The sequence below is a fragment of the Streptomyces mutabilis genome, assembly GCF_046628145.1.
Taxonomy (GTDB): domain Bacteria; phylum Actinomycetota; class Actinomycetes; order Streptomycetales; family Streptomycetaceae; genus Streptomyces; species Streptomyces mutabilis.
In genome coordinates this window covers 5,087,165-5,144,032 of the sequence record NZ_CP176874.1, presented here as the reverse complement: position 1 = coordinate 5,144,032, position 56,868 = coordinate 5,087,165, and the positions used below count along the sequence as shown (strand labels likewise).

Genomic DNA, 56,868 nt, shown 5'->3' with positions numbered 1-56,868 from the left:
CACGCGCGCGTGCTCGTCGTGCAGGGCAGCGACCAGGCGGGCGACGGCGGTGGCCGGGTTGGGGACGGCGCCGCCGAAGGATCCGGAGTGGATGTCCTGGTCGGGCCCGTGCAGCCTGATCTCGCATTCGGCGAGGCCGCGCATGCCGGTGCACACCGTGGGGGTGTCCTCGGACCACATACCGGTGTCGGAGACGATCACCGCGTCGGCGCCGAGCCGGTCGGCGCGCTCCTCGACCAGGGCGCGGAAATGCGGGGAGCCCGATTCCTCCTCACCCTCGATCAGCAGCTTGAGGTTCACCGCGGGGGCGGTGCGGCCGGTCGCGGCGAGGTGGGCGCGGACGCCGAGTGTGTGGAAGAACACCTGTCCCTTGTCGTCGGCCGCCCCCCGCGCGTAGAGCCGGTTCTCGCGGACGACGGGTTCGAAGGGCTCGCTGTGCCAGCCGTCCTCGCGGGCGGCGGGCTGCACGTCGTGGTGGCCGTAGACGAGGACCGTAGGTGCCTGCGGGTCACCGGAGGGCCATTCGGCGAACACGGCGGGGGCGCCCGGGGTGGGCCACACCTCGGTGGTCGGGAAGCCGGTCTCCTTCAGTTTGGCGGCGAGCCAGTCGGCGCTGCGGCGCACATCGGTCGCGTGGTCGGGCTGGGCCGACACGGACGGGATGCGCAGCCACTCGACGAGGTCGTCGAGGAAGGCGGCGCGGTGGTGCTCGATGTACGTACGGACAGCGCTGTCCGGGGTGTCGCTCATGCTCACGAGCCTATCGGCCCGCACCGGCACCCTGATCGTGCGGTTCGTCACCGACCGGGTCGGCCAGCAGCAGCTTCTCCAGCGCGGTACGGTCCGGCAGCCCGCCGGGCCGCACCACCTCGCCCGTGCGCACGTACAGGAAGGAGGCGGTGACCGACTCCAGGGGTACGCGCTGCTGCTCTGCCCAGGCGAGGCGGTAGAGGGCGAGCTGGAGCGGGTCCGCGGTGCCGGTACGGCTCGTCTTCCAGTCGACGATCTCGTAGGTGGCCGTCTCGCCGTCGCCCTCCTTGTACACGGCGTCGATGCGACCGCGTACGACTCGTCCGACGAGCGAGAGCTGGAACGGCGCCTCCACGCGGTAGGGGGTGCGGCGGGCGTACTCGGTCCGTTCGAAGGCGTCCTTGAGGAACTCCAGGTCGCGTTCGTCGGCGATCTCGGCGTCGCCGCCGGGCAGCTCCTCCGGCTCCAGCAAGGGCAGCGTCAGCGGTTCGAAGCGGGCCTCGACCCAGGCGTGGAAGCGGGTGCCACGGCGGGCCGCGGGCTGGGGCGGGCGGGGCATGGGGCGGGCCAGCTCCTGCGCGAAACCGTCCGGGTCGGCGGCCAGGCTCAGCAGCTGTGAGGCGGTCAGCGACGCCGGGAGACGGACCTCGGTGACGCTCTCCCGCGCGCGCAGGAGCTCGCCGGTGAGGGCGTCGAGGTCACGGTCCCAGGAGGCGACGGTGCGGGCCTCCTCCGGGGTGAGCCGGGTGGGGGCGGCGGGTCGGCGGGGGGCGTGGGCGGGGCCTGCCGGCTCCTGGGGGTGGAGGCGGGGCAGGTCGCCGGCGCCGGGCCGGTCAGGAGGCGGCGCCTGGTGCGGGACGGAGGGGCGGCCCGGCTGCGCGGCGGTGGAGTGCGGTGGTGCGGGAGCGCGGTCGGGTGGCGTGGTGGGGTGCGGTGGCGTGGCGGCGGGGCGGGGCGGTGGGGTGGGTTCCTGCGGCTCGGTGGGGCGGTCCGTGGTCCAGGAGTCCCAGTCGGTGGGGTCTTCCCCGGTCCAGCCGGGGTCGCCGGGGGTGTCCTCGTCCAGGAGCGCGTCGTCGTCGGGGGGTGGTGGCCAGTCCGGATCGTCGTAGGTGTCCGGGTCGTGCGTGGCGGCGGGGTGGTCGTCCTCGTGGGAGGCGAGGTCCTCGAGGTGGGCGAGGACCGTCTCGGCGGCGGCCCGGCGGCGGGCCAGGGCGTCGTCGTCGAGCGGCAGGGGCCAGGCGTGGTCGGCGGCCGCCCGGTGCAGGGCCGGGTTCTCCTCGTCCTCGGCGGGTTCGTCCGCCCACGCCTCGATCTCGCCGTGTCCGGCGGCGCAGTGCTCGTACAGGGCCACGAGGAAGTCGGACGGTCCGCGGGGCTTCTTCTGGCTGGGGCCCCACCAGTGGCCGGAGCCCAGGAGCAGGGAGCGGGGGCGGGTGAAGGTGACGTAGCCGAGGCGGAGCTCCTCGGTGTGCTGGTGATCCTTCATGGCCTCGTGAAAGGCCCTCAGGCCCCGCGAGTCCCACGACTCGACGTCGGGCAGGGTGTCGGCGTCGCCGCGCAGGGCGTGCGGCAGCACCTTGCCCTGGGCGGTCCACTTCTCGCGTCCCTGGCCGCTGGGGAAGGTGCCGGTGACCAGGCCGGGTACGGCGACGACGTCCCACTCCAGGCCCTTGGACTTGTGCGCGGTGAGCACCTTGACGGTGTTCTCACCACCCGGCAGGGCGTTGTCGAGGCCCTTCTCGTACTGGGCGGCGGTGCGCAGGAAGCCCAGGAAGGCGAGCAGGGTGGCCTCGCCGTCGCTCGCGGCGAAGGACGCGGCGACGTCCAGGAAGTTCGACAGGGTTTCGCGGCGGCGGGCCGCCAGGGCGTGCGGGGACGCCGACAGCTCGACCTCCAGGCCGGTGACGGCGAGGACGCGGTGCAGTACGTCCATGAGCGGGTCGGCGAGGGCCCGGCGCAGGTCGCGCAGTTCGGTGGCCAATCGCGCGAACCGTACGCGCGCGTCGGGTGAGAAGGGGAGCCCGTCGTCGTCCCCGGTGCCGTCCAGCGGGGTTTCCAGGAAGGTGTCGAGGGCGTCCGCGAGCGATATCACCTCGGACGGGTCGACGCCCTCGACGGCCGCGGCGAGCCGCCGGTCGGGGTCGTCGTCGCCGTCCACGCGCGCGTGACTCACCAGAAGCCGGGCGCGGCGCCCCAGGAGGGCGAGGTCGCGTGGGCCGATGCGCCAGCGGGGGCCGGTGAGCAGGCGGACCAGGGAGGCGTTGGCGCCGGGGTCCTGGAGGACTTCGCAGACGGCGACCAGGTCGGCCACCTCGGGCAGGTGCAGCAGCCCGGACAGGCCCACGACCTCGACGGGCACGTCGCGGGCCACCAGCGCGCCCTGGATCTCGGCGAAGTCGGTCGCCGTGCGGCACAGGACGGCGATCTCGCCGGGCGCCTTGCCGGTGCGCACGAGGTGGGCGATGGAGTCGGCGATCCAGTCGATCTCCTCCGCGTGGGTGGGCAGGAGGGCGCAGCGGACGGTGCCGTCGCGTTCGGCGCCGGGGGCGGGGCGCAGGGCTTCCACGCCGGCGTGCATGGCGCGCAGGGGCTCGGCCAGGCCGTTGGCGAGGTCGAGGAGGCGTCCGCCGCTGCGGCGGTTCTCGCTGAGCGCCTGCCGGGCGGCGGGGCGGCCGTCGGCGCGCGCGAAGTGCTCGGGGAAGTCGTCGAGGTTGGCGACGGAGGCGCCTCGCCAGCCGTAGATCGCCTGGCAGGGGTCGCCGACGGCGGTCACGGGGTGGCCGGTGCCGCCGCCGAACAGGCCCGCCAGCAGGATGCGCTGCGCCACCGAGGTGTCCTGGTACTCGTCGAGCAGGACGACCCGGAACTGGTCGCGCAGGACACGGCCCACTTCGGGGAGCCCGGCGAGCTGTGCGGATAGGGCGATCTGGTCGCCGAAGTCGAGCAGGTCCCGTTCCCGCTTGGCGGCGCGGTAGCGGATCACCAGGTCGGCGAGTTCACGGCGCGCGGCGGCGGCTTCGGGGACCTTGCGCAGATCGGCGTTGGTGAGCTTGGCGCCTTCCAGGGAGTCCAGGAGGCGGGCGTCCCACGCGCGTACGTCCTCGGGGCGTACGAGGTGCTCGGCGAGCTCCGCGTCGAGGGCGAGGAGGTCCCCGACCAGGTCGGGGAAGGAGCGGGTGAGCGCCGGATAGGGGCCCGGAGCCTCGCGCAGGACCCGCGCGGCGAGCTGGTAGCGGGTGGCGTCGGCGAGCAGCCTGGACGTCGGCTCCAGGCCGAGGCGCAGTCCGTGATCGGTCAGGAGGCGGCCCGCGAAGGCGTGGTACGTCGAGATCTCCGGTTCGCCGGGCGGGTTGTCCGGGTCGATCACGTCCGGGTCGGTGACGCCGGCCTTGACCAGCGCGGTGCGGACGCGTTCCGCGAGTTCGCCGGCCGCCTTGTTGGTGAAGGTGAGGCCCAGAACCTGTTCGGGGGCGACCTGGCCGGTGCCGACCAGCCACACCACGCGCGCGGCCATCACCGTCGTCTTGCCCGACCCGGCTCCGGCCACGATCACCTGCGGGGCGGGCGGCGCGATGATGCAGGCCGTCTGCTCCGGGGTGAAGGGGATGCCGAGGAGCTCCTTGAGCTGATCGGGATCTGTGAGATGGGCTGGCACGTCCAAGAGGCTAGCCGCGGGGACTGACAGCGGGTGCGGGGGCGCCGACGCATTCGCAGACAAGCGCAGGTCAGCGGGGATGGTGCGACTTGTCACACCGGTCCCGGGCGCCGACGCGACCGACGCCGCCACGGGCTTCGGTCACGGTTTCCGCCAGAGGTTCCAGAGTTCCAGAGGTTCCAGAGGTTTCAGGGGTTTCAGGGGTTTCAGGGGTTTCAGGGGCTTCGGCCATGGGGTCCCGCTCCGGTTCCGGCCCGTCCGACGCCGGCCCGGCTCCCGCAGCTCACTCCACGACGTGGCGCCCCTCGGGCCGTGCGCTGCACGACGCGCGGAAGGCGCAGTGGGTGCAGTGCTGGCCCGCCGTCGGGGTGAACCGCTCGTCGAGGACCTTGCCGGCGGCCGTGGCCAACAGGTCACCGACCCACTCGCCCGCCGGCCCCTCCAGGGACTCCTGCGCCTGCACCTTGGGCAGGGTGTCGCCGCCGTCCCGTTTGGGCGCGCCCTGGCGCAGCTGGACGAGCTCGGCCCCGCCCGGTTGGGGGCGGGTGCCGTCGAAGGCCTCGTCGACGGCGCCCGCGCGGACGGCGAGCTGGTAGACGGCGAGCTGGGGGTGGCGAGCCACCTCGGCGGAGGTGGGTGCATGTTTGCCGGTCTTGAAGTCGACGACGTAGGCGCGGCCGTCGCCGTCGGCCTCCACGCGGTCCATCTGGCCGCGGACACGCACCTCGTACTCGCCCGCCTCCAGGGTCACGTCGAAGTCGTGCTCGCTGGCCACCGGCGTACGTCCGGCGCGGTCCATCACGTGCCACTTCAGGAAGCGTTCGAGCGCCAGGCGCGCGTTGGCCTTCTCCTGCGCCGACTTCCACGGCGCGTCGAAGGCGATCGCGTTCCACACGGAGTCCAGGCGCTCCATGAGGACGGCGAGGTCGGCCGGGGTGTGCCCGGACGCCACCTCGTCGGCGAGGACGTGCACCACGTTGCCGAAACCCTGTGCGGCGGTCGCGGGCGCGTCGGCCTTCACCTCGCGCCCCAGGAACCACTGCAGCGCGCAGGTGTTGGCCAACTGGTCCAGGGCGCTGCCGGAGAGGGTGACGGGCTTGTCGCGGTCGCGCAGCGGCACCTTGCTCTCGGTCGGGTCCCACATGCCCCACCAGCGGTAGGGATGCGCGGACGGCACCAGGGGGCGGCCGTCCTCGTCGGCGAGGGCGGCGAGGCGGGCCAGCCGGCGGGCCGCGGCCTCCCTCAGGGGCTCGGAGACGCGGGGGTCGACCGTGGTGGCGCGCAGCTCGGCGACGAGCGCCGCGACGGCGAGGGGACGGCGGGGACGGCCGGTGACGTCGGCGGGTTCGACACCGAGTTCGGTCAGGAACCGGGAGGGCTGGTCGCCGTCGTCTGCCGGTGCCTTCACGGCGGTCACGACGAGCCGTTCACGCGCGCGCGTGGCGGCCACGTAGAACAGGCGGCGCTCCTCGGCGAGCAGCGCGCCGGGGGTGAGCGGTTCGGCGAGCCCGTCGCGGCCGATGCGGTCGGCCTCCAGCAGAGAACCCCGGCGGCGCAGGTCCGGCCACAGTCCCTCCTGGACGCCCGCGACGACGACCAGCCGCCACTCCAGCCCCTTCGAGCGGTGGGCGGTCATCAGGCGGACGGCGTCGGGGCGCACGGCACGCCGGGTGAGGGTGTCGGCCGCGATGTCCTCGGCGTCGATCTCCTCCAGGAAGTTCAGCGCGCCCCGGCCACCGGTGCGTTCCTCCGCGCGCGCGGCCGTCGCGAAGAGCGCGCACACGGCGTCGAGGTCGCGGTCGGCGTTGCGTCCGGCGGCGCCGCCACGCCGGGCGGAACGCTCCAGGCGAGTGGGCCACGGTGTGCCCTCCCACAGGTCCCACAGCGCTTCCTCGGCACTTCCGCCGCCCGCCAGTCGCTCGCGGGCCTTGCGGAGCAGCGCGCCGAGACGCTGGGCGCCACGCGCGTACGCGGGGTCGTGCACGGCCAGCCGTTCGGGCTCGGCCAGCGCCCGCGCGAGCAGTTCGTCCGAGGGCGGCGGCAGCGGGTTGCCGGCGGCCCGCTCCTCCTCGCGCAGGGCGCGGCCCAGGCGGCGCAGGTCGGCGGCGTCCATGCCGGCGAGGGGGGAGGTGAGCAGGGTGAGGGCGGTCTCGGTGGGGAGCCAGCACGAGTCCTCCGCGCGGTGCACGGGTGCGCCGCGCGCCTGCCTCCCGTCCTCGGCGCCAGGTACGCGTCCCGCAGCCCCTTCGTCCGGGGCGCCGACCGTGGGCTGTACCTCCCCCGCATCGTCGGTGCCCACCTCGGACGGCCCGCGCACCCCGGCCTCCGCCTCCGCGACGGCCCGCAGAGCCGTCAGCAGGGGCGCCACCGCCGGCTCGTGGCGCAGGGGGAGGTCGTCGCCGTCGATGTCCAGGGGGACACCGGCCGCCGTGAGGGCGCGCCGGACCGTCGGGATCGTGCGGGAGCCCGCGCGCACGAGGACGGCCATGTCGCTCCAGGGGATGCCGTCCTCCAAGTGGGCCCGGCGCAGGATGTCGGCGATGTTGTCCAGCTCGGTGCCGGACGTCGGGTACGTGTACGCCTCCACGCGCCCGCCGTCCCGGACCGGGGCGAGCTCGCGGTGGGCGCGCACCTTGTCCGCGGGGAGGCGGGTCAGCGGCATGCGCTGGGTCAGCAACCGGGTGGCTGCCAGCAGGGTGGCCCCGGAGCGGCGCGAGGTCCGCAGCACCTCGACCGGCGCCGGGCGGCCGTCCGCGCGCGGGAAGGCGGCCGGGAAGTCGAGGATGCCGTTCACGTCCGCGCCCCGGAAGGCGTAGATCGACTGGTCGGGGTCGCCGAAGGCGACGAGGGTGCGCCCACCGCCGGCCAGCGCGTGCAGCAGCCGTACCTGGGCCGGGTCGGTGTCCTGGTACTCGTCGACGTACACCGCGTCGTACCGGGCGGCCAGCTGCGCGGCGACCTCGGGGCGGCGGGCGAGAAGCACCGCGCGGTGGACCAGTTCCGCGTAGTCGAGCACACCCTGCAGGTCGAGCACGTCCAGGTACTCGGCGAGGAAGACGGCGGCGGCCCCCCAGTCGGGGCGGCCGATGCGCCGGGCGAAGGCTCCCAGGGCCTCCGGGCCGAGGCCCAGCTCCCGGCTGCGGGCGAGCACCGCGCGGACCTCGTCGGCGAATCCGCGGGTCGTCAGGCAGGCGCGCAGTCCCTCGGGCCAGCGCACGTGCGAGAGACCGAGCCGCTCCAGGTCGACCTGCCCGGCGAGCAGCTCGCGCACCGTCACGTCCTGCTCCGGGCCGGACAGCAGCCGCAGCGGCTCCACGAACAGGTCGTTGTCCTGGTGGGCGCGGACCAGGGCGTAACCGAAGGAGTGGAAGGTGGTCGCCCTGGGGGCCCGTGCGGCGCCCATGCGCAGCGCCATCCGGTCGCGCAGTTCGACGGCCGCCTTGCGGCTGAAGGTCAGCACCAGGATCCGCTCCGGGTCGCCGCCGCGGGCGATCCGGTCCGCCACGGACTCCACCAAGGTGGTGGTCTTTCCGGTGCCCGGGCCCGCGAGGACGAGCAGCGGCCCGCTCCGGTGGTCAACCACGGCGCGCTGGGCGGCGTCCAGACGAGGGGGGTCAGTTCGCGCCGGCGGGGTACGCACGAGTCGGTAAGCGCCACGGCTCCCCCGGCGCACCTGGGGGTGCGTCGGGTTTCGGGTGGAGGAAGAGGAGCTCACGTGGTTCGCCGGTCCTGGTGGGTGTGCTGATGGGCCGTCCGCGCCGCGGGCACGGCGGTGGCCGCGGGGCGAGGGGGACGCGTGCGGCCGACGCTACGCCGACGAGTGAGGCGGAAGAAGCGCTTCCTCTTCTTCCCTCGGGGCCCTCGGGTCCCTCTTGCCCCTCGGGCCCGTCAGGCTCCTCAGGACCGTCAAGTCCCACGGATCCGTCAGGTCCCTCAGGCCCGTCGGTTCGCTTACGGCGCGCGTGTCCCCCGCCCCACGAACGTACGTCATGCCATCGACGTGCCCGAACTGTCCCATTTCCCTCTTACGGATCACAGGTCACACGTCAGCGGGCTCGATGGCGGAAGCTTTCAAGTGTGACCCTGTGCGCGTTCACCGCCGTCCCATCGCGCCCGTCTCAGGTCGAGGCGCGGCAGATGGCCCTCCGCGGCTCTGCTCGCCTCCTTCAGGGGCGTGCCCTCCGCCCGGTAGCGGTCGAGCGCCTCCAGCTCGTGCCCCGCGAGCAGGACACCGTCCGCGCGGACGACGCGCCACCACGGAACGCCTCCCCCGTAGAGCGACATCACCCGTCCGACCTGCCGGGGGCCGCCCTCCTCCAGATACTCGGCGACGTCCCCGTACGTCATGACGCGGCCCGGCGGGATCGATTCGGTCACCTCGAGGACCCGCTCGGCGTACTCGGGCAGTGTGTCCGCGTACGCCGGGCGGGCGTCGTCGTCCGGAAGGCTCTGCTCGCTCATCCGCCCCATCCTGCCCCACCCCACCGACAACGGGACGCGGTCGCGACGGTGCGCTTCCCTCGCCCGCGAGCGGCGCTTCCGGCAGACTGTGCGGCCCGCACCGGCACCCTGATGCCTGCCGAGACCGACGCGGCATGCCACCATCGTGCGGGCGGTGACCAGTGATACGAGAGCAAGAAGAGGCGATGAAACAGCAGGGTGTGCACCCCGAGGACGCCGAGGGCACCTCTGACTCTTCGTCGCGTCCGGATGGCTCCTCGTCGCGCCCGGACACCGCGGGCACCGGCCCCGAGAAGGCCGGCCGGCGCGCGGCCACGGGCCGGTCGGCGACGGCCGCCGACCCCGACGACGTAGCGCACATCGACGAGGTGGAGGGCGACGAACCGCTGCTCCCCGCGCGCGTGCATCGTCCTTCGGACCTGATGCGGCTCCTGGTGGGAGTGCTCGCCGTCGCCGTGCTGCTGGCCGTCGCCGCCTTCGCGCACGGCACCACCTCGGGGCTCGAACAGGACATCAACAAGGGCACCGGGCAGGCACCCGACCTGCTGATCAAGATCGCGGGACTGGCCTCCAGCATCGCGATCCTCCTCGTACCGGTCGCGTTCGCGATCGAGCGGTTGATCAAACGGGACGGGCTGCGCATCGCCGACGGCGTACTCGCGGCGGTCCTCGCGCACGGAGTGACACTCGCCACCGACCTGTGGGTCGCCAAGGCGGCCCCGGGCTCCATCCAGGAGGCGCTCACCCAACCGTCGCCGGGCGACATCCACGCGTTGACCGACCCCGTGCACGGCTACTTGGCACCGGTCATCGCGTACATGACGGCCGTCGGCATGTCACGCAGACCCAAGTGGCGCGCGGTGCTGTGGATCGTGCTGCTCCTCGACGCCTTTTCCATGCTCGTCACGGGCTACACGACACCCTTCTCGATCATCCTGACGGTCCTCATCGGCTGGACCGTGGCCTACGGCACGCTCTACTCGGTCGGCTCCCCCAACGTGCGCCCCACCGGCCGGACGCTCATGGCGGGCCTGCGGACCGTCGGCTTCCACCCCGTGACCGCCGCCCGCGAGGAGGCGTCGTCGGACACCGCCGAGACCGGTGACCGCGGACGTCGCTACTTCGTCACCCTGGAGGACGGCCGGCCACTGGACGTGACGGTGGTGGACCGGGAACAGCAGGCACAGGGCTTCTTCTACCGCGCGTGGCGCAACCTCACGCTGCGCGGCTTCGCCACCCGCAGCAGCCTCCCGTCCCTGCGCCAGGCCCTGGAGCAGGAGGCACTGCTCGCCTACGCGGCGATCGCGGCCGGCGCGAACGCCCCCAAGCTGATCGCGACGTCCGAGCTGGGCCCCGACGCGGTGATGCTCGTGTACGAGCACACCGGCGGGCGCACTCTCGACTCGCTGCCTGACGAGGAGATCACCGACGAGCTGCTGCGCGGCACCTGGGAGCAGGTGCGGGCCCTGCAGTCCCGGCGCATCGCGCATCGCAGGCTGGTGGGCGACGCGATCCTGGTGGATCGTTCCGGCACGGTGATCCTCACGGACCTGCGCATCGGCGAGATCGCCGCCGGTGACCTGCTGCTGCGCATGGACGTCTCCCAGCTCCTGGTGACCCTCGGCCTACGGGTGGGCGCCGAACGCGCGGTCGCGTCGGCCGTGGCCGTGCTCGGCCCCGACGCCGTGGCGGACTGCCTGCCGATGCTCCAGCCCATCGCGCTCAGCCGCTCCACCCGTGCGACCCTGCGCAGGCTCGGCCGGGAGCGGGCCCAGCGCGAGCGGGAAGCCGTCCTGGAGTCGTCCCGGCAGGCGAAGCTGGCCCGCGCCGAGGCGGCGGGCGGCGACGACGCGAACCGGGCTCACGAGAGGACCGACCGAACCGCCAAGCCCGGGAAGCCCGAGAAAGCCGAGAAGAAGGCCGCGCGGGCCGAGCAGCGGGCGGAGAAGCGGGCCGTGGACGAGGCGCTGGAGGAGGCGCGCGAGGAGGACCTGCTCACGCAGATCCGCCACGCCGTGCTGCGCATCAGGCCGCAGGCGCCCGTCGAGCCGGCCCGCCTGGAGCGGGTGCGGCCGCGCACGTTGATCAGCTTCATCGCCGGGGCCATCGGCGCCTACTTCCTGCTGACCCAGCTCACGCACATCGAGTTCGGCCCGCTGATCGCCAACGCCGAGTGGGGCTGGGTCGCGGCGGCCGTGCTGTTCTCGGCGGCGAGCTACGTGGCGGCGGCGATGGCCCTGCTGGGGTTCGTGCCCGAGCGGGTGCCGTTCCTGCGGACCGTGGCCGCGCAGGTCGCCGGGTCGTTCGTGAAGATCGTCGCCCCGGCGGCGGTCGGCGGCGTCGCCCTGAACACCCGGTTCCTGCAGCGCGCGGGCGTGCGGCCGGGGCTCGCGGTGGCGAGCGTCGGCGCGTCGCAGCTGTTCGGGCTCGGTTGTCACATCCTGATGCTGCTGTCCTTCGGCTATCTGACCGGCACCGAGAAGACCCCGTCACTGACTCCGTCCCGCACGGTCATCGCGGGTCTGCTGACGGTCGCGGTACTCGTGCTCGTGGTGACCTCCGTGCCGTTCCTGCGGAAATTCGTCGTCACGCGCGTGCGCTCGCTTTTCGCCGGCGTCGTGCCGCGCATGCTGGACGTGCTGCAGCGGCCGCAGAAGCTGATCACCGGCATCGGCGGCATGCTGCTGCTCACCGCCTGCTTCGTGATGTGCCTGGACGCCTCGATCCGGGCCTTCGGCGACGAGTCGGCGTCGATCAGCCTGGCGAGCGTCGCGGTCGTCTTCCTCGCGGGCAACGCACTGGGGTCCGCGGCGCCGACGCCGGGCGGTGTGGGCGCGGTGGAGGCGACGCTGACGGTCGGTCTGATCGCCGTGGGCCTGCCCAAGGAGGTCGCCGCACCCGCCGTGCTGCTGTACCGGCTGCTCACGCTGTGGCTGCCGGTGCTGCCGGGCTGGCTGTTCTTCAACCACCTGACGCGGAAGGAAGCGCTGTAGCGCCGTAGCGCCGTAGCGCTCTGACGAGCGTGCCGTACGAGGTATGCGGCACGCTCCGCTGACCGTGCCGCATACCTCGTACGGCTCCCGCCCCGAGCGCACGGCTCCGCGCGACCGCACGATGGACACATGCCGAACCCCTCCCGGCTGCGCGCCGCCGCCCTGCCCGTCGTCACCTCCGCGGTCCTGTCCGCCGCCCTGCTGGCGGGCTGCAGCGACGACTCCGGGAGCGGCTCCGAGGACAGCGGGACCTGGCGGCCCAGAAACTCGACTGGAAGGACTGCCCGGCACCCTCAGAGGCGGAAGGCGGAGGCTCCGCCCCGTCCCCGCTGCCGGACGGCGGCGAGTGGCAGTGCGCCACCATGAAAGCACCGCTCGACTGGGACGACCCCGAGGGCGACACGATCGGCCTCGCGCTGATCCGGGCCGAGGCCAGTGGTCCGGCCGACCGGCGGATCGGCTCACTCGTCTTCAACTTCGGCGGACCGGGCGGATCCGGCGTCACCACACTGCCCGCCTTCGGCCAGGACTACGCGAAACTGCGCACCCGCTACGACCTGGTCAGCTTCGACCCGCGCGGCGTGGGGCGCCGCGCCCCCGTGGAGTGCCTGGACGACAAGCAGCTCGACGCCTACTTCCAGCAGGACGCCACCCCTGACGACGCGGCCGAGCGCAGAGAGCTGCTGGAGAACACGGAGGACTTCAACGCCGCCTGCGAGAAGAACTCCAAGAGGGTGCTGCCGCACGTGGCCACGACCGACGCGGCCCGCGACATGGACCTGATGCGCCGGGTTCTCGGCGACGACGAGCTGCACTACTTCGGCATCTCGTACGGCACCGAACTCGGCGGCGTCTACGCCCACCTGTTCCCCGAGCGCGTGGGCCGCGCCGTCTTCGACGCGGTCGTCGACCCGACCCAGACCCCGGAACAGGGCTCGCTCGGTCAGGCCGAGGGTTTCCAGCTCGCCCTCGACAACTTCGCCGAGGACTGCACCTCCAAGGTCGAGGAGTGCCCCCTCGGGGACAGCGCCCAGGACGTCAAGGACCGTATCGCCCGGCTGCTGAAGGACCTCGACCGCAGACCCATCCCCGGCATCTTCCCCCGCGAACTCACCCAGACCGCCGCGACCGGCGGCATCGCGCAGGCGCTGTACTCGAAGGACTTCTGGGAGTACCTCACCGAGGGTCTGGTGCAGGCGTACGACGGCGACGGCAGGGTCCTCATGGCGCTGTCGGACTCGCTGAACGGGCGCGACGAGAACGGCCGGTACAGCAACATCACCGCCGCCAACGTCGCCATCAACTGCGCCGACGACAAGCCGCGTTACGGCCCCGCGTACGTCGAGGACAAGCTGCCCGAGTTCCGGAAGGCCTCGCCGGTGTTCGGCGACTATCTCGCCTGGTCCATGCTCAGCTGCACCGACTGGCCGGTGCCCGGCGCCGACGACCACCCCGACGTCAGCGCGCCCGGCGCGGCTCCGATCCTGGTGATCGGCAACACCGGCGACCCCGCGACGCCCTACGAGGGTGCCGGGAAGATGGTGGAGGCACTGGGCACGGGTGTCGGCGTGGAGCTGACGTACAAGGGTCAGGGGCACGGTGCCTACGACAGCAAGAACAAGTGTGTGCAGGACGCCGTGCACGGTTATCTGCTGGACGGCAGGGTCCCGGCCGCCGGCACTGTCTGCTCCTGACCTCTGTCGCCCCAGAGATCGGGCGAACCCGCAGGTCAGAGTGTTATCCACAGGGCACGCCAGGTTCGGCGCGGTCCGCCTACCATGGCATGACCGCCATCCGCCGCACGGCGCGGACGGCTTGCGAGGGGGGAGTGCGATGACGCGTCTCGTACGGTGGACGGCTGTGACGGCCGCCGCCGCACTGCTGACGGCGGGCTGCAGCGGCGGCTCGTCCGGGGAGGACAAGGACGACGGGGGCACGAGCAGCGGCCGGCCGTCGGCGGCGGCGCCGTCGGGCGTGCCCGAGTCCCTGGCCTCCCAGCAGCTCGACTGGGGCCGCTGCAAGGGCACCTCGGACTCCCCCGCGCCGGACGGCGACTGGCAGTGCGCCACGCTCAAGGCTCCGTTGGACTGGGCCGAGCCGGAGGGCGACACCATCGACCTGGCGCTGATCCGGGCCGAGGCCACCGGCGACGAGCGCATCGGCTCCCTGCTGTTCAACTTCGGCGGCCCCGGCGGCTCGGGCGTCTCCATGATGCCGTCCTACGCCGACACCGTCTCCTCCCTGCACGAGCGGTACGACCTGGTGAGCTGGGACCCGCGCGGGGTGGCCGCCAGCGAGGGCATCCGCTGCCGCGGCGACGAGGCGATCGAGGACGCCGAGTCCGTGGACTCCACCCCGGACACCACCGCCGAGGAACAGGCGTACCTGAAGGACGCCGCCGACTTCGGCAAGGGCTGCCAGAAATCCGCAGGCGAACTGATGTCACACGTGTCGACCACGGACACCGCCCGCGACATGGACCTGATGCGGCACGTCCTGGGCGACGGCAGGATGCACTACTTCGGCATCTCCTACGGCACCGAACTCGGCGGCGTCTACGCCCACCTGTTCCCCGAGCGCGTGGGGCGCATGGTCCTCGACGCGGTCGTGGACCCGAGCGCCGACACGATGGGCCACGCCGAGAACCAGGCCAGGGGCTTCCAGCGCGCGCTGGACGACTACCTGAAGTCCACCGGACAGGACCCGAAGCAGGGGTCGCGGAAGATCGCCGACCTGCTGGAGCGGCTCGACGCCGAGCCACTGCCGACTTCCTCACCGGGGCGGAAGCTGACGCAGACGCTGGCACTCACGGGCATCGTGCTGCCGCTCTACAGCAAGTCCGGCTGGCCCGCGCTGACCAGTGCGCTGTCGGCCGCCGAGGAGGGCGACGGCTCGGAGCTGCTGGCACTCGCCGACGGCTACAACGAGCGTGACCCCTCGGGGCGCTACGGCACGACGACCCACTCCCAGCGGGTCATATCGTGCCTGGACGACAAGCAGCGGCCGACCCTGGAGGAGACGAAGAAGCTGCTGCCGAGGTTCGAGAAGGTATCTCCCGTGTTCGGGGCCTTCCTCGGCTGGGACACGGCCGGTTGGTGCCACGACTGGCCGGTGGCCGGTCAGCACGAAACGCCGGAGGTGAGCGCGCCCGGCGCGGCCCCGGTCCTCGTGGTCGGCAACACCGGCGACCCGGCCACGCCCTACGAGGGCGCCCGCAGGATGGCGGACGAGCTGGGCGGGGACGTCGGTGTGATGCTCACCTGGAAGGGCGAGGGACACGGCGCGTACGGGAATGGGAGCGACTGCGTCGACTCGGCCGTGGACGCCTATCTGCTGAAGGGAACGGTGCCCGAGGACGGCAAGGTCTGCTCATGACGACGGCGGGGGCTCCGGGCACCTGCGGTGCGCGGAACCCCCGCCGTACGGGAAGCGTGGCCGTGGCCCGGCCTGCGGGGTCAGGTTCAGTAGACGGGCTTCTCCGGCTCGATCTGGTTGACCCAGCCGATCACGCCGCCGCCGACGTGGACGGCGTCGGAGAAGCCGGCGGACTTCAGGACCGCCAGGACTTCCGCACTGCGGACACCCGTCTTGCAGTTCAAGACAATCTTCTTGTCCTGCGGGAGGCTCTCCAAGGCGGACCCCATGAGGAACTCGTTCTTGGGGATCAGCCGGGCGCCCGGGATGGAGACGATCTCGAACTCGTTCGGCTCGCGGACGTCGATGAGTTCGATGTTCTCGCCGTCGTCGATCCACTCCTTGAGCTGCTTGGGAGTGATCGTGGAGTCGGCGGCCGCCGCCTGGGCCTCCTCGGAGACGACGCCGCAGAAGGCCTCGTAGTCGATGAGCTCGGTGACGGTCGGGTTCTCGCCGCAGACCGCGCAGTCGGGGTCCTTGCGGACCTTGACCTGGCGGTACTGCATCTCCAGGGCGTCGTAGATCATCAGGCGGCCGACCAGCGGCTCACCGATGCCCGCGAGGAGCTTGATGGCCTCGTTGGTCTGGATGGAGCCGATGGACGCGCACAGCACGCCCAGGACGCCGCCCTCGGCGCAGGACGGGACCATGCCGGGGGGCGGGGGCTCCGGGTAGAGGCAGCGGTAGCAGGGGCCGTGCTCGGACCAGAAGACGGAGGCCTGGCCGTCGAAGCGGTAGATCGAGCCCCAGACGTAGGGCTTGTTCAGCAGCACGCAGGCGTCGTTGACCAGGTAGCGGGTCGCGAAGTTGTCCGTGCCGTCGACGATCAGGTCGTACTGGCTGAAGATGTCCATCACGTTGTCGGCCTCGAGCCGCTCCTGGTGAAGGACCACGTCCACGTACGGGTTGATGCCCTTGATCGTGTCACGGGCGGACTCGGCCTTGGAGCGGCCGATGTCGGCCTGGCTGTGGATGACCTGACGCTGCAGGTTGGACTCGTCGACCTCGTCGAACTCGACGATGCCGAGCGTGCCGACACCGGCTGCCGCCAGGTACATCAGGGTCGGCGAGCCGAGGCCGCCCGCGCCCACGGCGAGCACCTTGGCGTTCTTCAGCCGCTTCTGCCCGTCCATCCCCACATCGGGGATGATCAGGTGGCGGGAGTACCTGCGGACCTCGTCTACGGTGAGCTCGGGGGCCGGCTCGACCAGGGGTGGCAGCGACACGGGGACTCCGTTTGTCGGTCAGTAATTACGGTTGTTCTCCTCGCAACACTGCCACGGCCTTTTTCATTCCGAGACACCTGTCCCGATACGCGAGACGATCTCGTCCCAGTAGCCGGGCATCGTCTCCCAGGGGTCGATCGGACCGCTCCGTCCGCCGCTGTCGGTGCGGTCGGTGAAGTAGATCGTCGCGGCACCCTGCCAGCGTGCGATCCGCAGCGCCTCCTCCAGGTGCCCGCGGGGCACGCCGTGGACGAAGTGGCAGAAGCGCTCGGGCGGGTAGTCGGCGCTCCACTCGGCCGCCTGCGACCAGCGGTAGTCGCTCCAGGCGCCCGAGAAGGTCACCAGTTGGTCGGCGTTCTCCGCGTAGCCGGGGTGGGGGTGGGTGCCGTGGCCGAGCACGATGTGGGCATCGTCACGGATCACGCGCAGGGTGCCGATCGTGCGGCGGACCTCGGGGAGCGCGGTCCGTTCGGACGGGCAGCGGTCGAGGAGGAAGCCGTCGACCCGGTACCAGTCGAGGTAGCGGTGTGCGTCGGAGATCAGCTCGCCGAAACTCCGGGCCCCGTACGCGGCGTCGAGATGGCCGAGGACCCGGACCCCGGCGTTGCGCAGCCGGCCGGCGGCCTCCAGGCAGTGCGGGTCGGGGTGGGCTCCGGGGCCGTCGGCGACGTTGAGCACGACCCAGTGCAGGGGCGCCCCGGGCCAGGCCAGGTCGGCCCACTCGCCGGGGGCGACGAGGGGGTGGGCCAGCCCCGGGACACCGAGGCCGGTACGGACGCCGGTGCTCGCGGTGCCCGCTTTGGCACTGGTCAGATACGGCATGCCGCCTCCATCCAGATATCGGCGAGGGACTCCTCGAGGGCGATCCGGGGCCGCCAGCCGAGCCGGTCGCGTGCGGTGCGCACATCGGCCTGCTGCCAGCTGCCGCAGCCGTCCGGGTAGGGGTAGGCCACGGGGGCCGCGTGCTCGGCGTCCGGGCGCTCGCCGCGGTGCCCGAGGGGCTCGGGTCGGTGGTGGCCGAGGGCGTCGGCGCGGTGGTGGCCCAGGGCGTCGACGCGGTGGGCGACGGATTCGGTGCGGGGGTGGCCGATGGCCGGCCGGAGTGCGCCGGGCGGGCCGTCGAGTTCGTGCAGGGCTCCGCCGTAGCCGGCCACGCGGGCGAGGGTCGCGGCGGCGTCGCGCAGGCGCACGGCACGGCCGGAACCGATGTTGATGACGCCCTGCGCGGCGGAGAGGGAGGCGGCGTGGACGGCGCGGGCGACGTCACGGACATCGATGAAGTCGCGCTGCGCACCGAGGCCGCCGAGCCGGAGCTCGCCGTCGCCGGACTGCATCGCGCGGCGCATGGCCTCGGCGAGACGGCCCAGCGGGGAGCCCGCGGGGGTGCCGGGGCCGGCGGGCGAGAAGACCCGGAGGACGACGGCGTCCAGGCCGGAGCCGAGGACGAGTTCGGTGGCGGCGAGTTTGCTGACGCCGTAGGGGCCGCCGGGCCGGGGCACGGCGTCCTCCGCGGTGGAGGAGCCGGGCTGGCTGGGGCCGTACTCGGCGCTGCAGCCGACCTGTACCAGGCGGGCGCCGCAGCCGCTGCGGCGCAGGGCCTCGCAGATGGTGGCGACGGCGACGGTGTTGTGCCGGGTGAGCTCACGCGCGCCGCCACGGGTGGCCCCCGCGCAGTTGACGACGACCCCGGGGTGGACCGCGTCGAGGAAGCGGGTGAGGGCGCCCGGGCTGCCGCTGGCGAGGTCGAAACGGACGTCGGCGTCGTCGCCGCGGCCCAGTGCGGTGAGCTGGACGGCCGGGTCGGCGAGCAGGCGCTCGGCGACGAAGCGGCCGATGTAGCCGTTGGCTCCGATCAGCAGGACTCTCATCGGGCGGCTCCCGGTGCCGAGGCGTCGGGTCGGGAGGTGGTCATCTGGGGGCTCCTTCAAGGGGTGGTGCGGACGTGTGGGGGGGTGTCCTGGGATGTGGTCAACGCGGGTGCTCCGGCGCCGCGTGCGCGGATGCCTTGGTCAGGCGGCGGGCCGCGTGGACCAGGAGGACCAGGGCGCCGGTGCCGCACGCCGCGGTCGGGACTCCTGCCGGGCCGCAGGCGGCGACCAGCGCCTCCACGGGGACGGCCAGGAAGTCGCAGCCGGGGAGTCGGGCGGCGAAGAGCGTGGCCACGGCCGCCGCCTGCGCGGTGGCCGCGGCGGTGAGAACGAGCGCGGGGGCGTGCGTGTGGCCGTGCACCGTGAGCATGCGGGCGAGCAGGAGGAGGGCGCCCAGGGTGAGCGCCTGCGGGTAGGCGGCGGGTTCCCGGAGTACGGCGCCGGTCAGCGCCACCAGGGCCGTGACGGCACCGATGAACAGGACGAACGTGCCGATCAGCAGGGGGCGTACGGCGGCGGAGAAGTCCGCCAGCCCCCGGCTGGCCGTCAGTTTGCGGCGGGCTCGCACGGCGAAGAGGTGGGCGCTCGCGGCAGCCGGAGCGCAGGCCAGGGCGAGGGCCAGCACGGGGGCGACGGTGACGGGCCACGGTCCGTCGGCGGTTCCGTCGGGCAGGCCGTCCGGGCCGCCGGTGAGAGCGGTGCGGAGCAGGCCGTCGCCGAGAAGGGCGTAGCCGACGAGCCAGCAGGTCCAGGTGGCGGAGGTGCGCGCGGCGGCGCTCAACGGCCCTCGGCGCAGTAGCGCGCGCAGAGCGAGGGCCACCGCGAGCGTTCCGACGGTGGCCGCGACCAGGCGTGGCCGGCCGTCGGTGAGGCGCAGGGCGGCCACCGCGGCGGCGCACAGGGCGCCCGGCAGCAGGGCGAGCACGATCCAGGCGGTCTGCGCCCGGGGGGAGGGCCGGCCTGTGGGGCGCGGGGGCGTGTCGGCGTCGCGCGGGACGCGGGCGTACATCTCCTCGGCGAGAGAGAAGACGTCCCGGTGCCGGAAGCGTGCGGCGGTCCGGTCGGTGATGCCGTGGGCCTCCAGCCCGGCCGCGATCTCCAGCGGGTCCACGGCGCGTCGGCAGAGCTCGCGGTGCCGGTGCATCAGAGCCTTCACCGGGTCCGCGGCGACGCGGCGCGCGGTGGACGGCGCCCGTGTACCGATCTCCTCGGTCCCGGCCGGGACCCGGTCGCGGTCCAGCTCGCCGAGGCCGCTCATCGGACCCCCTCGGTCGCGGAAACCGAGGCGGCGGCTCGGGGCCCCTCGGTGGCGGAAATCGAAGCGGTGGCTCGGACTCCCTCGGTCACGGGAACGGGGCCTGCCGCCCCGGCCCCCTCGCCCGCCGACACCGGGACCGCCGTCCGGGCCCCCTCGACGGCCGACGCCGGAACTACCGTCCGGGCTCCCTCGACCGCCCACACCGGAACCGCCGCCCCGGCCCTCTCAGCCACCGCCGCCGGAACCGCCGCCCGGCCTCCCCCGGTCGCCGATTCCGATGCCCCGAGTCCTCCGGGTCCCCCGGGTCCCCCGGGTCCCTCGGATCCCTCGGATCCCTCGGATCCCCCGGATCCGGCCACCCCGTCGTCCTCCGAGCTCCGGGCGGCCGTGGCCCGGACGGGAGTGTCCGTCGCCCAGGCCGGGCCCCCTCGCACCACCGCACGGACCTTGGCGTCCGTCCAGCGCCCGGGAACATGTGCCTCGGCGGGGACGGAGAACGGCAGAGGTTCACCGGTGTCGTCGAGGACGACGCGGCGCGCGGGTGTACGCGAAAGGATGTCGAGGTAAATGCCGCGAAATGCCGCGATGTTCTGCTCGACGGTGAACAGCTCCAGTGCGCGGGCGCGCGCGGCGGCGCCCAGGCGCGCACGGCGCTCGGGATCACGCAGCAGGGCGACGCACGCCTCGGCGAGTGCCCGGGGGTTGCGCGGAGGCACGACGAGCCCGGTGCCGCCGATGGCCTCCACCACCGCGCCGACGTCCGTGGACACCGTCGCCCGGCCGCAGAACATGGCCTCGACCAGGCCGGCCGGGAACCCCTCGACGACGCTGGAGAGGACCACCAGGGCTCCCGACGCGTACGCCTCGGCGCGAGAGGGAAGTTCCGGCCCGCCGGTCTCCTCGAAGGACACCGGGTTGCTGCCGACGGCGTGCGGGCCGTCGGCCTCGTCGGGGAAGAGCTGCGCGGCCAGGTTCCTGCAATGGGCGAGGTAGGCCGCACCCTCGGGTCCGGACGGGCCGCCCACGATCCTGAGGCGGGCCTCGGGCTCCGCCCTGCGGATCTCCGCGAAGGCGTGCAGCAGCGAGACGAGGTCCTTGGCCGGTTCGACCCGGCCGACCCAGACCAGGGTGTGCGGATCGGCGCACTCCGGCGACTCGCCCGCCTCGGCGAAGGGCGCCGCGTCCATGCCCGGGTGGACCGTACGGAGCTTGGCGCGCTCGGCTCCGCAGCGCTCCTGCCAGCGTCGGGCATGCGTGTTGCCGGGCGTGATCAGGGCCGCGCTCCGGTAGGTCTCGGCGGCCAGCCGACCGTGGAAGGCGGCCAGCAGGAACCGTATGGGTGGTGATGAATCGGGTTCCGTGAGGTAGTGCGCCCGCAACCGCACCCCGTACTCGGTCACCAGCAGCGGCACCCCGCAGAAGTGCCGGGCGAGCAGGCCCGGCAGGGCGGCGGTGCCGCCGGAGGCCGCGTGGCACAGGTCGACGGCACCCAGGCCGTCGTCCCCGTACCAGTCGAGCGACAGGGGGCGCAGGGCGCGTTCGAGGCGTGCGGCGACGGTGAGCAGATCCGGGACGCGGGCCTCGCGCGCGGAGCGGTGGGCGCCGGGCGCGCGGCAGGCGCGTTCCAGGGCGCGTACGGCGGTCTCCGAGCGCAGTGCGCGGGGCAGGCCGCCCTCGTCGCGGGCCAGTTCGGCGAGGCCGTACAGCGCGTTGGCGAAACGGTCCGCCTCATGGGCGGACTGGTCGTGGGTGCCGGTTCCCTCCGCTCGCGGCGCCGTCGTCTCGGCAATCCCGGAGGCCCCCACGGGGGCGGTCGCACACAGGCTCGCGGCCAGTTCGCCGTAGCACTCGGCGAAGCGCCGGCGCGTACGCCGTCCGTACACGACGCCGTCGTCCTCGGCGTCCCACAGCGACGCGGTGCGCACGCGGCCGACCTGCGGCGGCAGCGGAACCCAGCCCTCGGCCTCCTGACGCTCGCTGCGGGCGAGCGCGTAGACGTCGAACTCGTGCTGCTCGAGCCCTCGCACAAGCCGGTCGCACCAGAGCCCGGGCTCACCGTTCACATACGGATAGCCACCCTCCGTAAGCAGTCCGATGCGCACGCGCGCACCCCCGATCTCCCGTCCAGGGAGCCGCCGTTGGCCCGGCGGCTCGCAGCGGGACGAACGTAAGCGGACAAGGCGGTGGCGCGATGGACGGTTGTCCATCGCGCCACCAAAAGGGGTGAACGGTCGTAACTTTCCCGTGCGGGAGGCGTTCGGTCGCGCTAAGGGATCACATGACTACTGTGCGCAACAAGGCGGCCAGACCTCGCCGGTCAACTGTTCGGATAAGCCCAGGGGTTGGGGCGGCAGTCGATTCCGTCGTGGTCGATGAACTTGGTCTGCTGCTGCATGACCGGGGCGAGTTCGCCGTCCTTGTCGCAGGTGACGTGGTTGTAGCCGATGCGGTGGCCGATCTCGTGGTTGATCAGCATCTGCCGGTAGCCGTGGATGTCGTCGCCGTACGGCTCGGCGCCCTGCGCCCACCGGTAGGCGTTGATCATCACGCGCTGGGTGGCGGCCGAGTCGCAGGACACGTTGTCCACAGTCGTGTCCAGGCCGGACTTGGCGCACCACTCGGCGGTGGTGCCGGGGCTGGCCAGCGTGATCACGAACTCGGGCTCTCCGGAGTAGACGCGCTCGAAGGAGTGGGCGCCGTTGTGGGCCCAGCTCCGGTCGTCGTTGAGCGTCTTGTGGACGGCCTCGGCGAAGAGTTCGCCGTCGAGACCGAGCCCCTGCTCCACGTCAACTCGGTAGGTGTGCAGCTGCCCCTTCCCCGGCCCCTTCGCGATGCCGGGGATCGCCTCGAACTCGCCGGACCCCTTGAGCGTGGCACTGAGCGGGTACGTCTTGCCCATCTTCTGCTCGTACGTCAACGGCGCCGCGGGCGCGGAGGGCGTCGGCCGGTCGTCCGTCCGCGACGCGGAGTCGTGGACGCCGCGGGCCTGGTCGGTGGCGGACTGCGACCGCACGCCCTCGCCGTCCGACCCGTCGGCGACCTGCCCGGCCACGACGACCGCCAGCACGGTGGTGACCGCGGCAGCGGCGATGCCGGTGAAGGTCTTGCCCTTGCCGCCCTTGGCCGGCGCCGGTTCACCCGAGGGCGGCGCGTCGTCGGCGTCGGTCCCGGGCCCTCGGCCGCTGGGCCCGTCGCCGGCGCTCCGGTCGGTGACGGCGGCGTAAGGGCCGGCGGGCTGCGCGGACGCGGACACGGCCGTACGGCGCGGGGAGCGGGGCGCGAAGACGTCGTCGTCCCCGTCGAAGGCGTCCAGGTAATCCTGGCGAGGCCCTCCCCAGGGCGCCTGGCGAGGTCCTTGCGGGGGCGCCTGCCGAGGCCCACCCGGAGGCGCCTGACGCTGCCGCGGGAAGGGGACGCCGGGTCCCGCGGGCCCGCCGGGAGGCCCGGGGCGCGCGGGCGCGTCGGCGGGCGGTCCCGCCGGAGTGGCGTACCCCGCACCGGGCCGTCCGCTCAATTCACCCCAGCCGCCCCCGGGTTCGCGCTGCTCGGGATGGCCACCCCGAACGCGCGGCACACCATGGGCCGGCGTGCCGTCGGGCAGCCTGGGAACGCCCCGCGCCGGCGTCCCGTTCGGGACGCGTGGAGATCCGTGCGCCGGCGTCTCGCCCCCGACCTGCGGAAACCCATGCGCGGGCGTGCCCTCCCCCGGCCTCGGCCTCTGGGCTGCGTAACCCTGCGGGCCACCGCCGGCCCAATCCCGGGGCCCACCCGGTGTCGTGCCGGATCGCGCGCCGGGCGTGCCACCCGGCGGCGTCTGCTCCCCCGCCGGAGGTTCGGGCGCCCGGCGGCGGCCCAGCAGGCCGGCGCGGTTCTCCCGCGCGGGGGTGTCCGCGTCGGCGGGCTTGGGAGCGGGTCCGCGTCGGCTGTGGCGTCCCACGTCGCGCCTCAGCCTCCTGTGCTCTGGTTGGCGGGTTCGTCCGCGACGACCCCGTCGGTCCTCTCGTCGGCAGCCGGCTTCCCGGTGTCCGCGAGGAGTTCGCGGAACGCCGTGGCCACGGTCTCCGGATACTCCATCATCGCCACGTGACCCGCGTCCGGCAGGGTGAGCAGCCGGGAGTCACGGAAGGCGCGGGCGGCCCGCTGGGCCATGCGGTAGCCGACGAGTTGGTCCCGTCCACCGTAGACCAGGAGCGTGGGTGCGAGAACCCGTTCGGCCTGTCGCCACAGCGCGTGCTGGCCGCCCAGCGTGTAGGCGTTGACGATCCCGCGGGCGGAGCGCGCCATCGCGTCCCAGAAGTACGGGAGTTGCAGCCGCCGCTCCATCTCCTCGACGGCGTTGCGGAAGCCCTCCTCACTCACTCTGCCGGGGTCGCCGTAGCAGAGCGCCGTCACGCCGCGCACCCGCTGCTCCGCGGTCCACTCCCGGGTGAGCCGGGTGAACAGTGCCGCCACCCCCGGCACCGCCAGCAGTCCCGTCGGCACGGCGGTGCGCTGCACGCGGATCTCCGGCAGCGCGGGCGACACGAGGGTCAGCGTCCGCACGAGGTCGGGCCGCACCGCGGCGACGCGGGTGGTGACGGCGCCGCCGAGCGAGTTGCCGAAGAGGTGCACGGGGCCGCGTCCGGAGGCGTCGAGGTATCGGATGACCGCCCGGGCGTGACCCGTGATCGAGTAGTCGCCGTCGTCCGGTGGCGGTGAGTCGCCGAAGCCGGGCAGGTCCACGGCCTCGTTGTCGACGACGCCGTCCAGCAACGGCATGAGCGCCGACCAGTTCTGCGAGGAGCCTCCCAGGCCGTGGATGTAGAGCGCCGGCGGCAGTCCCGCGCGGGCGGGTGGGCGCGAGCGCACCGTCAGGGTGATGCCGGGCAGGTGGACCGACCTGAGACGCTCACCGTCCGCGACCTTGACGGCCGCGACCTTCGGCAGCACGTTGGCGGGCGAGGCGGACGGCGGCTCGGTCGAAGACATGCGGCAATGTTACGAGACGATCACGCAGTGGTTCATGTGTTCGCCATCACAAGGGGCGTGGCGTCGGCGACCACCCGGGCGCTCGCGTCGGCGGCGGTGCGCCGGCAACAACCGGGTACCCCTCATCGCACCACCGCCCCCGAGGGCCGCGGACGACGCATGGCGTCCGGATCGGGTGTCTCCTACGCTCATGGAGTGGGCACCCGCGTGTGGCCCCTGCACCTTCAGGGACGTTCGTAGGAAGGGAGCCCAGCATGACCGTCGACCCGACCGACCCCGAGACCTTCGAGGACGAGGCGCAGGAAGCGGAGGAGTTCGACGTCGAGGCGCCGGACGCCGACGCCGCCGAGCAGAAGGCGGACATCGCACCGGAGCGCGACGATCCGCTCACCGGTCACGAACCGGACCGCGCCAATGAGGCCGACCTGGCGGAACAGGCCCGGGTCGTCTCGCACGACGAGGACGACTACCGCTGAGCGGCCGGTACGGCCGCGGATCAGCGGCGAAAGGCCGGCCGAGCAGGAAGGAGGCCGATATCTGCCCGGTCTGAACCCTTTTGAAACCTGTTGCGCGGCTTTCGTCACCGTCCGGTCCGTGAAATTCTGCGCTCGCACCGCACACACCACGGTTACCGAAAAGTACGATGGCGACGCGGCGCACACCGCACGAGGACGACTATGGGAGGCGGCGTGACAGCCATCGAGCAGACAGAGGCGGTACGCCCGCGGGGCACACGCCTTCCCCGCCGAGCCCGACGCAACCAGCTGCTGGGCGCCGCACAGGAAGTATTCGTGGCCCAGGGCTACCACGCGGCCGCGATGGACGACATCGCCGAGCGGGCCGGCGTCAGCAAGCCGGTGCTCTACCAGCACTTCCCCGGCAAGCTCGACCTCTACCTCGCCCTGCTGGACCAGCACTGCGAGGCCCTGATCCAGTCCGTGCGGCACGCGCTCGCGTCGACGACCGACAACAAGCAGCGCGTCCGGGCGACGATGGACGCCTACTTCGCGTACGTCGAGGACGACGGCGGCGCCTTCCGCCTGGTCTTCGAGTCGGACCTGACCAACGAGCCCGCCGTGCGCGAGCGGGTCGACAAGGTCACCAACGAGTGCGCCGAGGCGATCTGCGACGTCATCGCCGAGGACACCGGCCTCTCGCGGGCCGAGTCGATGCTGCTGGCCTCCGGGCTGGGCGGCCTCGCCCAGGTCGTGGCCCGCTCGTGGCTGCACAGTGACCGCAGCGTGCCGCGCGACCAGGCGGTGCAGTTGCTGACCTCGCTCGCCTGGCGGGGCATCGCCGGCTTCCCGCTGCACGGCACCGAGCAGCACTGACCGGCACGACGGCGGGACGCACGGGACTCCTGTTCCCGTCGGGTGTTCGCTCCTGGCGTTCTCCGGCGCAGCGTGTACGTCCCCTCACCGGGCTAATGTGTGCTGGGTACGGCGCGGAAGATCGCGCACTTCACTGACCGTCGGAGGGACATAGCCGTGGAGGTCAAGATCGGCGTGCAGCACGCGCCCCGCGAGATCGTTCTGGAGAGCGGTCAGAGTGCCGAGGAGGTCGAGCGTGTGGTGGCCGAGGCACTGGCCGGCAAGTCTCAGCTGCTGAGCCTCGTGGACGAACACGGCCGCAAGGTCCTGGTGCCGGCAGACCGTCTCGCCTACATCGAGATCGGCGAGCCGTCCCCGCGCAAGGTGGGCTTCGGCGCGCTGTAGTCGGCGGACGCGGGACGACGGACGAAGTTCGCAGGGGCCCGGCGGTGACTCACCGCCGGGCCCCTGCGTGCTTCCGGGGCCGTCCGTACGTACGGCGTCCCGTCCCACGCTCCCCTCAGCCCCTGCGCCCCCTGCGTACTTTCAGCCCTCGCGTACCTTCTTCCGCCCCGCCTCCCGCACTTCGCGCGCGCGACTGGAGCACAGTTCACCCACAGGGGGAGGATTGCATTCCGCAGGTCAGGGGTAAGACGGCTGTGACCGTTTCGGGCGGGCCGGCCGCGTGGGAGGGACCCCGACATGCTCTTGGAAGCGCTCAGCGCCGCGATCCTCGGCCTCGCTCTGGCGTGGGCTGCCGCCCACCGTCTGTCACATCGGCTCCCGGCCCGCGTCCTGGTGCTGCCGACGGGCATCGCCGGAGCCCTCTCCGGGGCGTTCGTCACGCACACCGCGCTGGGCGCCGGCGGTCTCCTGCTGGTCCTGCTGGGCTCGGCGGCCCTCTCCGCGGCCTCGCTCTCCTTGCTGCTGCGCCCCGCGACAGGACTCCGCCGACGCTCCGCGACCGCCTGACCGCCTGCCGGCCGCTCAGCCCGTCGGGCTGAGCACCCGACCCGCGACCTCACCCGCACACCGTGCGGGACCCACACCGCGCGGACCCACACCGCGCGTGACCCACACCGCGCGTGACCCACGCCGAGCGGCACGGGCCCACGTCGTCCGAGGTCAGGCCGCCAGCCCCAGAGCCGCCATCCGCTTGGTGTGGGCCTCGGTGATCCGGGAGAACATCCTGCCGACCTCGGCGAGGTCGAAGCCGTCCGCGACTCCGCCCACGAGCATCGTCGAGAGGGCGTCCCGGTCGGCGACCACCCGCTGGGACTGGGACAGCGCCTCGCCCATCAGCCTCCGCGCCCACAGCGCGAGCCGCCCGCCCACGCGCGGGTCCGCGTCGATCGCGGCACGCACCTTCTCCACGGCGAAACCGGCGTGCCCGGTGTCGTCGAGCACCGCCAGCACCAGTTCGCGGGTGTCGGAGTCGAGACGGGCGGCGACCTCGCGGTAGAAGTCACTGGCGATGGAGTCGCCGACGTAGGCCTTGACGAGCCCCTCCAGCCAGTCGGAAGGGGCGGTCTGCTTGTGGAAGCCGTCGTAGGCGGACACGAACGGCTCCATCGCCGCCGTCGGCTCCTCACCGATCTCGGCGAGCCGGTCGCGCAGCCGCTCGAAGTGGTGGAACTCCGCCGACGCCATCTTCGCCAGCTCCGCCTTGTCCGCCAGCGTGGGCGCCAGCTTGGCGTCCTCCGCGAGCCGCTCGAACGCCGCCAGCTCGCCGTACGCGAGTGCGCCGAGGAGGTCCACGACCGCGGCGCGGTACTGCGGATCGGCGGCGGCCGTCGTCCAGTCCTGGGCGGCTACTCCGGTGGCACCGGCGGTACCGGTGGTGTCGGCGGGGGCTTCTGCGGCGTTGCCAGGCTTGTCAGAGCTCGTCATGCAGCGCACAATAGCCCGCCCTCCGCCTGCCGGAAGGCCCCCGGTCGACCCTGGCCGACCCCTGGCCGACCCCTGACCGATCCCCCTCGGCCGGTGTGACGACGACTACGTGACCGAATCGGCCATCGCGTGTGCGCGAATCCGGGGTATGGTGGTAATGCGCCTGCCGAGTATGTGACGTACGGGTACGTGACTTCTTCGTCGGGCCGCACGCATGAGGATGCCCGGTCGGTGGCCCGATCGGCTCCGACCCGACAGCCCTCCCGCCGTACGCCACGCCGCGTACGGAGTCCGGAGGGGGACCCTCAGTGGTACGAGCGCTGGAGCGTCGACAGAGGTCCCGTGTCCTACGGCTCACCCGTAAGGCAGCCGACGTCCCCGACACGGTCCGGCACGACCCGCGCGCTCGCCTCGCACCACGCACACAGAAGAGGCAGCACCCTGACTACGACGTTCCGATCCCTCGGGATCCTCCCCGAGACCGCCGAAGCCCTTGAAGCCGTCGGCATCATCAGTCCCTTCCCCATCCAGGAGATGACGCTCCCCGTGGCCCTGTCGGGCAAGGACGTCATCGGCCAGGCCAAGACCGGCACCGGCAAGACGCTGGGCTTCGGCCTCCCGCTCCTCGATCGCGTGACCGTCCCCGCCGACGTCGAGGCGGGCCGCGCCGCGCCCGAGGCCCTGACCGACGCCCCGCAGGCCCTCGTCGTCGTTCCGACGCGCGAGCTGTGCCAGCAGGTCACCAACGACCTCCTGACCGCCGGCAAGGTCCGCAACGTGCGCGTCACCGCGATCTACGGCGGCCGTGCCTACGAGCCGCAGGTGGAGGCCCTGAAGAAGGGCGTCGACGTGGTCGTCGGCACCCCGGGCCGTCTGCTGGACCTCGCGGGCCAGAAGAAGCTCGACCTCAAGCACATCAAGTCGCTCGTCCTCGACGAGGCCGACGAGATGCTCGACCTGGGCTTCCTGCCCGACGTCGAGAAGATCATCAACATGCTGCCGGTCCGGCGCCAGACCATGCTGTTCTCGGCCACCATGCCAGGTGCGGTCATCGGACTGGCCCGCCGTTACATGTCGCAGCCGACGCACATCTCGGCCACCTCGCCGGACGACGCGGGCGCGACGGTCGCGAACACCAAGCAGTACATCTACCGCGCGCACAACATGGACAAGCCCGAGATGGTGGCGCGCATACTGCAGGCCGAGGGCCGGGGCCTTGCCATGGTCTTCTGCCGCACCAAGCGCACGGCGGCCGACCTGGCCGACCAGCTCAAGCAGCGCGGCTTCGCCTCCGGCGCGGTCCACGGCGACCTCGGCCAGGGCGCCCGCGAGCAAGCGCTGCGCGCCTTCCGCAACGGCAAGGTGGACGTGCTCGTCTGCACCGACGTGGCCGCCCGCGGCATCGACGTCGAGGGCGTGACGCACGTCATCAACTACCAGTCGCCGGAAGAGGAGAAGACGTACCTGCACCGCATCGGCCGCACCGGCCGCGCGGGCGCCAAGGGTACGGCGATCACACTGGTCGACTGGGACGACATCCCCCGCTGGCAGCTGATCAACAAGGCGCTGCAGCTGGACTTCAACGACCCGCCGGAGACCTACTCCACCTCCCCGCACCTGTACACGGACCTCGGCATCCCCGAGGGCACCAAGGGCGTGCTTCCGCGCTCGGAGCGCACCCGTGCCGGGCTCGACGCCGAGGAGATGGAGGACCTGGGCGAGCCGGGCGGCCGCGGTGGCCGCACGCGTGGCGACCGGGGTGGCCGTGGCGGCCGGGACGAGTCTCGTTCCGCCGACCGCGAGCGTCCGTCCGGTACGCCGCGGCGCCGCCGCCGGATGCGCGGCGGGGCCCCGGTGGACGCCGACGTCTCCGCGACCAACGCCCCCGAGGCCGTGACCGGCGGTGCGGACCGCGCCGCCGACGCCGGCCCGGACGCCGCCCAGGGTCCGCGTACGCTGCGCCGCCGACGCCGTACTCGCGGTGGGGAGCCGGCCCAGCGGCCGGTGACGCCCGCGACGGCCGACGCTCCCGCGGCACCTGCCGTGGCCGACAGCGCGCCCGCGGTGTCCGAAACCGCGGAGGCCACGGAGGCTCCCGCGAAGCCGCGCCGCCGCCGCACCCGCAAGTCGGCCGAGGCCCAGGCCACCGCGCTCGAGACCACCCCGGTGATCGAGCCGGCGGTCGTCGAGCCGGCGGTCGTCGAGCCGGCGGTCGTCGAGGCCGCTCCGGTGGCCGAGGCCCCGGTGGAGAAGCCGCGCCGCCGCACCCGCAAGGCCGCGACCACGGCCACGGCCGCGGAGACGGCGGTCGACACGGCGGAGGCGGCGACCGAGGCCGCGACCGCGCCGACGGAGGCGAAGCCGCGCCGCGCCCGCAAGACGGCCGCCGCGAAGGCAACGGCCGCCGCCGACACGGGCGAGGCCGCCGAGGCCGTGGTCCAGGCACCGGAAACCGCCGAGGCCAAGCCCCGACGCACCCGGAAGACGGCCGCCACCAAGGCGGAAGCCGCCGCCGACACGGCCGAGGCGACCGAGACCAAGCCCCGCCGCCGCACCCGCAAGACCGCTGAAGCCGCCGAAGGCACCGAGGCCGCCGAGGCCACCGCCGAGATCCCGGCCCAGTCGGCACAGGAGCCGGAGGCGGCCGAGGCGAAGCCGCGCCGTACCCGCAAGACGGCCGCCGCGAAGACGGAAGCGGCCCTCGACACGGCGGAGGCCACGGAGGCGAAGCCCCGGCGCACCCGGAAGGCGACCGCCAACGCGGCGGAGGCCGCCGCCGACACGGCCGAGGCGACCGAGACCAAGCCCCGCCGCCGCACCCGCAAGACCGCAGCGGCCACCGAAGGCACCGAGGTCACCGAGGCCGCGGTCCAGGCACCGGAAACCGCCGAGGCCAAGCCCCGACGCACCCGGAAGACGGCCGCCACCAAGGCGGAGACCGCCGCCGACACGGCCGAGGCGACCGAGACCAAGCCCCGCCGCCGCACCCGCAAGACCGCAGCGGCCACCGAAGGCACCGAAGCCACCGCGGGCATCCCCGCCCAGTCGGCACAGGAGCCGGAGGCCGCACCGCGGCGCCGGACCCGTAAGGCCGCGACCGCGGCGGAGGCGCCCGCGGAGGCCGCCGACACGGCCGAGGCCAAGCCGAAGGCGCGGCGCACCCGCAAGACGGCCGCGGCTGCGGCGCGTCCCGCGGATTCCTCGGAGTCCGGCGAGAGCTGATCGCCTCCGCCTCACCTGACCGTCGGCCCGGTCCCGCCACCCACGCGGACCGGGCCGCCGGCGTTCCCCCGCCGACCAGGCACCTCACGCACTCGACCACCCGGCACCCCGACGCCCCCGCGCCCCCGACCACCCGGCACCCCGCGCACGCCCGCCCGGCCCCGAGACTCCTCCCCGGCGCCCCGCCAACGGCCCCCACCGCCAGCTTCCCCCCTCACCGACCGCCCCCTCGCCCGCACCGCCCCGACCCCGCACCGCCCCGACCCCGCACCGCGCCGCCCGATAACCTCTGCCCGTGAGCAGGAACGCCGCCTTCACCCCGCCCTCCGACGCCCGCGCGTACCGGCTGCGTACCGAGCGCGGCGAGTTCGCCGTCGTCGACTCGCCCGTGGCCGACGGGACCGAAGCGCGGGGAACGGTGCTGATGCTGCCCGGGTTCACGGGCAGCAAGGAGGACTTCACGCTGCTGCACGAGCCGCTCGGGAGGCGCGGGTACCGTACGGTCGCGGTGGACGGGCGGGGACAGTACGAGTCCGACGGACCCGAGCACGACGAGACCGTCTACGCGCAGGCCGAGCTGGCCCGGGACGTGCTCGCGCAGGTCGCCGCCCTCGGGACGCGGGTCCATCTCCTCGGGCATTCCCTAGGGGGCCAGATCGCGCGGGCGGCCGTCCTCCTCGATCACGCCCCCTTCGTCTCGCTCACGCTGATGTCCTCGGGCCCCGCGCGGATCTCCGTCTCCCAGCAGCAGCGGGTGAAGCTGCTGCGCGACGCGCTCGGCACCATGACGATGGCCGAGGTCTGGCAGGTGATCCAGGCGATGGGACCGCCCGAGGAGGTCGGCGCCCCCGCCCCCGCCCACGGCCCGGAGGACCCGGAACGACTGCGCGACCGCTGGCTGGGCACCAGGCCGGCCCAGCTGCTGGCCACCGGGCGGCAGCTGTGCACCGAGCCGGACAGGGTCGCCGAACTCGCCGCCACACCACTGCCCTGCCACGTCCTGTCGGGTGCCTACGACGACACCTGGCCGGTCCCCCTCCTGGACGAGATGGCCGTACGTCTCGACGCGCGCCGGACCGTGATCGACGGAGCCGAGCACTCCCCCAACACCGACCAGCCCCTGCCGACCGCCCGCGCCCTCGCCGGCTTCTGGGACGACATCGCCCCGCGGCCGGACGCTCCCTAGTACTGCGCCCGCAGGTGCTCCCAGAAGCCGTCCCGCAGCGCCCTCCGCAGGTCGGCCTGGCCGCGCAGCGAGTACTGCAGCAGTCCCTCGGCCTCGACCAGCAGGTCCTGGTCCACCGAGCCGGGTAGGTAGGGGTGGCCGGGGAGGAGATCCACCAGTGACTCGCGGCCCCGGGCGGCCAGCCACTTCGCCGCGATCTGCGCGCCGACGAAACGGACGTCCTCGCGGGCGGGGCGGGCGGCGCCCGTAGCCTCGTACCCCTGGGCCGTGCGCCGGGAGACGTACGGCTTGCAGAAGTCGAGGTCGAAGGTGCGCTGGCTGTCGACCTCCCACAGCAGGGGGTCGGCCTGATTGCGGCCCTCGGGTGCCTCGATGCCCCACAGGTGGACGCGGGCGCCGTAGCCCTGGGCGGCCTCGACCGCCGACACCAGGTCCTCGTCGCCGCCGAGCAGGGCGACGTCGCTGATCGCGCGGTGCCGGGCGAGGGACTCCAGGTCGGAGCGGATGAGGGAGTCGACGCCCTTCTGCTGGTTGTTGGCGTTCAGGTTGCCCAGGCGGACCTTCACGTCCGGCAGCTCGGCGATGGACTGCTGCTCGGCGGTGTGGATGCGCCGCCGGGCACCGTCGTACCAGTAGACCCGCAGGAGACGGCTGTCCGCGAAGATCGTGCGCGCCTTGTCGATGAGCGCCTCGATCAGTCCCTCGGCGTCCAGGTCGAAGGCCCGGCGGTCCTCGGTCCCGGCCACCAGACGTCCCGCCGCCGCGTAGAGGTACCCGGCATCGACGAAGATCGCGTGGGTCGAGGGCGTTTTGGCCACCTCGGCGAGCATGCGCTGGAGCAGCTCGTTGGTGCGATCGATGCGGGCGTTCAGGGTGGCGAGGTCGTCGTTCATCACCTCCCATTGTCCCGGCGGTCACGCTGCGAACACAACCGGTCCCGGTCAGTCTTGTCCGGGCATCCATCGCACCCAGCGCTTGCGCGTCGATCAACTCGCGCATCCGGCACTCGACATCGATCGACTTACCGGTCAGTAATTAGCCGTTCGAAAAATTTCTTTAGCGTAGGGAATGTTTGTAACACGCAGCCCGTTGACTATGAACGACTCCCCGGGCACCGACGACCCGGGAGCCACACCAGTAGTTCTCCTCAGGAGGATGACCAGATCAAGGGAGAGGCCATGCGCTTTGAAGTCATGCGACTCGACGACGTCGACGGAACCCCCGTGGACACGACCGTCGTGGACGCCGCCTCCGTGAACCGCATCGTTCAGCAGGCCGCCGCCATCGGGCAGCGCCTGTGGATCCGCCCGGCCGACACCGCGGCCTTGTAGCGCGGACACCCGCACACACCGGGACCCCCGCACGAATGCCGTGCGGGGGTCCCGTTCGTCGCCCTCACGCCCCTTGGACGACCTGCGTGACCCCGTTGATGATCTGCTGCACCGCGATCGCGGAGAGCATCATGCCCGCGAGGCGGGTCACCAGGACGACGCCGCCGTCCTTGATGACGCGGATGATCAGCAGCGAGTACCGCATCACCAGCCACAGCACCACGTGGATCGCGAGGATCGCTGCCCACACCGACACCTGCGTGGTCACGCTGTCGGCCTTCTGCACGGCCAGGATGACCGACACGATCGCACCGGGCCCGGCCAGCAGCGGCATGCCCAGCGGTACGAGCGCGACGTTGACGTCCTTGGTCTGCTTCGGTTCGTCCGTCTTGCCGGTGAGCAGGTCCAGCGCGATCAGCAGGAGCAGCAGCCCGCCCGCGATCATCAGCGCGGGCACGGAGACGTGAAGGTAGTCGAGGATCTGGTGCCCGAGGAGACCGAACACGGTGATCACGCCACCGGCGACGCAGACGGCCTGGAAGGCCATCCGCTTCTGCACCTTGGCGGGCCGGCCGGAGGTCAGCGCGAGGAAGATCGGGGTGATCCCGGGGGGATCCATGATGACAAAAAGGGTCAGAAAGAGGGAGCCGAAGACGGCGATGTCGAACATGGGTGAGCTACTGGCCTTGCGCGAGAAATGAACGTGGACGTGCGGGGAGTACGGCTCAGACTCCGCCGGCGCCCGGCACCGGGAAGGCCCCGAAGGCCCGCCGCGTGATCTCCCCGTACACCTCGGGGTCCGTCGTGTACTCACCGAGCAGGCAGGTCTTCCGGCTGCCGTGGTAGTCGCTGGAGCCGGTCATCAGGAGCCCGAGCTCCTCGGCGAGCCCGCGCAGCCGCGCCCGCGCGTCCGCGTCGTGGTCCATGTGGTCGACCTCGACGCCGTCGAGTCCGGCGGCGGCCAGTTCGGCGATCGTGGACTCCGGCACCGTACGGCCGCGCTTGGCGGCGGCCGGGTGCGCGAACACGGCCACGCCACCGGCGGCCTTGATCAGCCGCAGCGCTTCGAAGGGGTCGGTCTCGTGCTTCTCCACGAAGGCCCGGCCGCCGTCGGCCAGCCACTCCTCGGTGAAGGCGTCGCCCACGGTCGGCACGACGCCGAGTTCGACGAGGGCGGTCGCCACGTGGGGCCGCCCCACCGAACCGTCGCCCGCGATGCGCGCGACCTGCTCCCAGGTCACCGGCACGCCCAGCGCGTTCAGCTTGGCGACCATGGCCTTGGCGCGCGGCACCCGGTCGTCCCGGACCAGCTCGCGCTCGGCGAGCAGGGCGGGCTCCTCGGGGTCGAAGAGGTAGGCCAGCATGTGCATGCTGATGCCGTCGACGCGGCAGGACAGCTCGGCGCCGGTGACCAGGGTGAGCCCTTCGGGCAGCGCGGCGACGGCCTCGGCGTGGCCGCGGGTGGTGTCGTGGTCGGTCAGCGCGACGACGTCCAGCCCGGCCGCGGCGGCCTTGCGCACCAGCTGGCCCGGGGTGTCCGTGCCGTCGGACGCGGTGGAGTGGGTGTGCAGATCGATGCGCACGACGCTGACTCCAAGCGGTGACGGGACGGAAGGGGACGCTCAAGGATAACCGGAACTCCGGCCGCCGCCGTCACAGCCGAAGCGGGCCTGCGCCCACTACAGCCGACAGGCCCCCCCCCGACGCCGCCCGGCGCAATCCCCGCCGACGACCTACGGCTGGATCAGCCGCGGCGACAACGCACCGCAGGGCACCAGGTCCACCTCGGCACCCGCGTCCCGCAGGTCGGTCAGCACCAGTTCCTCGTACATCAGCAGCCCGGACTGCTCCGGCCACGCGACGGCCCACAGCCACATCCCGAGGGCCTCCCCGGCGAAGACCGCGCGGTCGACGGGGGCGCCGGAGACGTGCCAGAGGGGGGTGGGGCGGCCGGCGGCCAGCACTTTCGCCTGGGGCGGCTTCTCGACGTTCATGTACGGCCCCGGATCCGGGGCGTCGAGGCCCGCGTAGCGCGCGCCGAGGCCGACGCCGAGTTCCTCGGCGACCAGGATCAGCTCACCGACACCGCCGAGGGGACCGGGACCGGAACAGGCCACGGCGGTCGCCCGGCCGCCGCTGCGGTCGTCGCCCGCACAGGCCACACCGGTGAACAGCCAGCCGACCGGCAGCGGCCACGGCATCCACACCGGTACCTGCGTGCGGTGCACGACCACACCCAGCGCCTCGACGCTGGGCGGGAGCACGGGCTGCAGCGGGTGCACCGTGCCGTGCAGAACGCACTGCCAGGAATCGGCGAAGAGGCCGGGAGCCCTGACCCGGCCACCACACTTCGGGCAACTGGGTTCGCCCCTCATAGAGCCCCACGGTCCTACCCTCGCTCCCCCGCGTCAAGGACGATCACCCATCCGGACGGAAGGGCTGACCGGCGAAAACTAGATGTACATTGCATTAATTAGCGTCGCTAACTTACTATGTGCAAACACCAACACATCCCGGACCATCCACTCCCTCCCCAACCCTTCTCGTCGGCATTGGAGCAATGCATGGACTCCTTCGACGCGGGTGCAGGCGGCATCCTGCGGCAGCCCAAGGCGGTGTGGGCGACCGCCGGCGCGTCCGTCGTGGCCTTCATGGGCATCGGACTCGTCGACCCGATCCTGCCGTCCATCGCCAAGGGCCTGGACGCGAGCGCCAGCCAGGTCTCCCTCCTGTTCACCTCCTACTTCCTCATCACCGCCCTCGCGATGCTGGTCACCGGCTTCGTCTCCAGCCGCATCGGCGGACGCAAGACCCTGCTGCTCGGGCTGGCCTTCGTCGTGGTCTTCGCGGGCCTGGCCGGCACCTCCGACACGGTCGGCCAACTCGTCGGCTACCGGGCCGGCTGGGGCCTGGGCAACGCGCTCTTCGTCTCGACGGCGCTCGCGGTGATCGTCGGCGCGGCGGCCGGCGGCAGTGCCGCGGCGATCCTGCTGTACGAGTCGGCCCTCGGCCTCGGCATGGCCTGCGGACCGCTGCTGGGCGCGCTGCTCGGTGACGCCAGCTGGCGCTACCCGTTCTTCGGCACGGCCTTCCTGATGGCCATCGGCTTCCTGTGCATCACGGTGTTCCTGAAGGAGCAGCCCAAGCCCGCCCGCAAGACCTCGCTGCTGGACCCGGTCAAGGCGCTGGGGCACGGCGGTCTCGCCTCCGCCGCGATCTCGGCGTTCTTCTACAACTACACGTTCTTCACCGTGCTGGCCTTCACGCCGTTCGTGCTGAACATGACCCCGTACAAGTCCGGCGCGGTGTTCTTCGCGTGGGGCGTCCTGCTCGCCGTCTTCTCGGTGCTCGTGGCGCCGCGCATGCAGAAGCGCTTCGGCTCGCTGAAGGTACTGGGCGGCTCGCTGGTGCTGCTCGCGGCCGACGTGCTGGTCCTCGGCTACGGCGACCACACCACGGCGATCGTCTGCACGATCCTGTCCGGTGCGTTCATCGGCGTGAACAACACCGTCTACACCGAACTCGCCCTCGGAGTGTCGGACGCGCCGCGCCCGGTGGCGAGCGCGGGCTACAACTTCGTCCGCTGGTTCGCGGCCGCCGCGGCGCCCTACTTCGCGCCGAAGATCGAGGAGTGGACCGACATCCACATCCCGTTCGTGGTGGCGGCGGCCACCGCCGTACTGGGCGCGGCCGTGGTCCTCGTACGGCGCCGGGCGCTCACCCACGAAGCGGAGGAGCTGGAGCCGAAGCACGCGGCCGAGGACGGGGTCACGGTCTTCGCCAACTGACGGCCGAAAACCGGTGAGTTACGTCACTCCAGCGGGACGGACCTGCGGGACGGATCGCGCAGGTCCGTCCCCTGCGTCAGCCAGCGCTCCTGAAGGGCCTGCGCGCCGTGCACGCGCTTCCAGGCGGCCTCGTTCGGCGTCATCGGCAGCAGCGGCAGGAACCGTACGGGGTCCAGCGGAGCGTCCAGCTCCAGGTCCTCCACCAGGCCGCCCGGCTCGGCCACCAGGACCGAGGTGAAGGGCGCTCCGGGCCACAACGCCTCACCGACGTCCAGGGACGCCCCCGGGGCCACGACCACGCCCTCGACCTGCGGCGACGCGGCCAGTACGGCGAGCGGACGGAGCACCTTGTCGGTGTCGGCGAGACCGGACCGGACGGAAAGCACCAGCTCGGCGCGGGGGCCCTTGACCGGGTCGGCGAGCACGGCCGTGGGGTCCGCCATGGGCTGCGCGGACATGCCGAGGGTGGCGTAGCGCACGATGTCGCCCTCCTGACCGCCGCCCGGGAAGCGCAGCACCTCGATGCGGTCGGTGCCGAGGAAGGTGACCGCCGCGCGCGCGTCCGGCTCGCCCAGCGCGCTGAGCAACCGGGCCTCGACCAGAGGAAGAACATCAGCCATGCGGCGAGCATAGAACTCGTCAGTACAAGGCAAAGCGGCGCCTTGACACGTCAGGTCACTGGTACTCTGGGCCAGCGGTTCGGGGCAGCGCGCAGAAGCGCCGCGATCAAGGCCCCGACGCCTGAAGACTCCCCTACGGGGAACCCTCCCAAACGAGGGAATCGATCGTCCCTCACGAGGGACCGGCCGGAGGAGGTGGGGCTGGCATGGACCGAAGTCGACCGTGCAGTACCACCCGCTCTTCCGGCCGCTGACGCAGCCGCCCCGGCTCACCGCCCCCGCGGCCTCCCGTCACCAGCGCGCCCGCACACGGAAGAGCACTTCGTCTCGTTTTGCCTGATCCGTTCCGTCGGTCTCGTCGTCGACACCGGCCGGTCCGGGTCAGCCGCTGAATCAGCAGCGAAGCCGGCCACCGCGACGGTGCGGTGCTCCCCGCTTTGTGGACGTGCCGAGCACGTACGGCCAGGACGTCCTCATTCCGGGTGGTTCCACCCGCCGCCGGCCCCGCTCGCTGCCCGTCGCGAAGGAGCCCGCCATGTCGATGATCCGTGACCTGCGCGCCGCGGTCCGCCCGTCCCGCGTCTCGCTGCGCAAGGACAACGGCGCCTACGACACCACCCGTGACCCGGCGACCGCCTCCGCCGTCGTCGACTGCGCCGTCTACCGCGACGGCGCGCGCGTCGAGACCGAGGCGCCGCTGAGCCCGCAGCAGGCGATGCGCCAGGTGCGCCGTGACGGCGGATTCGTGTGGATCGGCCTGCACGAGCCGACCGAGGACGAATTCGCCGGTATCGCCCGGGAGTTCGGGCTGCACCCGTTGGCCGTGGAGGACGCCGTCCAGGCCCACCAGCGGCCCAAGCTGGAGCGCTACGACGACTCCCTGTTCACCGTCTTCAAGACCATCCACTACGTCGACCACGACGAGCTGACCGCCAACAGCGAGGTCGTCGAGACCGGCGAGGTCATGTGCTTCACCGGCCGGGACTTCTTCATCACCGTCCGGCACGGCGGGAAGGGCTCGCTGCGCGCGCTGCGCCACCGCCTCCAGGAGGACCCCGAGCTGCTGCTCAAGGGCCCCTCCGCGGTGCTGCACGCCATCGCCGACCACGTCGTCGACGGCTACATCGCGGTCGCCGACGCGGTGCAGGACGACATCGACGAGGTCGAGACGGAGGTGTTCTCGCCGGGCCGCAAGGGCAGCCCGCGCGGCACGGACGCCGGCCGGATCTACCAACTCAAGCGCGAGGTCCTGGAGTTCAAGCGGGCGGTCGCCCCGCTGCTGCGTCCCATGCAGCTGCTGAGCGAGCGGCCGATGCGGCTGATCGACCCGGAGATCCAGAAGTACTTCCGGGACGTGGCCGACCACGTGGCGCGAGTGCAGGAGCAGGTCGTCGGCTTCGACGAGCTGCTGAACTCCATCCTCCAGGCCAACCTCGCCCAGGCGTCCGTGGCGCAGAACGAGGACATGCGCAAGATCACCTCGTGGGCGGCGATCATCGCCGTACCGACCATGGTCTGCGGGGTGTACGGCATGAACTTCGACCACATGCCGGAAACCCACTGGAAGTACGGGTACCCGATGGTCATCGGCATCACCGTGGCCATCTGTCTGGGCATCCACCGCACGCTCAAGCGCAACGGCTGGCTCTGACCCCGCCCGACGCTCCTGGATAGGCTGAGCGCATGACAAGCGAGCTGCTCGACCAGGCCCTCGTCGAGGAGGCCACGAAGAAGTCCGGCCTCATCTGGGTCAAGGGTCCGGGGGTGCCCGCCCGCGCGCTGTGGCACGTCTGGCAGGAGGGCGCCGCGCTCGTGGTCGGCGACGGTCCCGGCGAGCAGCCGCTGCCGGGGCTGGCCGACGGGGCCGTGGCCGAGGTCACCGTGCGCAGCAAGGACAAGGGGGGCCGGCTGGTCTCCTGGACGGCACGGGTCGTGGAGCTGCCCTCCGGGTCCGAGGCGTGGCAGGCGGCGGTCGCCGACCTCAAGGGCAAGCGGCTGAACGCCCCGGACGGCGAGGCGATGACCGACCGCTGGGCGCGTGAGTGCCGGGTGCTGCGCCTGGAGCCGACGGGGGTCACCGGGCCGCTGCCCGACGGTTCGCTGGCCGAGGCGCCGCTGCCGAGCCCCGCGACGACGCGCGAGCCGGTCCCGGCGGGGCTGCCGCGCCTGCTGCTCAAGCGCCGGAAGCGGCGTTGACGGGGTCGACGCGGCCCGCGGGGCCTCACGACGTCGGCAGCTGCTTGCCGTAGTCCAGGGTGTCGTCCTTGGCCGGCTCCTTGAGTGCGAAGTCCTCGTTCCAGTCCGAGAAGCCGATCGTGCCGGCGCTGCCCGCGCGCACCAGGCGCAGCGGGTACGGGGTGCCCTCCAGGGAGACGTCGAGCGAGCCGCCGGCACCCTTGTCGCCGGTGATCCGGATGGTGCGCACGCCCGCCTGCTCGTGGCGGCCGTCCGTCTCCACCGTGCCGTGCAGGGCCAGCAGACCGCCCAGGAGGACGTCCTTGTCCGTGAAACCGCTGAACTTCTTGTACACGGGGTCGCTCTCCGGCACCTTCACGTACTTGTCCGCCAGCTTCTCGGCGGCCTTGGCGTCCCCGCCGTCGTGGCTCCAGAACCCGGCGTCGGCCTTGAGGAAGAGCTGGTCGCCGACGCGCAGCAGCCCGAAGGTCGTCCCCTCGGCGGCGACCGATCCGGTCCCCCCGTCGGGCTTCAGCCGCATGTCGAGGGTGTATGTGCTCCCGCCCGCCTCCACGGTCCCGTGCAGGCGCACCGCCTCGGCGGACCCGGCGGCCGAGCGGGTCTTGGCGTGGATCTTGTCGGCGGGGAGTTTCCCGAGGCCGTTGGTGCCCGCGTCCGGGTCCTCGCTGCTGCACCCCGTCAGTCCCGCTCCCGTCACCGTCAGGGCGCAGACCGCGCCGATCAGTGCGGCCCTGCGGATTCGGCGCCGGGGAGTCACGAACACAGGAGGGGCTGCCTTTCTGACATGGGCGGGCAAGGGGCCGGCCGGGCATCCGGCCGCTGTCGGGCGGGCCTTGACGGCGTACCGCAGCGTACCGGGGCCGTGGACGGCGAACGGAGCCAGTCCGTCCGGACCGGCCGCCAGGGCGGAGCCGTTCGGGACGGGCTAGCCTGAAGCCCGTCCGAGCGGGCAATTCGGAAAAGAGACACCGTACGAACCAGCTCTCACACACTCTGAGGAAACCGCCCTCACCTCGGTGAGGCCGCTCACGAAAAGGAGCCGCGGCGATGGCAGCGGGCGCCCCCCGGATCTTCGTCTCCCACCTCTCCGGCATCGCCGTCTTCGACCCGGCCGGCGATCAGGTGGGGCGTGTCCGCGATCTGGTCGTCATGCTCCGCGTCGGCCGCAAACCCCCTCGGGTGCTGGGCCTGGTCGTCGAACTCACCACCCGCCGCCGCATCTTCCTGCCCATGACCCGGGTCACCGGCATCGAGTCCGGCCAGGTCATCACCACCGGCGTGCTCAACGTCCGGCGCTTCGAGCAGCGGCCCACCGAGCGCCTGGTCTTCGGGGAACTGCTCGACCGGCGGGTCACGCTCACCGAGACCGGCGAGGAGGCCACCGTCCTCGACCTGGCCGTGCAGCAGCTGCCGGCCCGCCGGGACTGGGAGATCGACAAGGTCTTCGTCCGCAAGGGGAAGAAGGCCGGCGCCTTCCGGCGCAACAAGGGCGAGACGCTCACCGTCGAGTGGTCCGGCGTCACCGGCTTCTCCGTGGAGGAGCAGGGACAGGGCGCCGAGAACCTCCTCGCCACTTTCGAACAGCTGCACCCCGCCGACCTCGCCAACGTCCTGCACCACCTGTCCGCCAAGCGCCGCGCCGAGGTGGCCGCCGCCCTCGACGACGACCGCCTGGCCGACGTGCTGGAGGAACTTCCGGAGGACGACCAGATCGAGATCCTCGGCAAGCTCAAGGAGGAGCGCGCCGCGGACGTCCTGGAGGCGATGGACCCCGACGACGCGGCCGACCTGCTCGGTGAGCTCCCCGAGGCGGACAAGGAGCGGCTGCTGAGCCTGATGCAGCCCTCCGACGCGGCCGACATGCGGCGTCTGATGGCGTACGAGGAGCACACGGCCGGCGGGCTGATGACGACCGAGCCGATCGTGCTGCGGCCCGACGCGACCGTCGCCGACGCCCTGGCCCGCATCCGCAACCCCGACCTGTCCCCGGCGCACGCCGCCCAGGTCTACGTCTGCCGCCCGCCGGAAGAGACCCCGACCGGCAAGTACCTGGGCACCGTCCACTTCCAGCGCCTGCTGCGCGACCCCCCGTACACCCTGGTCGGCTCGATGATCGACGACGACCTGCAACCCCTGGAGCCGGACGCCGCGCTGCCCGTGGTCGCCGGGTTCTTCGCCACGTACGACATGGTGGCGGCGCCCGTCGTGGACGACTCGGGGTCGTTGCTGGGCGCGATCACGGTGGACGACGTACTGGACCACATGCTGCCCGACGACTGGCGGGAGACCGAGTACCACCTCGAGGAGACGGCGGAGGAGGTGAGCGCCGATGGTGCCTGAGCGCGAGACGCCGACCCGCGAGCGTGCCGCGTCGGGGGCCACCGCGTCCTCCCGCGCCCGGACCCGGCTGGACCAGCCCCGCCCGCCGCGCCGCCGGCTGCTGCCCGAGTGGGACCCGGAGTCCTTCGGCCGGCTCTCGGAGCGCGTCGCGCGGTTCCTGGGCACCGGGCGGTTCATCGTCTGGATGACCGTCGTCATCATCTGCTGGGTGCTGTGGAACGTGTCGGCGCCGAGCGGCCTGCGCTTCGACGAGTACCCGTTCATCTTCCTGACGCTGATGCTCTCGCTACAGGCTTCCTACGCGGCCCCTCTGATCCTGCTCGCGCAGAACCGGCAGGACGATCGGGACCGGGTCAATCTCGAGCAGGACCGCAAGCAGAACGAGCGGTCGATCGCCGACACCGAGTACCTGACCCGGGAGATCGCCGCCCTGCGCATCGGGCTGGGCGAGGTCGCGACGCGGGACTGGATCCGCTCCGAGCTGCAGGATGCGCTCAAGGAGCTGGAGGAGCGGCAGAACGGCCACCGTCCCGAACGCGGGGTATTCCCGGCGGATCGGTCCGCGGGGCGTGACGTACGCGACCGCTGACGGGGCTTTCCGTGCCCCGTGGGCGGCGCCGTACCATCGTCCTTATGGCTACGGAAGACGCGGTGCGTGAAGCACTGGCGACGGTGAACGACCCCGAGATCAACCGGCCCATCACCGAGCTGGGGATGGTCAAGTCGGTGGAGATCGGCGCGGACGGAGCGGTCGCGGTCGCCGTGTACCTGACGGTCTCCGGCTGCCCCATGCGGGACACGATCACGCAGCGCGTCACGGACGCGGTCTCGGGCGTCGAGGGCGTCACGCGCGTCGACGTCGAGCTGGACGTGATGAGCGACGAGCAGCGCAAGGAGCTGGCCACCGCGCTGCGCGGCGGGCAGACCGAGCGCGAGGTGCCCTTCGCCAAGCCGGGCAGCCTGACCCGGGTGTACGCGGTGGCGTCCGGCAAGGGCGGCGTCGGCAAGTCCTCGGTGACGGTGAACCTCGCCGCGTCGATGGCGGCGGACGGCCTGAAGGTCGGTGTCGTGGACGCCGACATCTACGGCCACTCCGTGCCGCGCATGCTGGGCGCCGACGGACGGCCCACCCAGGTCGAGAACATGATCATGCCGCCCTCGGCCAACGGGGTGAAGGTCATCTCGATCGGCATGTTCACCCCGGGCAACGCGCCGGTCGTCTGGCGCGGCCCGATGCTGCACCGCGCCCTCCAGCAGTTCCTGGCGGACGTGTACTGGGGCGACCTGGACGTCCTGCTGCTGGACCTGCCGCCCGGCACCGGCGACATCGCGATCTCGGTGGCGCAGCTCGTGCCGAACGCCGAGATCCTGGTCGTGACGACCCCTCAGCAGGCCGCCGCCGAGGTGGCGGAGCGGGCGGGCGCCATCGCCGTGCAGACCCACCAGAAGATCGTCGGCGTGGTCGAGAACATGTCCGGGCTGCCCTGCCCGCACTGCGGCGAGATGGTCGACGTGTTCGGCACGGGCGGCGGCCAGCTGGTCGCCGACGGCCTGACCCGCACGACCGGCGCCACGGTGCCGGTGCTCGGCTCCATCCCGATCGACGTCCGGCTGCGCGAGGGCGGCGACGAGGGCAAGCCGGTCGTCCTGTCCGACCCGGACTCCCCGGCGGGCGCGGCGCTGCGCTCGATCGCGGGGAAGCTGGGCGGGCGTCAGCGGGGCCTTTCGGGGCTGTCGCTGGGGATCACGCCGAAGAACAAGTTCTGACGCTCCGACGGGCGTACGGCCGGGGCGCTGTCCGAGCGGACGGCGCCCCTTCGCATGTCCGCGCTCAGGCGTACGCCGCGATGTCCTTCACCACGGCGAAAGCCAGCCCGTACGCGCTCATGCCGCGCCCGTACGCCCCGAGGTGGACGCCCTGTTCGGCGGAACCGGCGAGCACCCAGCCGAACTCGGACTCCCGGTAGTGGAACGGCGTGGGCACGCCGTCCACGGGGAGGGACAGCGTCGTCCAGTCGGCCCCGTCGAGGTCGTCCGCGAGGACCCACGCGGTCTCCGTCTGCTGCTCCAGCCAGTCGTCCCGCAGCGAGTGGTCCATCTGGCCGGGCCAGGTGAAGGACAGCAGCCCCACACCGGCCAGCCAGGCCGCCGAGGACACCGAGGTGGCCTCCAGCAGACCCGTGCCGTCGGCACTGCGCCGGTCGGGGTTGGCCGCGACGGTCACGACGACCGCGAACTTCTCCTTGGCGTCCCGGTCGTCACCGGACACGTGCTCGTTGCGCACCGACGGTTCGTCGCCGTGCCCGATCGAGCCGTGCTCCACGGTTCCGTCGGCCGCCGCACCGACCTGCATCAGCCAGCGCCGCCCCGTGAAGGCCTCGTCGAGGCCGTACCACGGGAAGGGCGCACGCAGGTAGCCGTCGAGTGTCCGCCGGTCGGAGGGGACCCCTTGTCCATCCTCCGTGCCCGGCGTCTGCCCGACCGCCTGACTCGTCGTCTCCATGTGCCCGGACGCCTCCTCGCTCTCGTCGGTCCGGAACGGCCCGCCCCCCTTCGGGCGTACTCGTCCGGTCCGCACAACAACTCGGGCAGCATAGCCACACCACAGGCGGCAGCCGGGAAACCGCCCGGCGCGTGGGTCGCGCGGGCGTCGCCTTCAGGCCCTGCGCGCCCGGTCCGGAGTGTGAGACGCGTCACGTACGGCGCGCAGGGCGCCCGTGGTGCCGGATTCGGCTCAGGTGGCGTCCGCGTCGAAGGGCGGGCGTTCGTCGCGGGCCGGGGCCTCGGGCTTCTTGGACATGTCGACGCGGCCACCGGTGGAGCCGGACGAGGACGCCGAGCCGGACGGCGCCTCCGGCTCACGGCCGTGCACCGCGTCGGTGACCTCGGCCATCTCCTTCTTCAGGTCGAAGCCGTTGCGGATCTCCTTGAGCCCCAGCTCGTCGTTGTCCAGCTGCTTGCGGATGAACGTCTTGGGGTTGAGGTCCTCGAACTCGAAGTCCTTGAACTCGGGGCCCAGCTCCTGCCGGATGTCCTGCTTGGCGCTGTCCGAGAACTCCCGGATCTTCCGGATGGTGCGGGAGACGTCCTGGATGACCTTGGGGAGCTTGTCCGGACCGAACACGAGCACGGCGAGGACGACGAGTGTCACCAGCTCGAGTGCGCCTATGTCATTGAACACCTGAAGCTCCTTGGGATGTCCGGGCCGCCCCCACGGTACCCGCCGATCCCGTGCGACCGGTACCGTCCCGGGAGCCCCGAGTGGGTGTATGCGGGCGCTTTCCGAATTGTTTGCCTTCCTGGCCCCTTGTCGGGAGGTGCGAAGCGGTCAGCCCCCGTCGGAGGAGCCGAGTACGAGTGAGACGTGCGTCTCCTCGCCGTCGCGCTCCAGGGTCAGGTCCAGGCGGTCGCCGGGGCGGTGGGCGCGGGTCTTGACGATGAGCTCCTCGCCGGAGTGCACGCGTTTGCCGTCGACGGCGGTGATCACGTCCCCCGCCTTGATGCCGGCCTCGGCGCCGGGGCCGCCCGTGGTGACCGGGGGGCCGCCGTCGCTGCCCTTGGCCGCCACGCGGGCGCCGTCGCCGGCGTAGGCCATGTCGAGGGTGATGCCGATGACCGGGTGGGTGGCCTTGCCGGTGTTGATCAGCTCCTCGGCCACGCGCTTGCCCTGGTTGATGGGGATGGCGAAGCCCAGCCCTATCGAGCCGGACTGGCCGCCGTCGGACTCGGTGCCGCCGCCGTCGGCGGACCGGATGGCGGAGTTGATGCCGATGGCCCGGCCCTGGGCGTCCAGGAGGGGCCCGCCGGAGTTGCCGGGGTTGATCGGCGCGTCGGTCTGCAGGGCGTCGACGTACGACACGTCGCTGCCGTCGCCCTCCTCGCCGCCCGCCGTGATGGGCCGCTCCCTGGCGCTGATGATGCCGGAGGTGACGGTGCCCGCCAGGTCGAAGGGGGCGCCGATGGCGACGACGGGGTCGCCGACCCGCACGTTGTCGGAGTTGCCGAGGGGCATCGGGGTGAGGCCGCTGACGCCCTTGACCTTCACCACGGCGAGGTCGTATCCGCCGTCCCGGCCGACGACCGTGGCCTCGGCGGTGTCGCCGCTGTTGAAGGTGACGGTGATCTCGCCGCCGCTTCCGGCGGGCTCCACGACGTGGTTGTTGGTCAGGATGTGGCCGCGGTCGTCGAGGACGAAACCGGTGCCGGTACCCGCGGCGTCGCCGCCGCTCACGTGCAGGGTCACCACGCTGGGCAGGGCGCGGGCGGCGATCCCGGCCACGCTGTCCGGCGCCCGCTCGGCCGCCTCCTTCCCGGCCTGGGGCAGCTCCACGGTGCCGATGCCGCCGTTGCGCTCGAGGTAGGTGCCCAGGGCGCCGCCTATGCCGCCGGAGACCAGGGCGATGATCAGCGCCCCGCCGACGATCGCCTTCCTGGCTCGCCTGCGCCGCTGGTCCCGCGTGGGCACGGCCGCGCCGCTCTGCTGGAGGGAGGCGGCGGCCGAGGCTGCCCACGGGTCGTAACGCCGCCAGGGGTCGGCGTCCGTTCCGTCCTCTCCGGTCCCCGCTGCGGCCGGGGCGGCGACAGGGGCGGCGGCGAACGCCGGGTCGGGCGCCGCGCCCGGGAGCTGGGCCGAGGCCGGCACGGCAGGGGCAGGGGCAGGGGCAGGGGCGGGGGCGGCGGGCGCGACGGGAACGCCGGGCGCCGGCGGAGCGGGCGGCGGGGCGTCGGCGAACGCCGGGTCGGGCAGCGCGCCCGGGGGCGGTGCCGCGGGGACGTCGCCGGTGTGGGGCGCCGCCGCGACCGTGCCGTGCGCCGGCGTCGTCGCCGGGTGCTGCACCGGCGGTGCGGGGGCCCAGGGGCCCGGCTCGCCGTACGGCGGGGTGCTGTAGGGGTCGGGGTCGTGCAACGGCCTGGGGCGCTCGTCGACCGACGCGGCACCCGTGAGGTCACCGGCCGGTCCGGCGTCGCCGTCCGTGCCGGTGGGGAGAGCCGCGTCGGCGTCGGCGTCGGTGGCGACGGGCGGGACGGCGTCGGTCCGGTCGGCCTGCGCGGCGGGGTCGCCGTCCGTGTCCCTGCGGACGCCCGTACCGTCGCCGTCCGAGCCCGTACGGACACCCGTGCCGTCGTCGCCGAGCGTGCGCAAGCCCGTGTTCTCGGGGCCGGTCCGGCGTGGGTCGGCGTGCGGGGCCGTGACCGCGCGCGGGCTCGCGTCGGCGGGGATGCCCGCGTCCGCCTCGGCGCCGTCGACCGCGGCCGTCGGCCGGTCCAGCTCGTAGTCCCCCGTGCCGGCCGCGACGGGGGCCGGGCGGTCCAGCTCGAAGTCGCCGCCGTCGGCCGCCTCGTCACCCGTGGCGGTGGTCCGGGCCGCGCGAGGGCGTTGTAGCTCGAAGTCGCCGTCGGTCGTGTCGTCGGACGAGCGGGGACGGCTCCACCACTTCGCCTTCGTGGGCTTCCCCTCGTTCATGTCTCCCCCACAGCTGGCCGCAGATCGTCGGCTCCAAGGGCTCTGGCGCCGTCCCGGGATTCAATCAGGTTCACGGGCCGGTGCGCAGATCCCGGTCAGGGAGCCGGACGGTGGGAGGCCCCGGGGGTCGCCGCCGGGTAGGGGGTCGTGAGCGGGTCGGGGACGGGTGCGGCGAGCAGGCCGGGCGGCCTGACGTCGGATGCGGTCGCCCAGGAGGTCAGCGCGAGGGGCGGAACCGCTTCGAGCGGACGTATCAGCGGCGACACGGCGGCGGCACCGGCCGTCACCGGAGTGGTCAGCGCGTGAACGACCTGCTCCCGTGGGCCGGCTCCCGCGGGGGCCGGCAGTCCGGGCAGCAGCGGCGCGGACGCCTCGGTGGGGGCGACGGGGGTCTCGCCGAGCGCCCGCTGTCCCTGGGACTGGCCGAGCAGCGGCGTGCCCGAGCGGCGGCGCTGGCTCTCCGAGGTGGTGGCCGTGCCGGCGCCCTGGGTGCGCGCCGGCGTCACATTGCTGCCGTTGCCGGAGCCGCGCGCCTCCGTGGTGGTGTCCGGCGTGCCGACGGTGACGCCGCCCAGCGCGATCGCGGCCAGCGACACCGCTCCGGCGGCGGCGAACGCGAACCGCAGGCCGCGCGAGGACGACCGCTCGGCCTCGTGCCTGCTCACGTCGTGGATGCGGAAGCCGCGCCCCGGCGAGGGCGGCGCCAGCACGGAGGAGTGCGGCCGGGCGGGAACGTAGCCGAACTCGAACCGCTCGCCCCGCTTCGTTCCGAAGGCCCCGTCGAGGCCACCGGAGAAGCCCGAGCCGTTCAGCGGGGAGCCGCCACCGTCCACGTCGCCTCCACCCGGCAGCCCCTGGAGGCGGGCCAGGAAGCTCTCGGACGGGGCCGGCGGTGCGGCCTCGGCGAAGACGTTCTTCAACCGGCGCTGCGCGTCGACCTCCGCCTTGCACTTCGGGCAGGTGGCCACGTGTGCGAGGACGCGCTCACGCGCGTCATGACCGAGCTCCCCGTCCACCAGGGCGGAGAGTCGGTCTCCCAGATGCTGTTCCGCGAGGTGTCCCTCGGATTCAGGCCGTGACCCACTCACGCGCTCGTGCCCCCTCCCCCCAGTGCGGGAACACGGGCCGCGAACGAGCGACGCTCGGCGCGGGCCTCGGGAGAGCGGTGCGCGAGTGCCTTGCGCAGCTGGGACCGGCCGCGGTGGATCCGGGAGCGGACCGTGCCGAGCTTGACGCCGAGGGTCGCGGCGATCTCCTCGTACGACAGCCCCTCGATGTCGCACAGGACGACGGCCGCGCGGAACTCGGGCGCGAGGGTGTCCAGGGCCTGCTGGACGTCCGCGTCGAAGTGGGCGTCGTGGAAGACCTGCTGCGGGGTGGGCTCCTTGCTGGGCAGCCGCTCGGCCGCGTCGTCGCCGAGCGCGTCGAAGCGGATGCGCTGCTTGCGGCGGACCATGTCCAGGAAGAGATTGGTGGTGATCCGGTGCAGCCAGCCCTCGAAGGTGCCCGGCGTGTAGGTCGACAAGGACCTGAAGACGCGGACGAAGACCTCCTGGGTGAGGTCCTCGGCGTCGTGCTGGTTGCCGGTGAGGCGGTAGGCGAGGCGGTAGACCCGGCCGCTGTGGGTGCTGACGATCTCCTCCCAGGTGGGCGGAGTCCACGCCTGCCCGTCCGCGTCGCTGGAGAAGGTCGCGGTCTGGGTGTGTCCCGTGCCGGGACGGTCGGCGTGGCTGTGGTCAGCAGCGGTGTCGTTCACGGATTTCGGCCTGCCTGCCGATCCGAGGAAGCGCCGCAGCACTCCACCCCGATCCGCGGGCGCGGCCGCACCTCCCCTGTCGGCTCTGGTGGTGTCCAGTGGAGCCCCTACCATAGCCACCTCGCCCGTTAGCTCCGGATAAGCGGTTTTACGAGAATTTGATCTGGGCTGACACGGCTCGTACGGCTGCGTCAGCACTTGCTCGGCACTCCGGCCCACTTCGCTGCCCCCGTCGCATCCGGCCGTCCAGTCGTCCCTCATCGCTCTCCCCTTAAACGACCGGTCCCATCTGCGGGTTCCCGACGCCAACGGATACAGTCACGCCGAGGCAACAACGGGGACAGGAGAGGGTCATTACCGGCAACCGGCAGACGAGCTGGGCGTTCGCCGACGCCTATGTCGCCGAGGACGACGCGCTGCTCTGGGCCCGCGACCGGGCCCGTGAGTCGGGCCTGCGCTCGGTGACCCCGGGCACCGGCTCCGCGCTGGGGTTGCTCGCCGCCGCCGTGGACGCGAAGGCGGTCGCGGAGATCGGCACCGGCTGCGGCGTTTCCGGTATCCATCTGCTGCACGGAATGCGGCCGGACGGCGTACTGACCACGGTCGACCCGGAACCGGAGCACCAGCAGTTCGCCCGCCAGGCCTTCCGCGCCGCGGGCTTCGCCAGCAACCGGGCCCGGTTCATCCCGGGCCGCGCCCTGGACGTCCTGCCCCGGCTCGCGGACGCCGGCTACGACCTCGTCTTCTGCGACGGCGACCGGCTGGAGTACCTCGACTACCTCGCTGAATCGTTGCGGCTTCTGCGCCCCGGAGGCCTCGTCGCCTTCGAAGGCGTCTTCGGCACCGGCCGGACGATCGACTCCGGACCGCAGCCCACCGAGGTGCTGCGGCTGCGGGAACTGCTGCGCGCGGTCCGGGAGAGTCAGGAACTGGTGCCGTCACTGCTGCCGGTGGGCGACGGCCTGCTGTGCGCCGTGAAAAGGTGAATCAACCGCCCGTACGGCCCATGGAAACGGCGCGCGGAAAACACGGGACGGCGCACGGCGAAAGCGGAAAACAGTCGCCCCGGCACCGCGTGCGGCACCGGGGCGACTGAACGGGTATGGTCGCTCGCGCGTCAGCCGACGACCTGCTTGAGGGCGTCGCCGAGCGCGTCGGCCTCATCGGGGGTCAGCTCGACGACGAGCCGCCCGCCGCCTTCGAGCGGAACGCGCATGACGATGCCCCGCCCCTCCTTGGTCACCTCGAGCGGGCCATCGCCCGTCCGCGGCTTCATGGCCGCCATGCTCGTTCCCCTTCCTGATACCAGCTCACCGTCACCGCCGACGGCCCGTGAGGGCACGCGCAATCCGGCCCGGACGCGCGACACCGGCATCGAACACATTGCTTCCCAGCCATTATCCCGCATCCCACGACCCGATGACCAACATCGGTCGGCATCGCTTGGGCAACGCACGCGAGCAAAACCACTCAATTCGGCGATGTGACTGCGATACTGCGCGCCCTCGCCCACTTCCGCCGAATGGATACGGACCGGAAACCTTTGACGCAGGTCACATCCGCGGAGCGATCCACTTCCGGTGATCTCCGTCATGCTGAGTGCCGGACACACACGTACGACCACGACCGTCCACGACGCGGAGGGGAACCCATGGCCGACACCGTGCTCTACGAGGTGAGCGACGGACTCGCGACGATCACGCTGAACCGCCCCGAGGCGATGAACGCGCTGAACATCGAGACCAAGGTCGCGCTCCGGGACGCGGTGCGTTCCGCGGCGGCCGACGAGGCCGTACGGGCGGTGCTGCTGACCGCGGCCGGGGACCGGGCGTTCTGCGTCGGGCAGGACCTCAAGGAGCACATCGGGCTGCTGGCCGCCGACCGGGAGACGGGCTCGGGCGAGACCATGAGCACGGTGCGCGAGCACTACAACCCGATCGTGCGGGCGCTGGCGGACGCGCGGAAGCCGGTGGTCGCCGCCGTGAACGGCGTGGCGGCCGGGGCGGGCTTCGGATTCGCGCTCGCGGCGGACTACCGGATCGTCGCGGACACGGCGGCGTTCAACACGTCCTTCGCCGGTGTCGCGCTCACGGCCGACTCGGGGATCTCCTGGACGCTGCCGCGCGTGGTCGGCCCCGGGCGCGCCACCGACCTGCTGCTCTTCCCGCGCAGCATCAAGGCGCAGGAGGCGTACGAGCTGGGCATCGCCAACCGGGTCGTGCCCGCCGCCGACCTGCGCGCCGAGGCGGAGAAGGTGGCGCGGGCACTGGCCGAGGGGCCGACCGTCGCCTACGCGGCGCTCAAGGAGTCGGTGGCGTTCGGACTGACCCACTCGCTGGACGAGACCCTGGAGAAGGAGGACGAGCTGCAGTCCCGGGCCGGGTCCTCCGAGGACCACGCGACCGCGGTGCGGGCCTTCGTCAACAAGGAGACGCCGAACTACTCGGGCCGCTGAGCCCCCGACCGGCGTCCCGTCGGCGGCCGCGGATCCGTCGTGGCCGCTCGCGCCGTCCCTGCGCCTCTACGGGGCGCTCCTGGCCACGCACGCTTCCAGGTGGTCGTCGACCAGGCCGCACGCCTGCATCAGCGCGTACGCCGTCGTCGGGCCGACGAAGCGCAGGCCCCGCCTCTTCAGGGCCTTGGACAGCGCCGTGGACTCGGGAGTGACCGCCGGGACGTCGGCGAGGGTCCTGGGGACCGGGCGTCCGGCGGGGTCCGGGGCGTGGGACCAGATCAGCTCGTCCAGCTCGCCGGGGGCCCAGTCGGCCAGGACGCGCGCGTTGGCGAGGGTCGCGTCGATCTTGGCGCGGTTGCGGATGATGCCGGCGTCGGCGAGCAGGCGGTCGCGGTCCTCGTCGGTGAAGGCCGCCACCTCGGCGATCTCGAAGCCGGCGAAGGCGGCGCGGAAGCCGGCGCGGCGGCGCAGGATGGTGATCCAGGACAGGCCGGACTGGAAAGCCTCCAGGCTGAGCCGTTCGTACAGGGCGTCGTCGCCGTGGACCGGGCGGCCCCACTCCTCGTCGTGGTACGCCACGTAGTCCGTGGTGGACAGGGCCCAGGGGCAGCGCGGCGCCCCGTCGGGCCCGGCGATCGCCTCCCCGGCGCTCACCGCTCCTCCTCGCCCGGCTTCTCCATGGAGACGTGCTGGTGGGCGACGGCGGCCCGGGCGCCGGCCAGCGCGGACTCCAGGTCGGCGATGCGGGCGTCGCGCTCGGCCAGCTCGGCACCGAGACGGCCGAGGGCGTCGTCGACGTCCGCCATGCGGTAGCCGCGGGCGACGAGCGGGAAGCGGAGCCGCTCCACGTCCGCGCGGCCGACCGGGCGGTCCGGGGGCAGGGAGTCCCGCAGCCGCTCGGGCGCGGCGTCGGGCAGCGGCCCGCTGTCGCCGCCGCTCACCACGGCGAGTGTCACCGCGGCGACCACGACGGCCAGCGCGACGACGAGGAACAGGAACATGACCATCGCTGGGCCCCCATGGTCGGGTCGTTGGATCGAGTCCGGGTCCGGGTCCGGGTCCTGGTCGGACTCGAAGCCGGAGTCGGTTGTGCCGGGTCCGATCGTGCCATGCGAGTCTGACAGTCGGGGCCGCAGGCGGTCGAAGTCCGGGCGTCCGGCTCGATCCGCCGCGCCCGGTTCAGCGGACGTGAGAAGGATGTGGACGAGGAGATGTCACAGGGGATGCTCAGACTGGGCAGGCGTGAATTCGCGGCGCACGAGCCGGTGATCATGGCGATCGTGAACCGGACCCCGGATTCCTTCTACGACCAGGGGGCGACCTTCCACGACGAGCCCGCCCTCGCGCGCGTGGAGCAGGCGGTGGCCGACGGCGCCGCGATCATCGACATCGGCGGGGTGAAGGCCGGACCGGGCGACGAGGTGTCGGCCGAGGAGGAGGCGCGGCGGACGGTCGGGTTCGTCGCGGAGGTGCGGCGGCGGTTCCCGGACGTCGTGATCAGCGTGGACACCTGGCGGCACGAGGTCGGCGAGGCCGTGTGCGAGGCCGGGGCGGACCTGCTGAACGACGCGTGGGGCGGAGTCGATCCGAAGCTCGCGGAGGTCGCGGCGCGGTACGGGGTGGGCCTGGTGTGCACGCACGCCGGCGGCGCCGAGCCGCGGACGCGGCCGCACCGGGTGACGTACGACGACGTCATGGCCGACATCCTGAAGGTGACGGTGGGGCTGGCCGAGCGCGCGGTGGCGCTCGGGGTGCCGCGGGAGTCGGTGCTGATCGACCCCGGGCACGACTTCGGGAAGAACACGCGGCACAGCCTGGAGGCGACGCGGCGGCTCGGGGAGATGGTGGAGACCGGCTGGCCGGTGCTGGTGTCCCTGTCCAACAAGGATTTCGTCGGGGAGACGCTGGACCGGCCCGTCAAGGAGCGGGTGCTCGGGACGCTGGCGACGACGGCGGTTTCGGCGTGGCTGGGGGCCCAGGTGTACCGGGTGCACGAGGTGGCGGAGACCCGGCAGGTGCTGGACATGGTGGCGACGATCGCGGGGCACCGGGAGCCGGCGGTGGCCCGGCGGGGGCTGGCGTAGGCGGCGACACCCCCTACGCCGGTCCCCGTGCGGCCGCTCCGTGGGCCCGCGAAGGCGTCAGCGCCCCGCCTCCTTGGAGACCAGGGCCACCGCCTCGTCCACGTCGTCCGTGACGTGGAAGAGGAGGAGGTCCTTCTCCGCGGCCTTGCCCTGGGCGACCAGGGTGTTGCGCAGCCAGTCGACCAGCCCGCCCCAGTACTCGGAGCCGAAGAGGACGATGGGGAAGCGGGTGACCTTCTGGGTCTGGACCAGGGTGAGCGCCTCGAAGAGTTCGTCGAGGGTGCCGAGCCCGCCGGGCAGGACCACGAAGCCCTGCGCGTACTTGACGAACATCATCTTGCGGACGAAGAAGTACCGGAAGTTCAGGCCGATGTCGACGTACGGGTTGAGCCCCTGCTCGAACGGCAGCTCGATGCCGAGGCCGACCGAGGTGCCCTTCGCCTCCAGGGCACCCTTGTTCGCCGCCTCCATGGCGCCGGGTCCGCCGCCGGTGATGACCGCGAAGCCCGCCTCCACCAGGCCGCGGCCCAGCCGCACGCCGGCGTCGTACTCCGGCGAGTCCACGGGCGTGCGGGCGGAGCCGAAGACGCTGATCGCGGGCGGGAGTTCCGCGAGGGTGCCGAAGCCCTCGATGAACTCCGACTGGATGCGCAGGACCCGCCACGGGTCGGTGTGGACCCAGTCGGTCGGAGCGCGCTCGTCCAGCAGGCGCTGGTCCGTGGTGCTCTTCTGGACCTGACCCCGCCGCCGGAGGACAGGGCCCAGGCGCTGCTCCTCCGGTGGCCGCTTCTTGCCCTCGGGGTTGCCGGTAGCCATGCGCGCTCCCTCCAGTTGCAGGTTCTTCCACCTCAGCGTAGATCTACGCGGGTTACGTACGAGGGACCTCAGCATGTCCGCCACGCAGCGGGCTAAACCCTTGGGTGAACCCGCTGTGGATCACGCCGTCAGCCAGGACCGCAGGCGCTCCTCCCCCGCGAGGATCTTCGCCGTCTCCACCCGTTCGTCACGCTTGTGCGCCAAGTGGGGGTTGCCCGGGCCGTAGTTGACGGCCGGAACGCCGAGCGCCGAGAAGCGGGACACGTCCGTCCAGCCGTACTTGGGCTGCGGGGTGCCGCCCACCGCCTCGATGAAGGCGGCCGCGGCCGGGTGGGACAGGCCGGGCAGGGCGGCGCCGCTGTGGTCGTCGACCACGAACTCGGTCACCCCGCAGTCCGCGAAGACCTCGCGCACGTGGGCGAGGGCGTCGTCGGGGCTGCGGTCGGGGGCGTAGCGGAAGTTGACGGTGACGACGCACTCGTCGGGGATGACGTTGCCCGCGACCCCGCCCGTGATGCCGACCGCGTTCAGGCCCTCGCGGTACTCCAGGCCGTCGATCACCGGGTAGCGCGGCTCGTAGGCCGCCAGACGGGCGAGGATCGGCGCGGCGGCGTGGATGGCGTTGGAGCCCATCCAGGAGCGCGCCGAGTGCGCCCGCTCGCCCATGGTCTTCAGCAGCACCCGCAGCGTGCCCTGGCAGCCGCCCTCCACCTGGCCGTCGGACGGTTCGAGGAGCACCGCGAAGTCGCCCTCCAGCCACTCGGGGTGCGCCTCGGCGACGTGCTTCAGGCCGTTCAGCTCGGCGGCGACCTCCTCGTTGTCGTAGAAGACGAAGGTCAGGTCCCGGTTGGGCGCCGGGACGGTGGCGGCGATGCGGAGCTGCACCGCGACGCCCGCCTTCATGTCGCAGGTGCCGCAGCCCCACAGGACGCCGTCCTCGTCCAGCCGGGACGGTACGTTGTCGGCGATCGGGACGGTGTCGATGTGGCCGGCCAGGATCACGCGCTCCGCCCGTCCCAGGTCGGTGCGGGCCACCACGTTGTTGCCGTACCGCTCGACCGACAGGTGCGGCAGGGCGCGCAGGGCGCTCTCGATCGCGTCCGCCAAGGGCTCCTCGGTGCCGCTCTCGGAGGGAAAGTCGACGAGCCGCGCGGTGAGCTCCGCGGCGTCCAGCGTGAGGTCAAGCGGGGTATCGGCCATGGCCCCGACCCTAACGCTCCTGCCCTTCCGGGCATTGCCCGTACCCGGCGTACTCCACTGGCTACCCTCCAGTACCTTGTACGCGTGCTTCAGCCGTCACCCACCCGCAAACGCCGTGGCCGCCTTCTCCGTTCGGGGGCGGCCTCCATGGTCCTGCTCGCGGTCGCCGGTTACCTCGCGGTGAAGTACGTCACCGCGGACGCCCCGGGCTGCAAGGTGGTCTCCGCCGAGGACGGCGGGGCGACTTACGAGTTCACGCCGGAGCAGGCGGTGAACGCGGCGACGATCACCGCCGTGGGCACCGCGCGCGACCTGCCGGAGCGCGCGGTGACCATCGCGCTGGCGACCGCGTTGCAGGAGTCGACCCTGCGCAACATCGACCACGGCGACCGCGACTCCCTCGGCCTGTTCCAGCAGCGTCCCTCGCAGGGCTGGGGCTCGCCGGAGGAGATCATGGACCCGGCGTACTCGGCGGGCATGTTCTACGACCACCTGGTCGAGGTGCCCGACTACACGCGCCTCCCCCTGACCGTCGCCGCCCAGCGCGTGCAGCGCAGCGGCTTCCCGGACGCGTACGCCAAGCACGAACCGGACGCCGCGCTCCTGGCCGCCGCGCT

Annotated in this window: 47 protein-coding genes and 1 pseudogene (2 of these 48 only partly in view); 20 read left to right on the top strand and 28 right to left on the bottom strand. The window is 72.7% G+C overall.

Annotated features, from left to right (window positions below; translation table 11 throughout):
* The 4 genes from ACLIN4_RS23305 to ACLIN4_RS23290 form a co-directional block, all read right to left on the bottom strand.
* Window positions 1–750: the 5' portion of a dipeptidase gene (locus ACLIN4_RS23305; protein ID WP_411576173.1), read on the bottom strand. 654 nt of this gene lie to the left of the window's left edge; 750 of the gene's 1,404 nt are visible here — the first part of the coding sequence; it begins with the start codon at window positions 748–750; its stop codon lies off the left edge, out of view.
* Between the two features lie 10 nt (window positions 751–760).
* A complete protein-coding gene (locus ACLIN4_RS23300; RefSeq protein ID WP_411576172.1) occupies window positions 761–4,405 on the bottom strand; it encodes a UvrD-helicase domain-containing protein in 3,645 nt (1,214 codons plus the stop codon).
* Window positions 4,406–4,688: 283 nt separating this feature from the next.
* On the bottom strand, window positions 4,689–8,120 hold the full coding sequence (locus ACLIN4_RS23295) for an ATP-dependent helicase (RefSeq protein WP_411576171.1): 3,432 nt from the start codon (window positions 8,118–8,120) through the stop codon (window positions 4,689–4,691).
* Between the two features lie 356 nt (window positions 8,121–8,476).
* Entirely contained in the window at window positions 8,477–8,866 is a 390-nt protein-coding gene (locus tag ACLIN4_RS23290) for an MGMT family protein (RefSeq protein ID WP_290014900.1), read from the bottom strand.
* Between the two features lie 185 nt (window positions 8,867–9,051).
* On the opposite strand from ACLIN4_RS23290, the gene ACLIN4_RS23285 reads away from it, so the two are divergent.
* The 3 genes and pseudogenes from ACLIN4_RS23285 (at window position 9,052) to ACLIN4_RS23275 (ending at window position 15,234) form a co-directional block, all read left to right on the top strand.
* Window positions 9,052–11,859: a lysylphosphatidylglycerol synthase domain-containing protein gene (locus tag ACLIN4_RS23285; protein ID WP_107479548.1), complete on the top strand. Its 2,808-nt coding sequence runs from the start codon at window positions 9,052–9,054 to the stop codon at window positions 11,857–11,859.
* 129 nt (window positions 11,860–11,988) lie between these two features.
* Window positions 11,989–13,553 (top strand): annotated as a pseudogene (locus ACLIN4_RS23280) (alpha/beta hydrolase).
* A gap of 139 nt (window positions 13,554–13,692) precedes the next feature.
* Complete coding sequence (locus ACLIN4_RS23275; protein ID WP_411576170.1) at window positions 13,693–15,234, top strand: alpha/beta hydrolase; 1,542 nt, start codon at window positions 13,693–13,695, stop codon at window positions 15,232–15,234.
* Between the two features lie 86 nt (window positions 15,235–15,320).
* On the opposite strand, the gene moeZ is transcribed toward ACLIN4_RS23275, so the two are convergent.
* The 7 genes from moeZ to ACLIN4_RS23240 all read right to left on the bottom strand — a co-directional run bounded on the left by moeZ (window position 15,321) and on the right by ACLIN4_RS23240 (window position 24,593).
* Window positions 15,321–16,499, bottom strand: a complete 1,179-nt coding sequence (gene moeZ / locus ACLIN4_RS23270) for an adenylyltransferase/sulfurtransferase MoeZ (RefSeq protein WP_100048931.1) — start codon at window positions 16,497–16,499, stop codon at window positions 15,321–15,323.
* A gap of 63 nt (window positions 16,500–16,562) precedes the next feature.
* Window positions 16,563–17,321: a spherulation-specific family 4 protein gene (locus ACLIN4_RS23265; RefSeq protein WP_289913873.1), complete on the bottom strand. Its 759-nt coding sequence runs from the start codon at window positions 17,319–17,321 to the stop codon at window positions 16,563–16,565.
* Window positions 17,309–18,367 (bottom strand): NAD-dependent epimerase/dehydratase family protein, encoded by a 1,059-nt coding sequence (locus ACLIN4_RS23260; RefSeq protein WP_269959882.1) that lies wholly within the window; start codon window positions 18,365–18,367, stop codon window positions 17,309–17,311. Before ACLIN4_RS23260 ends, ACLIN4_RS23265 begins: the two co-directional genes overlap by 13 nt.
* 100 nt (window positions 18,368–18,467) lie before the next feature.
* Complete coding sequence (locus ACLIN4_RS23255; RefSeq protein ID WP_411576169.1) at window positions 18,468–19,625, bottom strand: hypothetical protein; 1,158 nt, start codon at window positions 19,623–19,625, stop codon at window positions 18,468–18,470.
* Window positions 19,622–21,727: a DUF3492 domain-containing protein gene (locus ACLIN4_RS23250; RefSeq protein WP_411576168.1), complete on the bottom strand. Its 2,106-nt coding sequence runs from the start codon at window positions 21,725–21,727 to the stop codon at window positions 19,622–19,624. Before ACLIN4_RS23250 ends, ACLIN4_RS23255 begins: the two co-directional genes overlap by 4 nt.
* A 215-nt stretch (window positions 21,728–21,942) precedes the next feature.
* Window positions 21,943–23,562 (bottom strand): DUF3152 domain-containing protein, encoded by a 1,620-nt coding sequence (locus tag ACLIN4_RS23245; RefSeq protein ID WP_381939061.1) that lies wholly within the window; start codon window positions 23,560–23,562, stop codon window positions 21,943–21,945.
* Between the two features lie 8 nt (window positions 23,563–23,570).
* Window positions 23,571–24,593, bottom strand: a complete 1,023-nt coding sequence (locus ACLIN4_RS23240) for an alpha/beta fold hydrolase (protein ID WP_107480061.1) — start codon at window positions 24,591–24,593, stop codon at window positions 23,571–23,573.
* Window positions 24,594–24,847: 254 nt separating this feature from the next.
* On the opposite strand from ACLIN4_RS23240, the gene ACLIN4_RS23235 reads away from it, so the two are divergent.
* The 4 genes from ACLIN4_RS23235 (at window position 24,848) to ACLIN4_RS23220 (ending at window position 26,875) form a co-directional block, all read left to right on the top strand.
* Complete coding sequence (locus ACLIN4_RS23235; protein ID WP_100049560.1) at window positions 24,848–25,069, top strand: hypothetical protein; 222 nt, start codon at window positions 24,848–24,850, stop codon at window positions 25,067–25,069.
* Between the two features lie 213 nt (window positions 25,070–25,282).
* On the top strand, window positions 25,283–25,924 hold the full coding sequence (locus ACLIN4_RS23230) for a TetR/AcrR family transcriptional regulator (RefSeq protein ID WP_043383261.1): 642 nt from the start codon (window positions 25,283–25,285) through the stop codon (window positions 25,922–25,924).
* 156 nt (window positions 25,925–26,080) lie between these two features.
* Window positions 26,081–26,308, top strand: coding sequence for a DUF3107 domain-containing protein (locus tag ACLIN4_RS23225; RefSeq protein ID WP_043380210.1), 228 nt, complete (start codon window positions 26,081–26,083; stop codon window positions 26,306–26,308).
* A 297-nt stretch (window positions 26,309–26,605) separates the two neighbouring features.
* On the top strand, window positions 26,606–26,875 hold the full coding sequence (locus tag ACLIN4_RS23220) for a hypothetical protein (RefSeq protein ID WP_100049561.1): 270 nt from the start codon (window positions 26,606–26,608) through the stop codon (window positions 26,873–26,875).
* Window positions 26,876–27,028: 153 nt separating this feature from the next.
* Here ACLIN4_RS23220 and ACLIN4_RS23215 read toward each other — a convergent pair whose 3' ends face one another.
* The gene (locus ACLIN4_RS23215; protein ID WP_043380214.1) at window positions 27,029–27,793 is read right to left on the bottom strand and encodes a ferritin-like fold-containing protein; all 765 of its coding nucleotides are present in this window, start codon (window positions 27,791–27,793) and stop codon (window positions 27,029–27,031) included.
* Window positions 27,794–28,327: 534 nt separating this feature from the next.
* On the opposite strand from ACLIN4_RS23215, the gene ACLIN4_RS23210 reads away from it, so the two are divergent.
* Together ACLIN4_RS23210 and ACLIN4_RS23205 are read left to right on the top strand one after the other, a co-directional pair.
* Window positions 28,328–31,015: a DEAD/DEAH box helicase gene (locus tag ACLIN4_RS23210; RefSeq protein WP_411576167.1), complete on the top strand. Its 2,688-nt coding sequence runs from the start codon at window positions 28,328–28,330 to the stop codon at window positions 31,013–31,015.
* Window positions 31,016–31,310: 295 nt separating this feature from the next.
* Complete coding sequence (locus ACLIN4_RS23205) at window positions 31,311–32,201, top strand: alpha/beta fold hydrolase (RefSeq protein WP_290014867.1); 891 nt, start codon at window positions 31,311–31,313, stop codon at window positions 32,199–32,201.
* On the opposite strand, the gene ACLIN4_RS23200 is transcribed toward ACLIN4_RS23205, so the two are convergent.
* Complete coding sequence (locus ACLIN4_RS23200; RefSeq protein ID WP_107479421.1) at window positions 32,198–33,094, bottom strand: NYN domain-containing protein; 897 nt, start codon at window positions 33,092–33,094, stop codon at window positions 32,198–32,200. The two genes, ACLIN4_RS23205 and ACLIN4_RS23200, sit on opposite strands and share 4 nt — an antisense overlap.
* 285 nt (window positions 33,095–33,379) lie before the next feature.
* On the opposite strand from ACLIN4_RS23200, the gene ACLIN4_RS23195 reads away from it, so the two are divergent.
* Window positions 33,380–33,532, top strand: a complete 153-nt coding sequence (locus ACLIN4_RS23195) for a hypothetical protein (protein ID WP_078949261.1) — start codon at window positions 33,380–33,382, stop codon at window positions 33,530–33,532.
* Window positions 33,533–33,596: 64 nt separating this feature from the next.
* Here ACLIN4_RS23195 and ACLIN4_RS23190 read toward each other — a convergent pair whose 3' ends face one another.
* The 3 genes from ACLIN4_RS23190 to ACLIN4_RS23180 form a co-directional block, all read right to left on the bottom strand.
* Window positions 33,597–34,202: a MarC family protein gene (locus ACLIN4_RS23190; protein WP_107479422.1), complete on the bottom strand. Its 606-nt coding sequence runs from the start codon at window positions 34,200–34,202 to the stop codon at window positions 33,597–33,599.
* 55 nt (window positions 34,203–34,257) lie between these two features.
* Window positions 34,258–35,115, bottom strand: coding sequence for a PHP domain-containing protein (locus tag ACLIN4_RS23185; RefSeq protein WP_100049784.1), 858 nt, complete (start codon window positions 35,113–35,115; stop codon window positions 34,258–34,260).
* A gap of 150 nt (window positions 35,116–35,265) precedes the next feature.
* Window positions 35,266–35,907, bottom strand: coding sequence for a DUF6758 family protein (locus tag ACLIN4_RS23180; protein ID WP_107479423.1), 642 nt, complete (start codon window positions 35,905–35,907; stop codon window positions 35,266–35,268).
* 189 nt (window positions 35,908–36,096) lie between these two features.
* On the opposite strand from ACLIN4_RS23180, the gene ACLIN4_RS23175 reads away from it, so the two are divergent.
* Window positions 36,097–37,320, top strand: coding sequence for an MFS transporter (locus ACLIN4_RS23175; RefSeq protein ID WP_289904113.1), 1,224 nt, complete (start codon window positions 36,097–36,099; stop codon window positions 37,318–37,320).
* 23 nt (window positions 37,321–37,343) lie between these two features.
* On the opposite strand, the gene ACLIN4_RS23170 is transcribed toward ACLIN4_RS23175, so the two are convergent.
* Window positions 37,344–37,940 (bottom strand): suppressor of fused domain protein, encoded by a 597-nt coding sequence (locus tag ACLIN4_RS23170; protein WP_043380240.1) that lies wholly within the window; start codon window positions 37,938–37,940, stop codon window positions 37,344–37,346.
* 535 nt (window positions 37,941–38,475) lie between these two features.
* Here ACLIN4_RS23170 and ACLIN4_RS23165 point away from each other — a divergent pair.
* Together ACLIN4_RS23165 and ACLIN4_RS23160 are read left to right on the top strand one after the other, a co-directional pair.
* Entirely contained in the window at window positions 38,476–39,591 is a 1,116-nt protein-coding gene (locus tag ACLIN4_RS23165) for a magnesium and cobalt transport protein CorA (protein WP_100049319.1), read from the top strand.
* A 32-nt stretch (window positions 39,592–39,623) separates the two neighbouring features.
* On the top strand, window positions 39,624–40,136 hold the full coding sequence (locus tag ACLIN4_RS23160; protein ID WP_107479425.1) for a hypothetical protein: 513 nt from the start codon (window positions 39,624–39,626) through the stop codon (window positions 40,134–40,136).
* Window positions 40,137–40,161: 25 nt separating this feature from the next.
* Here ACLIN4_RS23160 and ACLIN4_RS23155 read toward each other — a convergent pair whose 3' ends face one another.
* The gene (locus ACLIN4_RS23155) at window positions 40,162–40,899 is read right to left on the bottom strand and encodes a hypothetical protein (RefSeq protein WP_307652155.1); all 738 of its coding nucleotides are present in this window, start codon (window positions 40,897–40,899) and stop codon (window positions 40,162–40,164) included.
* A gap of 284 nt (window positions 40,900–41,183) precedes the next feature.
* Between ACLIN4_RS23155 and ACLIN4_RS23150 the strand changes: the two genes are divergently transcribed.
* Genes ACLIN4_RS23150 through ACLIN4_RS23140 form a run of 3 tightly spaced genes read left to right on the top strand, consistent with a single transcriptional unit; the run spans window position 41,184 to window position 44,243 of the window.
* Window positions 41,184–42,476 (top strand): magnesium transporter MgtE N-terminal domain-containing protein, encoded by a 1,293-nt coding sequence (locus ACLIN4_RS23150; RefSeq protein WP_107479426.1) that lies wholly within the window; start codon window positions 41,184–41,186, stop codon window positions 42,474–42,476.
* The gene (locus ACLIN4_RS23145; RefSeq protein ID WP_179342650.1) at window positions 42,466–43,065 is read left to right on the top strand and encodes a DUF1003 domain-containing protein; all 600 of its coding nucleotides are present in this window, start codon (window positions 42,466–42,468) and stop codon (window positions 43,063–43,065) included. Before ACLIN4_RS23150 ends, ACLIN4_RS23145 begins: the two co-directional genes overlap by 11 nt.
* 44 nt (window positions 43,066–43,109) lie before the next feature.
* Window positions 43,110–44,243, top strand: coding sequence for an Mrp/NBP35 family ATP-binding protein (locus ACLIN4_RS23140; RefSeq protein WP_100049314.1), 1,134 nt, complete (start codon window positions 43,110–43,112; stop codon window positions 44,241–44,243).
* Between the two features lie 64 nt (window positions 44,244–44,307).
* Here the strand turns inward: ACLIN4_RS23140 and ACLIN4_RS23135 are convergent, their stop codons facing one another.
* From ACLIN4_RS23135 to sigE, 5 genes are all read right to left on the bottom strand, one after another.
* Window positions 44,308–44,979 carry a hypothetical protein gene (locus ACLIN4_RS23135; RefSeq protein ID WP_179342651.1) on the bottom strand — a complete coding sequence of 224 codons (672 nt, stop codon included), beginning with the start codon at window positions 44,977–44,979 and terminating at the stop codon, window positions 44,308–44,310.
* Window positions 44,980–45,210: 231 nt separating this feature from the next.
* Entirely contained in the window at window positions 45,211–45,657 is a 447-nt protein-coding gene (locus tag ACLIN4_RS23130; protein WP_100049312.1) for a sec-independent translocase, read from the bottom strand.
* A gap of 147 nt (window positions 45,658–45,804) precedes the next feature.
* Window positions 45,805–47,940 carry a S1C family serine protease gene (locus ACLIN4_RS23125; RefSeq protein WP_411576166.1) on the bottom strand — a complete coding sequence of 712 codons (2,136 nt, stop codon included), beginning with the start codon at window positions 47,938–47,940 and terminating at the stop codon, window positions 45,805–45,807.
* Between the two features lie 95 nt (window positions 47,941–48,035).
* Entirely contained in the window at window positions 48,036–49,028 is a 993-nt protein-coding gene (locus tag ACLIN4_RS23120) for a zf-HC2 domain-containing protein (protein ID WP_289904126.1), read from the bottom strand.
* A complete protein-coding gene (gene sigE / locus ACLIN4_RS23115) occupies window positions 49,025–49,696 on the bottom strand; it encodes an RNA polymerase sigma factor SigE (RefSeq protein ID WP_100049354.1) in 672 nt (223 codons plus the stop codon). The genes ACLIN4_RS23120 and sigE overlap by 4 nt, the downstream gene beginning before the upstream one ends.
* A gap of 287 nt (window positions 49,697–49,983) precedes the next feature.
* Between sigE and ACLIN4_RS23110 the strand changes: the two genes are divergently transcribed.
* Window positions 49,984–50,682, top strand: coding sequence for an O-methyltransferase (locus tag ACLIN4_RS23110; protein WP_411576776.1), 699 nt, complete (start codon window positions 49,984–49,986; stop codon window positions 50,680–50,682).
* A 131-nt stretch (window positions 50,683–50,813) separates the two neighbouring features.
* Here the strand turns inward: ACLIN4_RS23110 and ACLIN4_RS23105 are convergent, their stop codons facing one another.
* Window positions 50,814–50,981 (bottom strand): DUF3117 domain-containing protein, encoded by a 168-nt coding sequence (locus ACLIN4_RS23105; protein ID WP_018105485.1) that lies wholly within the window; start codon window positions 50,979–50,981, stop codon window positions 50,814–50,816.
* A 366-nt stretch (window positions 50,982–51,347) separates the two neighbouring features.
* Here ACLIN4_RS23105 and ACLIN4_RS23100 point away from each other — a divergent pair, with 366 nt between their 5' ends.
* Window positions 51,348–52,151, top strand: coding sequence for an enoyl-CoA hydratase/isomerase family protein (locus ACLIN4_RS23100; protein WP_107479449.1), 804 nt, complete (start codon window positions 51,348–51,350; stop codon window positions 52,149–52,151).
* Between the two features lie 66 nt (window positions 52,152–52,217).
* Here the strand turns inward: ACLIN4_RS23100 and ACLIN4_RS23095 are convergent, their stop codons facing one another.
* Complete coding sequence (locus ACLIN4_RS23095) at window positions 52,218–52,805, bottom strand: DNA-3-methyladenine glycosylase I (RefSeq protein ID WP_107479450.1); 588 nt, start codon at window positions 52,803–52,805, stop codon at window positions 52,218–52,220.
* Entirely contained in the window at window positions 52,802–53,158 is a 357-nt protein-coding gene (locus ACLIN4_RS23090) for a DivIVA domain-containing protein (RefSeq protein ID WP_100049357.1), read from the bottom strand. The genes ACLIN4_RS23095 and ACLIN4_RS23090 overlap by 4 nt, the downstream gene beginning before the upstream one ends.
* 216 nt (window positions 53,159–53,374) lie before the next feature.
* Between ACLIN4_RS23090 and folP the strand changes: the two genes are divergently transcribed.
* Window positions 53,375–54,235 carry a dihydropteroate synthase gene (folP, locus tag ACLIN4_RS23085; protein WP_043383270.1) on the top strand — a complete coding sequence of 287 codons (861 nt, stop codon included), beginning with the start codon at window positions 53,375–53,377 and terminating at the stop codon, window positions 54,233–54,235.
* 57 nt (window positions 54,236–54,292) lie between these two features.
* Here the strand turns inward: folP and ACLIN4_RS23080 are convergent, their stop codons facing one another.
* Entirely contained in the window at window positions 54,293–55,051 is a 759-nt protein-coding gene (locus ACLIN4_RS23080) for a TIGR00730 family Rossman fold protein (protein WP_100049358.1), read from the bottom strand.
* A 120-nt stretch (window positions 55,052–55,171) separates the two neighbouring features.
* Window positions 55,172–56,251: a succinyl-diaminopimelate desuccinylase gene (dapE, locus tag ACLIN4_RS23075; RefSeq protein WP_411576165.1), complete on the bottom strand. Its 1,080-nt coding sequence runs from the start codon at window positions 56,249–56,251 to the stop codon at window positions 55,172–55,174.
* Between the two features lie 147 nt (window positions 56,252–56,398).
* On the opposite strand from dapE, the gene ACLIN4_RS23070 reads away from it, so the two are divergent.
* On the top strand, window positions 56,399–56,868 hold the 5' portion of the coding sequence (locus ACLIN4_RS23070; protein ID WP_307653549.1) for a heavy metal transporter. The gene runs 445 nt beyond the window's last position; the window shows 470 of its 915 coding nt (coding positions 1–470); its start codon is at window positions 56,399–56,401; its stop codon lies beyond the right edge, outside the window.

What these genes read in the sequence shown, in the direction of transcription:
- ACLIN4_RS23290 (WP_290014900.1), bottom strand. Translation starts at nt 8,866, where the DNA reads ATGAGCGAGCAGAGCCTTCCGGACGACGACGCCCGCCCGGCGTACGCG.
- ACLIN4_RS23285 (WP_107479548.1), top strand. Translation starts at nt 9,052, where the DNA reads ATGAAACAGCAGGGTGTGCACCCCGAGGACGCCGAGGGCACCTCTGAC.
- ACLIN4_RS23275 (WP_411576170.1), top strand. Translation starts at nt 13,693, where the DNA reads ATGACGCGTCTCGTACGGTGGACGGCTGTGACGGCCGCCGCCGCACTG.
- ACLIN4_RS23265 (WP_289913873.1), bottom strand. Translation starts at nt 17,321, where the DNA reads ATGCCGTATCTGACCAGTGCCAAAGCGGGCACCGCGAGCACCGGCGTC.
- ACLIN4_RS23260 (WP_269959882.1), bottom strand. Translation starts at nt 18,367, where the DNA reads ATGAGAGTCCTGCTGATCGGAGCCAACGGCTACATCGGCCGCTTCGTC.
- ACLIN4_RS23255 (WP_411576169.1), bottom strand. Translation starts at nt 19,625, where the DNA reads ATGAGCGGCCTCGGCGAGCTGGACCGCGACCGGGTCCCGGCCGGGACC.
- ACLIN4_RS23240 (WP_107480061.1), bottom strand. Translation starts at nt 24,593, where the DNA reads ATGTCTTCGACCGAGCCGCCGTCCGCCTCGCCCGCCAACGTGCTGCCG.
- ACLIN4_RS23235 (WP_100049560.1), top strand. Translation starts at nt 24,848, where the DNA reads ATGACCGTCGACCCGACCGACCCCGAGACCTTCGAGGACGAGGCGCAG.
- ACLIN4_RS23220 (WP_100049561.1), top strand. Translation starts at nt 26,606, where the DNA reads ATGCTCTTGGAAGCGCTCAGCGCCGCGATCCTCGGCCTCGCTCTGGCG.
- ACLIN4_RS23215 (WP_043380214.1), bottom strand. Translation starts at nt 27,793, where the DNA reads ATGACGAGCTCTGACAAGCCTGGCAACGCCGCAGAAGCCCCCGCCGAC.
- ACLIN4_RS23210 (WP_411576167.1), top strand. Translation starts at nt 28,328, where the DNA reads ATGACGCTCCCCGTGGCCCTGTCGGGCAAGGACGTCATCGGCCAGGCC.
- ACLIN4_RS23200 (WP_107479421.1), bottom strand. Translation starts at nt 33,094, where the DNA reads ATGAACGACGACCTCGCCACCCTGAACGCCCGCATCGATCGCACCAAC.
- ACLIN4_RS23195 (WP_078949261.1), top strand. Translation starts at nt 33,380, where the DNA reads ATGCGCTTTGAAGTCATGCGACTCGACGACGTCGACGGAACCCCCGTG.
- ACLIN4_RS23190 (WP_107479422.1), bottom strand. Translation starts at nt 34,202, where the DNA reads ATGTTCGACATCGCCGTCTTCGGCTCCCTCTTTCTGACCCTTTTTGTC.
- ACLIN4_RS23180 (WP_107479423.1), bottom strand. Translation starts at nt 35,907, where the DNA reads ATGAGGGGCGAACCCAGTTGCCCGAAGTGTGGTGGCCGGGTCAGGGCT.
- ACLIN4_RS23175 (WP_289904113.1), top strand. Translation starts at nt 36,097, where the DNA reads ATGGACTCCTTCGACGCGGGTGCAGGCGGCATCCTGCGGCAGCCCAAG.
- ACLIN4_RS23170 (WP_043380240.1), bottom strand. Translation starts at nt 37,940, where the DNA reads ATGGCTGATGTTCTTCCTCTGGTCGAGGCCCGGTTGCTCAGCGCGCTG.
- ACLIN4_RS23165 (WP_100049319.1), top strand. Translation starts at nt 38,476, where the DNA reads ATGTCGATGATCCGTGACCTGCGCGCCGCGGTCCGCCCGTCCCGCGTC.
- ACLIN4_RS23160 (WP_107479425.1), top strand. Translation starts at nt 39,624, where the DNA reads ATGACAAGCGAGCTGCTCGACCAGGCCCTCGTCGAGGAGGCCACGAAG.
- ACLIN4_RS23150 (WP_107479426.1), top strand. Translation starts at nt 41,184, where the DNA reads ATGGCAGCGGGCGCCCCCCGGATCTTCGTCTCCCACCTCTCCGGCATC.
- ACLIN4_RS23145 (WP_179342650.1), top strand. Translation starts at nt 42,466, where the DNA reads ATGGTGCCTGAGCGCGAGACGCCGACCCGCGAGCGTGCCGCGTCGGGG.
- ACLIN4_RS23140 (WP_100049314.1), top strand. Translation starts at nt 43,110, where the DNA reads ATGGCTACGGAAGACGCGGTGCGTGAAGCACTGGCGACGGTGAACGAC.
- ACLIN4_RS23135 (WP_179342651.1), bottom strand. Translation starts at nt 44,979, where the DNA reads ATGGAGACGACGAGTCAGGCGGTCGGGCAGACGCCGGGCACGGAGGAT.
- ACLIN4_RS23125 (WP_411576166.1), bottom strand. Translation starts at nt 47,940, where the DNA reads ATGAACGAGGGGAAGCCCACGAAGGCGAAGTGGTGGAGCCGTCCCCGC.
- ACLIN4_RS23105 (WP_018105485.1), bottom strand. Translation starts at nt 50,981, where the DNA reads ATGGCGGCCATGAAGCCGCGGACGGGCGATGGCCCGCTCGAGGTGACC.
- ACLIN4_RS23100 (WP_107479449.1), top strand. Translation starts at nt 51,348, where the DNA reads ATGGCCGACACCGTGCTCTACGAGGTGAGCGACGGACTCGCGACGATC.
- ACLIN4_RS23090 (WP_100049357.1), bottom strand. Translation starts at nt 53,158, where the DNA reads ATGGTCATGTTCCTGTTCCTCGTCGTCGCGCTGGCCGTCGTGGTCGCC.
- folP (WP_043383270.1), top strand. Translation starts at nt 53,375, where the DNA reads ATGCTCAGACTGGGCAGGCGTGAATTCGCGGCGCACGAGCCGGTGATC.
- ACLIN4_RS23080 (WP_100049358.1), bottom strand. Translation starts at nt 55,051, where the DNA reads ATGGCTACCGGCAACCCCGAGGGCAAGAAGCGGCCACCGGAGGAGCAG.
- dapE (WP_411576165.1), bottom strand. Translation starts at nt 56,251, where the DNA reads ATGGCCGATACCCCGCTTGACCTCACGCTGGACGCCGCGGAGCTCACC.